Raw genomic sequence first — 55,073 nt, 5'->3', positions numbered from 1 at the left:
GGCCAGTGTCCTCATGGTGCTGGCCTTACTGCTGTCAGGGTTGGCGGAGGGTCTGGGCCTCTCGGCTATGCTGCCAATGCTCAAGATCGCGCTGTCCTCGGGCGAGGCGGCGGCACATGCCGAACCGCCGGGCGAGGTGGAGCAGGTGGTGCTCAACGTTCTGGCATGGCTCGGGGTGCCGGCAACGCTCGGTGCGCTATTATCGCTGATCGTCGCCATGGCCACGATCAAGGCGGTGCTGCTACTCGTGGCGCAACGGCAGGTTGGCTATACGGCGGCGCGGGTGGCGACCGACTTGCGGCTCGAGGTGCTACGCAACATGATGCGCAGCCGTTGGAGCTTTTTCCTGCATCAACCGGCGGGCAGGCTGACCAATGCCCTTGCGACCGAGGCGCAGCGTGCATCAGACGCCTATCTTCACGGGACAACCTCGCTGACCTTCTTTATGCAGGCGGTCGTCTACGGGTCGGTGGCGCTCGCGGTCTCTTGGAAGGTGACCGTGGTCAGTCTCATGGCGGGCGCGACGGTGATCTGGCTGTCACATTTCCTCGTCCGGATGATGCGCAAGGCAGGAATACGGCAGACCGAACTCATGACATCCCTGATGTCCCACCTCACCGACACGCTGCACTCTGTCAAGCCGTTCAAGGCGATGGCGCGCGAAGCCCAGATCGATGAAGTGCTGAGCGGCGAGACCAATCGACTCAACAAGACGCTGCGCAATCAGGTCCTGGCAAGCGCGGCACTCGATTCCGGGCAGGACCTGATGTTCGTGATGCTGATCGCCTTGGGTATCTATCTGGCGATCGGCGTGCTGTCGATGGAGTTCGCCACTGTCCTCATCCTCGCGGTCGCCCTGGGCCGGACCTTTGCCTTTCTTGGGAAGGTGCAGAAGCAATATCAGAAACTGGCTCAGACCGAGAGCGCCTATTGGTCGCTCAAGGACACGAGCGCGCGCGCCGCAGCCGAGCAAGAACATCTGGGCGGTGTTGTCACACCCACTCTGGAACGTGGCATCACGCTCACCGACCTGCGCTTTTCCTATGAGGGGCATTCGGTTCTCTGTGGTGTCGATCTCGAGGTTCCGGCGCATCGGATTACGACGCTCATTGGTCCGTCCGGCTCGGGCAAGACCACGATCATCGACCTCGTGACCGGCCTTCTGCGTCCCGATAGTGGCCGGATAAAGATCGACGGGGTGCCGTTCGAGGCTGTGGACCTGCGCGGGTGGCGGCAGATGGTGGGTTATGTGCCACAGGAAACCGTGCTTCTGCATGACACGGTGCTGCACAATGTTACATTGGGTGATCCTGGCATTTCCGAGGCGCAGGTCATCGCCACGCTGCAAAAGGCCGGGGCCTGGGATTTCGTGCGCAGCCTGCCCGAGGGCTTGGCCACCGTCGTGGGCGAGCGCGGCGGCCGGTTGTCTGGCGGGCAACGGCAGCGGATTGCCATCGCCCGCGCCCTGATCAACGCGCCGCGGCTCCTGATCCTTGACGAGGCGACCAGCGCGCTCGACCCCAAAAGCGAGGCCGAGATCATCGCCACGCTAAAGGCGTTGAGACACGATCTGACGATCCTCGCCATCACCCATAACGACGCGCTCGCAAAGGCTGCCGACTTGGTTCACACGCTCGAGGTGGGCGAGCCGCTCCGGAGGGCGGGATAAGCGCAAGGCGCACTGCGACCAAGCGAGCGGCGCTGTCCTGAGGGTGAGCGTCGCCACACCAGAACCGGAGACCGGCAGGTCCCTTGCCCTGCCACGCCTGTCAATTCCCGCCGTTTGAGGCGGCCTTCGCTTCAATGGCGGACTCCTGCCAAATTCTGCTGGTGCAGAGCCAGTCGCCGGGACGCGCGCGGATCCAGTTTTCGTAGTGTTCGTGGATTTGGCAAGTGAGATCGAGCGCCTGAGCATTCATATCGGCATCCGGATTACGCGGAGTGAGCGGCGCGTGAAAGCGCACGGTAAAGCGCGCACCGGGATGACGCTCGACCTGCACCGGCACGAGCGGCGCACCAAAGCGCAGCGCGAGACCCGCAGGCAGGGTAGAACTGTCCTTGTCCGCTCCGAAGAAGGGGATCGGCTTGCCGCCCTTGATGCGCCGGTCGATGATCATCGCCGTGGCATTACCTCTCTTGAGCGCGTCGAGAAAACCCCGCAGCCCAGCCTCGCGCGAGATCATCTCGCAGCCGAGCCTGGAGCGATGGCGCACCATGATCCTGTCAAGCCACGGATTGGCCAGCGGCGCATAGAGCGCGTGCGAACGGATGCCCAACTGCGTCATCGCGGCGCAGGCCACCTCCCAGTTCGCGAGATGGGCGGCGACGAACACAACCGGCGTGCCGGGGCGGCAATAGGAGGGGTCTGGCTCGACCGTCTCGATGCGCAGAAGGCCGCGCCTGGGGTACGTGAACTTTGCCAGATGCGGGTATTCGGCGAAGACCGCACCGGCATTACCCCAGACCTCTTCGGCCAGCTGCTCGATCTTTTCTGGCGGCGTGCCGGGCAACGCCAGCGTCAGGTTGGCGCAAACGTGGCGGGTCCGGTTCCTGAAGACACGCCCCAGCAAGCGACCGAAACGCCTGCCCGTGGCAGAGGCCCAGGTCAGCGGCAGCGCCCCGAAAAACGCGCTGATCGTTCCGATCAGGGCCAGATCGGCGGACCACAGTATTTTCGCGGCGGCCTGACTGTCGAGCAGCTTGTGATCAAGGCGGCTTCCCAAGATGTATTTCGACAAGACGCACCTTTGAGCGATGAACGATTTTTTGGTTGGTGATCGGGTTTTCCCAACCGGTCTGCAAGCGCTCGCTGGCAAGGACCCGCCGCCCCGGCGCACGGAGATGTAACATTCTTACCGGTCTCACTGGCACCGGCCCCTGGCTGGCCCAGATGTTAGACCTCGGGATGCTTTCGAAACCGGGCAACACAGCACACGAAGTTATCGGACAATCCCACGCTCCCATGGCAAAAGAAGGTCGAAATGTCCTGCAAGCGTCATTGCGGCGGACGCAGGAACCGGATCGGACCTTCGACGCTCACGACAAGTGGGGTCTGGCCGCCGCCTGTCATGAAAAGCTCGCCGTCGAGATTCAATTCGCCGTCAAGGTACATCTCGATACGTTCGGTGCGGAAGCTTTCGTAGCCGTTCCCGGGTGTCGTGTGTCGATTGAGTCGCCCCCGCAGCACCGAAAGGATCGTGCGGCCGAATCTCTCGGCACCACCCCGGATGGCGGTGAGGCCGATGCTCCCGCTCTCCTGCGCCCAAAAAGGGCGCATTCCCAAGAACAGCCGATCAAGCGTGCTCGCCACCAGGATGATCATGGGTGCCTCTGCGCGGCAAACGGGTGGGGTCTCCGGACGGTGCAGTGCAAGGCCGACCGGGGTGGGCTGGTAGAAGCGCCTATCTTGCCGGACAAGCCCCCAGAGCGTGCGGATAAGAGTGAGTCCAAGGCTCCACTCTCCGCGCAGGCCCCGTGAATGAACCTTGTCATGGGCAAATCGCGTGGCCTGCATGATCGCGCCGGTGCCAAGGAACATGCCATACCGCACAGCACCATCGGCCGCTCCTGTCACGCGCATTATATGGCGGCTGCGGATATCCCCACCTTCCAGCGGCGCGCCGGCATCGAGCCAGCGGCACACCCGGTCGAGTGCGCGGGCGGGCGAGGAGGCCAGCCCAATATCGCCTGCCGTCATGTTGGACGTGCCACCGGGTAGCAGCATGACAAGGGGCAACGTCTCGGCGCGCCAATGTTCGAGCATCAGGCCGAGCGTGGCCGAGATTGTCCCGTCGCCACCGTTGATAATCACCACGTCCGGGGCCGCGTCGTACAGCACGGGCATCAGCGCGCGCGCCTCTTCGGGCGAGCGGGTGACATAATGGGTGACTGCACCATAGGCCGAGAGCCGGGCGGCAAGCCGAGCAAGCCCCTTGCGATTGTGGCCGCTCTTCGCGTTGGTCAGGACGCAGATACGGACCATCATCGGCGGCCCATGGGCAAGCGCCGGACGGTAGGTGCAAGGCTGCACGTGGTATCGCAGAGGATCGTATTGTCCGTATCCGCGTATATCGCTGGGTTGTCGACACCGAGGCCTGTGCTCCGGCACAGACGGGCGGGCATGGCCGAGGGTTTGATGAACAGGAAGAGCCGGCGCGCCGTTTCGCGGCCAAGGGTGCACGGCAGAGAGATGTGGTTCACAGTCGATCTCTAAATTGGTATTTACAATGCCTATTTATCCAATGTAGCATGAAACACAAGCTCAAATCCCCGAGGTTCCATGTTATCCGCAGAGTCAGATATCGTGGATGCGAAGTGCCTGTCCTGCTTGCCGGCATGGGCGGCGTTTCCCGCCGGGAACTGGCCGCCGCCGTGGCCAACGCGGGCGGCTACGGCATGTTGGGCATGGTACGCGAGTCTCCGGAACTGATCACCGAGGAAGTTATCACGATGCGGTCCGGATCGGTGAAGAGCATAATGGACGCTACTGGAAAGCTCCAACTGGAAGAGGAATTCATTCCACCCATTCATGGGAATGCGAAGAGCGTTAGGTGGAAATTCTGGAGTTCTTCCTCAACGGTGACACAAGTCAAGCCATTGATCCTGACGTGTTTCCTACTCGGGGCGTTTCCCGTCAATTCAGTCGCGGCATCCGAGGATCTGCTTGTTGCTTCTGCGGGATGCGGCGGTCGCCTTTCGGCTCAAATAGACCATGAACGACTGATAGGATCGGTGAAAATGCGTGAGTCAATCAAAACGCGCTCGGCGTTGTTTGCGCTTATGAAAGCGGTTTCAACAGAGAACACCATAGCAGAAGCTCATGGTATCTGGATTGGTTCGAGACAAGCCCATTCTGCACTGTTGAAACGCGCAGCTTATCCTCGGAATGAAAAAGACGGAGCATTGGCGGCCAAGCGAGCTGCACAACTTGTTGCGCATTGTACCAGACTGGTAAGAGGCTTTCTTGATGACCGAAAGGATAACATTCGCGCAACTGGGACATTGACAGGAGCGATCAATCCGGGCGGGAGTGGTGGCGCAGAAATCAAGAGCTACCGGTTCTTTTCGTCATTTCCCAAATGACCGCTGCTGTCTACGGCAATCGGCAAAATCGCGCGTGTGAATCTGAAATCTCTCAGCCTTCCGAAGGCGCCTCCATCAGATAGCTCTTGATCTCCTCGCTCCCGGTCAGGCCCGGCTGGGTTTCGCCCTGAAGGTCTTCGGGCACCGTCCAGCCCGGCTCGCCCCCGGTCATGTCGGGCAGCTCATGGGCGATGCCCTTGTGGCAGTCGATGCAGGTGCGCTCGTCCGACAGCAAGTACTCGGTATGGATCTCCGCCGCGCGCGGCGACTGGCAACTGAGATCCATGGCCGTTTCCGAATAGCAGTTCCGGCATTCGAGGCTGTCATTGGCCTGCAGCCGCGACCATTGGTCGTCGCCTACGGAACGTCCAAGAAGACCAATGCAAATGTGGGCTACGAGATTTTCGTCAATGACGATCGGGCGGTTTGCGGGTTAACCAAGCCGACGCGCTTCGTTCTGGCGCGCCGGATCCGCGTATCGCGGCACGACGCCCGCTTCGTCACGCAGAAATACAGTCCGATCAGTGGCAGTCTGCCGGTAGCGCTCATGGATCGCCTGCGCCAGTTGCGCGGCAAATTAACGACACTCTACGGCGATGAGGAACTGCGTCACGTGCACGAGTGGATAGGCGCGAACTGCTGCAAAGATCGCGACAGGATCGCTAAGGCGCTCCAAACGCTGCGCAGCCTGCAGTACGCCGCCGCGTGAAATGAAGCCGCAGCAAGGCGCACGATCCCCGATAGGTAAGCGACCTCAAAAGTGGGGGGCGGCCGAACGGCGGCCCCCTCGCCCGGGGTCTATGCCATCCTGCGCGAGCTTTACCCGAACCTCGCGGCGGTGCCGGGCACCGTGAACGCGCAGGGCAGAACTGAACTGATGCGGTGGAGCCCCGTGGAACTCTGGAACCCATCGCGGCCAGTTACCAGAGGGCGCGGCTATCCTTCGCAATGTTGTTCCAGTGATGGTTGATCTGATGATTGATGCACCTTTAGCCGAATGGGGCGTGCCGACCTCTTTTTCGCCGAGCAATTTCCTGACGGCAGCGTCCTCGAGGATGTTCAGCACGTATCGGTCTTCAGTCCAATCAATCGGCCTTGAACCCTCGATCTGATTCATGCCGCATCCTCCGTTCTGATCGCGGGAGGGTCACCGCCGAGGCCGGCGAAAGCCAATTGGCGGCACGAGAAGACGATGATCTGCTGCTACAGCGCCACGCGGTTCCGTACGCGCTCGGGTCTTTGTCACTGAAGCCCAAAATCTCCAGCCTTTTTTTTTCTTCGCCTCAAACCGGCCCGGCCAATCTTCTCTTCTGAGTCGCGGTGAACATTCGCTGCAAAGGCACCGACGCGCACGGGTTGAGGAGACGAAAGCCATGCTTAGGATCCCCGAACTAACTTTTTTGGACCAAATAAAACAATTATATAACAGTATCTTACGCGGGAGATATCGGATATCTGCCACTACTCGAGTTCGGTTCATTTCCGGGGCAATCAGGATGAACCGACTTCCCGAACTCCTAAGATCGGAGCTTCCGGATGTCTCTTCGCGCACAACCCATTGCCGTCAAGGAAAATACGGCTGCTGCCATGCTCGACATGTCACAGGCAGAATTCCGGCGACTGGTGGGGCGCGGCGCCCTGCCGCCGCCGTGTCAGATTGGGGAAGCGGTCCGTTGGCGTGTCGCCGATCTCGAAGCAATCCTCATTGGAACCAAACGAAAGCCAGACGGTGATGACGATTTCGAATAAAAGCAAACCAAAAAAGCCACGGATCCAGCGCGAGCGTTTGAAATGGGTCTGGCCCCGGAACGGGTCTGAATGGGAGCCGTATCACCGGGTCACCTGGACAGATAGTTCCGGCAAGAGAAAAGAACGTAGCATCAAGCTCGATTGGCAGGGTGATCCTCGAAAGCTTGATGATGAATACTGGGCGGCAGAGGCGGGTCGACACCCGGCACAACGGAAACCATCCAAGCACACTTGGGCTGAATGCATCCGCGAGTGGCGTAGTGATGCCCTCATCCAGAAGAAGCTCTCGGCTGGCACCAAGAAGTCGTACAATCGCGAATTCGAAAAGATTCTCGAAAAGAACGCCGACAAGCCGATGTCTTCGACCACCAAGAAAGCCATCCGGAAAAAACACAACGCTATGTCAGCGACGCCGAGGGCAGCCGACTGGATGTTGCAGGCCGTTTCCATTCTTTGGAACCATGCAAAAGACAAGCTGGAGTGGCCGCTTGGAGACAATCCGGCCCATGGTGTCGACAAATACGGCTCGCAGCGAGTGTTTTTGACCTGGCCAGATTGGATGCTCGAGGCGCTCGCCAGCGCGCCCGACGACGTGCGGATCGCAGGGGAATTGATTCGTGGGACCGGACAGAGGCCTGCTGCGTCGATCAAAATGCTCAAAAGCGCATTCAAGGGCGAATGGGTTACCGTCACAGATGAAAAGGGTAATGAGACATTCGACATCTATTGCCCTTGCCGTCTGAGAACGTTGGTCGAGAACCTGGAGAAAGGCCCGAGGCATGTGCTTGCAAAATCGGAGAAAGCGCCGCGTTCCTATGACGTTGTAGAAAAGTCATTTCGAGCGTGGCGCGACACTCTTGCAGAAATCGCCGAAGAACACGACGATGACGCAAAACGCTACAGTCTCCACGGCCTCCGGAAGCGCGCGTGCGTTGAACTTGCCGAAGCCGGTTGCACGGATGCAGAAATCCAGGCCGTGACGGGCCAGAGCCTTGAAACGGTCGCAAAGTACCGAAAAGAGGCGAACCAGAAGGCGATGTCTCGAACAGCGCAGATGCGGCGGTTCAAAGAGTGAAGTGGGAGTCAGCAGTGGGAGTCACGCAAAAACCGGAAAAGCCGCCGATCAACGGATCGGCGGCTTTTTCTTGCAAAGTCATAGACTTGTGATGGTGCCCAAGGCGAGACTCGAACTCGCACGCTGTTGCCAGCGGGGGATTTTGAATCCCCTGCGTCTACCATTCCGCCACTTGGGCACGCCACGCTCTGTAGCGAAGCATGCGCGCCACGTCCAGTGGCCAAACGTGTTTTTTGGCGACAATCTCGCGGGACAAATCCCTGTGCCTTGACCCCGGCGCGCGGGCGTGCTGTCTCTGCCTGAACCAACAAAAAGAGCCTCCGATGATCCGCGCCCTCTACGACTGGACGATCCGAATGGCCGAGCATCGCAATGCGATATGGGCGCTTGCTCTCGTCTCATTCGTCGAAAGCTCGGTTTTCCCGATCCCGCCCGATGTGCTGATGATCCCGATGATCCTCGCCCGGCCCTCACGGGCCTGGCTGATCGCCGGCGTGGCACTCGTCTCGTCGGTGCTGGGCGGGATGCTGGGTTATGCCATCGGGGCCTACGCCTATCAGGAGATAGGCCAGCCCATTCTGGCCGCATTGGGCAAGGGCGACGCGATGGAAGCGTTCAGCACGAGGTTCAACGATTTTGGCTTCTGGGCGGTGCTGACGGCGGGGGTAACGCCGTTCCCCTACAAGGTGATCACCATCATGTCAGGCTGGACGGCGATGCCGCTCGGCACCTTCATCGCCACCTCGATCCTGGCGCGCGGCATCCGCTTCTTTCTGGTGGCCGCCCTCTTGTGGAAATTCGGCACCCCGGTGCGCGACTTCATCGAACGCCGTCTCGGGCTGATGACCATTCTCTTCGTGCTGCTGCTGTTCGGCGGCTTTTATGCGACAAGGTTCCTATGATGCCCCTCAGTCAACGCCAATTGATCCTGATCGCGGCCTCGGGCTCTGCCGCGCTGATGCTGGGCGCGCTCGCCTTTCAGCATATCGGTGGCATGGCCCCGTGCAAGCTGTGCCTGTGGCAACGCTGGCCGCATGTCATCGCGATTGCGCTCGGGGCGGCCGCACTCGTCGCCCTGCCCCGCCTGATGGCATTCGGCGGGTTGCTCGCCGCGCTCGCCACGGCGGCGCTCGGAGGCTATCACACCGGGGTCGAGCGCGGCTGGTGGGAGGGGCCTTCGGAATGCTCTTCGACAGGGGCGGCGGGGCTGAGCACGGATGATCTCTTCAACCAGATCATGGCCGCCCCGCTGGTGCGCTGCGACGAGGTTCCTTGGGAGATGCTTGGCCTGTCGATGGCCAGCTGGAACATGCTGGTATCGCTCGGCCTCGCGGCGCTCTGGCTGATGGCACTGCGCGCGCGCTGACGTATTGAGGGAAGCCGTTTGCTAACGGCTTCCAAAGCGGCTTGCAAGCCGCTTTCCACGCGCCTTGAAAGGCGCGTTCAAGGCCTTTGCAAAGGCCTTGCCCCTACCCCCCCGATTTCCAGGTATTCAGCAGCAGGCTCGTCTCCGAACTCGCGATCCCGTCGAAGCGCCGGATCTGCGCCAGCACCCGGTCAAGCTCTTCCAGCGTCTCGGTGCCGATCTCGACGATCACGTCCCACCGGCCATTGGTCGTATGCGTGGCGCGCACGGCACTCAGCCCGTTGAGCTGACGGATCACCCGTTCGGTGCCGCGCCCCTCGATCCCCAGCATCATCAATCCGCGCACCGGATCGCGCGCCGTATCACCGCGCAGCACCACCGTGAACCCCACGATCTCGCCACTCGTGCGCAGCCGCTCGATCCGCGCCCGCACCGTGGTGCGCGACACCCCCAGCCCAATCGCCAGATCCGACAGCGAGGCCCGCGCATCGTGGCGTAGCATCGAGATAAGCCGCCGGTCGGTATCGTCCATTTTGCAGGTCCTTGATTTCGTTTCGCACAGATATCCCCCGATTAGTGCAAAACAGCCGCTTCAAATCAACCCGTTTCGGCAGCACCCTCACCGCGACACGCACATCACCAGAGGTTTTCATGACACCGCAAGACATCATCCTGATCGGTGCCCCGGTAGATAGCGGCAAGGATCGGCGAGGTTGCCTGATGGGCCCCGACGCCTATCGCACCGCCGGTCTCGCCGAGGCGCTGATGGATCTCGGCCACCGCATCTCGGACACCGGCAACTTGACACCGCAGCCCGCCACCCCGGACCCGGCCCTGCCGCCGCATGTTTACGCGCCCGAGCAGACCGCCGGCTGGACCGCGACCCTTGCCGAGGCCGCAGAACATGCCCTCGACACCGGGTTACCTGTCTTCCTCGGTGGCGATCACAGCCTATCGCTCGGCTCTGTCGCAGGCGCGGCCAATCACGCCGCCAGAGAGAACCGCCCGCAGTTTGTTCTCTGGCTCGACGCGCATAGCGATTTTCACACGCCGCAGACCACCGCCTCGGGCAACCTGCACGGCACACCCTTGGGCTATGTCACCGGGCGCGCGGGCTTTCACGGCTTTCCGCCCGTCGCCCATCCGGTGCCCGAGGAGAACATCTGCATTCTCGGCCTGCGCTCGGTCGATGCCGCCGAGCGCGAGGCGCTGCAAGCCACGCAGATCCGCACTCACGACATGCGGGTGATCGACGAGCAGGGCATCTCACGCCCGCTCGGAGCCTTTCTCGATCGCGTCGCCGCTCAGGGTGGCGCGTTGCATGTCTCGCTCGACGTGGATTTCCTCGATCCCTCCTTCGCCCCCGCTGTCGGCACCACCGTGCCGGGCGGGGCCACCATCCGCGAGGCGCATCTGGTGATGGAAATGATCTGCGACAGTGGCCTCATGACCTCGCTCGACCTCGTGGAATTGAACCCCTTTCTCGATGATCGCGGTCGCACCGCGCAGGTGATGGTCGATCTTGCGGCCTCGGCGCTTGGCCGCCGCGTCTTTGACCGCCCCACATTGGCCTATAGCTGAGGATACGCCCATGACACTCGCCCCCTCCGACAAGGCGCTCGTGCCTTTCGTGTCTGTCGACAACATGATGAAACTGGTCCATCACATCGGGATCGAGCCGATGTTGCGCGGTCTGGCCGACTATATCGAGGCCGATTTCCGCCGCTGGAACCTGTTCGACAAGACCCCCCGCATCGCCTCGCATTCCGACGAGGGCGTGATCGAGCTGATGCCCACCTCCGATGGTGAGGTCTACGGTTTCAAATACGTCAACGGCCACCCCAAGAACACCAAGGCCGGATTGCAGACCGTCACCGCCTTCGGGCTTTTGGCCAATGTCGGCAATGGCTACCCGGTGCTTCTGTCGGAAATGACCGTGCTCACCGCGCTGCGCACGGCGGCCACCTCGGCGATGGTGGCAAAGCATCTGGCACCCAAGGGGGCCGACACCATGGCGATGATCGGCGCGGGCGCGCAGTCAGAATTCCAGAGCCTCGCGATGAAGGCGCTGGTGGGTCTGAAATCCGTGCGCCTCTATGACACCGACCCCGCAGCGACCGCAAAAGCCGCGCGCAACCTCACCGGCATGGGGCTGGAGGTGCTCGCCTGCCGCAGCCCCGAAGCCGCGATGGATGGCGCGCAGATCATCACCACCTGCACCGCCGATAAACAATATGCCACGATCCTGAGCGACAACATGGTCGGCAGCGGCGTGCATATCAACGCCATCGGCGGCGACTGCCCGGGCAAGACGGAACTGGCGGCGGGGGTTCTTAACCGCTCAACCATCTTTGTCGAATATCCCGAGCAGACCCGCATCGAGGGCGAGATCCAGCAGCTTGATGCCGACCACCCGGTGACCGAGATGTGGCAGGTCCTGTCGGGCGAGGCGCCGGGGCGCACCTCGGCCGAACAGATCACGCTCTTCGACAGCGTCGGCTTCGCCATCGAGGATTTCAGCGCCCTGCGTTACATCCGCGACCATATCGGCGGCACCGATTACTACATGGATCTCGACCTTCTGGCTGACCCGGACGATCCGCGCGACCTGTTCGGGATGCTGCAACGCGCCGCGCCCTGAGACGCGTGTCACGAACTTGAACCAGAGACGTGTTTCTGCGATAGCCTCATGCGGTTTCCCCTCAATCGGGCAGCACGACGGTTGCTTGGCCTTATGGCGGGCTTTGCGCAGTAAACGACACGTCGGCCTTTTGGGCCAGTGGACCACGCCGGCACCGCATGGCTGATCGGAATGTGTACCACGCGTTACCCGAGATCGAGGGCACATGGATTTTTGCATCATCATACCGGTCTACAATGCGGGGCCGAAGATCGAGCGCACCATCGCCAGCCTGCTTGCGCAGACCGCGCTGAAGGATGGCACGGCAAGGCTACGTTGTATCGTCATGGATGGAGCCTCCACGGATGACACCGTGGCTCGCGCAGAGGCCATGAAAGATGCGCGCATCGAGGTCTGCTCCGAGCCGGATCGCGGCATGTATGACGCGCTTGCCAAGGGGCTCGGTCTGGTAGATGGCGACGTGACCGGCTATCTGCCCGCGGGCGAATTGCTGGACCCGCATGCCTTTGCCGTGACTGCCGAGGTGCTGAACCGATACTCGCAGATCCGCTGGATCACCGGTCAGGAAGTCACGCGCAACGAAAAAGGGCAGATCGTCAATTGCCGCCTGCCGCATCCATTCCACAGGCAGTTTTTCGACTGCGGGATGTATGGAACACGACTGACCGTGCTTCAGCAGGAAAGTACACTATGGCGCAGCGCGCTCAACGCGCATATCGATCTGAACCAATTGGCGGGTTGCAAACTCGCCGGCGATTTCTTTTTGTGGCACAGTTTCGCGCGGCACGAGCCGCTATACGTCATTGACACGCATATCGGTTCTTTCACCGTGGAACCTGACCAGTTGTCGAAGCAGGTTCCGGGGGGCTATCGCCGCGAACTCCGCGCGTTGCGCCGCCGTCCCGCACTATGGGAAAGGGCCGCCGCCCTGATCTACCGGCAATATGTCAAACGCACCCGACCGGGCAAATCCGCACCGCGCCTCGTGCGCTACGATCATGACGCACAGGAATGGCGGTTGACCGGGGCGTGACCGCGCTTAGCGCCCCTTGAAGAGGCCACCGAGAATACCTCGTACGATTCGTCTGCCCGTAGTCCCCTTGAGTTCCTTGAGAACGACCGAGGCCAGAGCCCCACTCAAACTTTCAGGCTCTGACATCCGGCGCGCCCGGCCAGAGCTGGCCCCGCCGGAATATCGCCGTGCCGCCTTGAATTCGCGCGCGGCCTCTGTTTCGGCCTCTACCGCAGCGGCCTCGGCATCCTCAGCCTCCTTGGCTGCTGCCTCAGCCCGCGCGGCCAGAATTTCATGCGCCGATTCCCGGTCAATCGCCGTCTCGTATTTGCCAGCGACAGGCGATGTCGAGATGATCGCGCGGCGGCTTGCCGCATCGCATGGGCCAAGCTGCGTGGCAGGCGGGCGAATCAGCGTGCGCTCGACCACCCCGGGAACACCCTTGTCCTCGAGCATAGATGTCACGGCCTCGCCCACACCCACATCCCGGATCGCATCCACCGTATCAAAGCGCGGGTTGGGACGGTACGTCTCGGCCGCACGGCTGAGCGCCTTTTGATCGCGTGCGGTGAACGCGCGCAATGCGTGCTGAAACCGGTTGCCAAGCTGGCCGAGAATATCCTCTGGAACATCATCTGGGTTTTGGGTGATGAAATAGACCCCCACGCCTTTGGACCGGATCAGCCGCGCCACCTGCTCGACCTTGTCGACCAATGCCTTTGGCGCGTCATCAAAGAGCAGATGCGCCTCATCGAAGAAAAACACCAACTTCGGCCTTTCGACATCCCCAACCTCGGGTAAGGTCTCAAAGAGTTCGCTCAAGAGCCACAAAAGAAACGTCGCATAGAGGCGGGGCGAGTGGATCAAGCGATCGGCGGCAAGAATATTGACATGGCCACGCCCCTCGGGCGTCACGCGCATCAGGTCCTCGAGCGCCAGGGCCGGCTCGCCAAAGAAATGCGCGCCGCCCTGATTTTCGAGAACCAGCAGCGCACGCTGAATGGCGCCAACCGAAGATGTGCCGACATTGCCATACCGCAATGACAAGTCGGCGGCATTCTGTCCGACCCACGTGAGCAAGGCCTGAAGGTCCTTGAGATCGAGCAGCGGCAATCCCTCTTCATCGGACACCCGAAAGGCGATGTTGAGCACGCCCTCCTGCGCATCCGACAGGCCCATCAGACGCGACAGCAACAGGGGTCCCATTTCGGCCACCGTGGTTCGGATCGGATGCCCCTGCTCTCCGAACAGGTCCCAGAACACCACCGGGAATGCATCGTAGCGGAAGGCGTCAAAGCCGATTTTCGCCGCGCGCTCGCTGAACGGAGCATGCAGTTTGTGCGCGGGGCTGCCCGCAATGGCCATGCCCGACACGTCACCCTTGACGTCAGACAGGATGACGGGCACCCCCGCGTCAGAGAAACCTTCGGCCAGAATTTGCAAAGTCACGGTCTTGCCGGTACCGGTTGCCCCGGCGATCAGACCATGCCGGTTGCCGTATTTCAGCAGCAGATTCTGTTTCTGGGCATAGTCCGACCCGCCTCCCCCTACGAAAATCGAACTCTGCACGCTCACGTCCCCCGGTCAAAAAATGGTCACGGCTCGACCATACTTATTTAACCCTTCCATGCCAGTCTGAATTCATGCCCCTGACCGATGTCCTCTGGTCTTGGGTGACTTCCTCCCTGTCAGACTGGCCGCGCCCACCGGGTGCGGCCTTTTTTGATGGATTTTCCCGTTCCACTGTTGACGGTTGCAAAGTTCTGCCCTAGCGTTCCGGTCAATAACTAAGTCGGCCAGTCCGACGGGGAGAAAACAGAAAGAGGCCGTGAGGCCTCTTTCTTTTTGAGACAATGCGTGCCCTGTGTTGCAGCACCGCAAAAGCGGCGATTTCGGCGGAAACGCACCGCCCAGCCCATCATTCGCACCGATTTGGTCCTGACAGTACAGCCGCGCCATGCTAAATCGCGGGAAACAGCAGAATAGGACATGGGGAAACGATGCCTAAATTTCTTACGAGCTTGTCGATTGCCGCATTTCTAAGCCTTGGCACAGTGCTGAGCGCGCAAGAGGCAGCAGAACCCGCCCCGACACCCGAAGCCGAAGCCGAAGCCGAAGCGGAGAGCAGCGATGGCGCGGCCGGTATCGGCGGGCTGGATACGGGACGCGAAGTCAACGAGGACCCGTCCTATATCAAGGCGACGCATGAGGATTGGCAACTGAAATGCTTTCGGCCAGAAGCCGAGGGTCAGGAAGAGCTGTGCCAGATGTATCAGCTTCTGACTGAAAGCGGTGGAAACCCCGTGGCCGAGTTCAGCATCTACCGGCTGCCGGAGGGATCGCCCGTCGTTGCCGGTGCGACCATCGCCGCACCGCTCGGGACATTGCTGACCGAGGAAATCAAGCTGTCGGTCGATGGCGGCAAAGCGAAGAGCTACGCCTATTCGTTCTGCACGATGGGCGGTTGTTTTGCCCGGATCGGCCTGACCGAAGCGGATATCGACGCGATGAAGCGCGGTGTGAAAGCGACGATAGAGATCGTGCCGGCACAGGCTCCGGATCAAAAAGTGCGCATCGACGCATCGCTCAGCGGCTTTACGGCGGCCTTTGACGAGGCATCCATCCTGCAAAACTGATCGCAGCGAAGCTACGTTGCTCGGCGCCGCCTCTACCCGAGGCGGCGCTTTGCGTTTCCAGCCTCAGCTAAACCGCTTGAGGGCCAGCACCGCATTCAGCCCGCCAAAGGCAAAGGCGTTGCTGAGCGCCACCTCGACAGAGGCTTCGCGCGCGACATTCGGCACCACGTCGAGCGCGCATTCGGGATCTGGCTCTTCATAGCCGATCGTCGGGGCGATGATTCCGTCACGCAGCGCCATGATGCAGGCCAAAAGCTCCACCGCGCCGGTGCCTCCGATCAGGTGGGCATGCATCGACTTGGTCGACGAGATCATCAACGTATCGGCATGATGACCAAACACATCCGCGACTGCCGCGCTCTCGGTCTTGTCATTCGCAGCCGTGCCGGTGCCGTGTGCGTTGATATAGCCAACCTCGTCCGGATTGACGCGGGCATCGTGCAACGCGCCCGTGATCGCGCGGGCCGCGCCCTGCTTGGACGGCATGACGATGTCGGAGGCATCCGACGTCATTGCAAAGCCCACGACCTCTGCCAGTATCTCGGCACCACGCTTGCGCGCGTGCTCGTATTCCTCGAACACGAAGATCGCTGCGCCTTCCCCCTGTACCATCCCATTACGATTGGCGGAAAACGGGCGGCAGGCATCACGCGACATCACGCGCAGCCCCTCCCATGCCTTGACCCCGCCGAAGCAGAGCATCGATTCAGAGCCGCCGGTGATCATCGCGGGTGTGATGCCGCCATGCACCATCTGAAACGCTTGCGCCATGGCATGATTTGACGACGCGCAGGCCGTCGAGACGGTAAAGGTGGGCCCCTTGAGATTGAACTTCATCGACAGGTGCGACGCGGCTGCATTGTTCATCAGCTTGGGGACGACAAAGGGATGAACGCGGTTCTTGCCATCCTCGTAGACCGAGCGATAATTTTCATCCAGCGTGGTCATGCCGCCGCCTGAGTTGCCCAGAATGACACCGGCGCGCGCCGCCAGCTCGCCCGTGAATTCAAGACCTGCCTGCGCGATCGCCTCTCGCGCCGCGATGAGCGTGAATTGGGTGAAGCGGTCATACAGGGCAAGCTGTTGCCGGTTGAACTGCGCCTCGGGGTCGTAATTCTTGACTTGCGCCCCGATCCTGATCGAGAGCCGCTCGACATCCTGAAACTCGAGCTCGGAAATGCCGCAGCGCCCCTCACGCATCGCTTCGAGCGTCGTTGGAACATCGGCACCAAGGGCGTTGATCGTGCCTGCGCCTGTAATGACGACGCGCTTCACGATTGTTCCGCGATCAGCTTTTCAATACCGGCAATGATCGAACGCACCGACGAGATGTCGAAATCGCTTTCCGACGGATCATTGGCGTTGAACGGGACCGAGATATCGAACGCCTCCTCAATCGCGAATATGCTCTCGACGAGACCGAGGCTGTCGATGCCCAGATCCTCTGGCGTGCTGTCGAGGCTCACATCCGAAGGCTCCAGCACGGCCTGTTCTGCGATGATGGCGATGACACGGTCCTGAATGCTGCTCATTGCAAAATCTTTCGTTCTTTCGCTCGGGGACGGGCGGTTGTCAGCTGTTCTGCGTCAGCTTTGTAACGGTTTTTTTAAGATCGGCGACCTCGGCATACAATCTTTTCAGACGGCGAAGGCCCTTGAACACGTCAACTGTGGTTCCCATTTGCATCGCCGGATATCCCAGCATCATCCGACCCGCTGGAATATTTGACAAGACTATGGTGCCGCCGCCGGTGATCACGTTGTCGCCGATAAAGATATTGTCGCTCACGCCTGTCTTGCCGCCGAGCACGACATTGTTGCCGATCCGGGTCGACCCGGCTATCCCCACAAGTCCGCAGAGCAGACAATCACGCCCGATAATGACATTGTGGCCAATCATGACGAGATTGTCGATCTTGGTGCCGTGGCCAATCTGCGTGTCGCGGATCGTGCCTCGGTCGATCGTGCAATTGGCGCCAACCTCGACATCGTCGCCGATGGTGACCGACCCAAGGCTGTGTATACGGGTCCAACTTTGCGCGGCGGCGTCACCGATATTGCCCAATGTGGCCCGGCCCTGCTCAACCGCGGATGTCTCCGGGGTGACAAAAGAAAACCCGTCCCCCCCGATCACCGCACCGGGCTGTGCAATGAAACGCTCGCCAATAGTGACACGTGCCCCAATGCGAACCCCCTCGCGTAACACGGCACCATCGCCGATCCGGGTATCTGTTCCAATGAAACATTGCGGTCCTATGACCGTGCCAGCCCCGATACGGGCGCCTTTGCCGATCACCGCAAGCGGGCCGACGCTCACATCCGGCGCGAGCTGAGCTTCGGCGTGAATGACGGCGGAGGGGTGTCGTCCGGCCTCCCACCCCTGCCCCGGGTCAAGCAGGCGTGTCAGCCCCGGCATCACATAGCGGGGGCGTGGCGCGATTATTGCGGCTTTTAGACCGAGGCCTTGCCAGTCGGCCCCGTCCCAAACCACCGCCGCACGCGCCTTGCCGCGCAGAAGTCCTTCGGCATAGCGGGGTGACATCGCGAGTGCGAGATCGTCGGGGCCGGCATCGGCCGGCTCGGCCACGCCGTCGATCATGATATCCGATGCCCCGAGAGCCTGCGCCCCGAGCGCTGCTGCGACCTGATCTATGCTGTAGGACATGCAACACCCCTTCTACCGAAGCGGTATTTAGCCCTGAACCGCGCCCAACGAAACCCCTGCCTTGTCCAGCGCATCCCATATCCGCGCGTCCCGCCCGTAGACATCGCCACGATACTGCGTGCGTCCCTGCGCCTGCGTGAAGGCCGTCCGGTAGATGATATGGACCGGCACATGCTGTTTCAGTTCCACATAGGTTTCGCGGCGCGTGTCCAGAACCGAGTGGAAGTACCCCTGTGGATTGGTCTCCTGTTTTGCAAGGAGCGCATAGGCGAAATCGAACGGTTGGTGCAAACGGATACACCCATGGCTGAAATCCCGTTTCTCACGGTCGAAGAGTGCCTTTTGCGGCGTGTCATGGAGATAAATGTTGTACTTGTTGGGGAACATGAACTTGACCAGCCCAAGCGCGTTGCGCGGCGAGGGTGGCTGCTTGATCGCGAAGGGAAAGTTCCGCGCATTGTAGGCCGCGAAATTGATCGCACCGCGGCTGACCTCGCGACCATTGCGGTTATAGAGCTTCAGATGCGATGCCGCGTTTCGATTACGCTTCATCTGGGGCAGGTATTCCTTGACGGTGATCGAACGCGGCACATGCCATGTCGGATTGACGACCATGTGCTCCATCTCATCCGAGAATTCGGGGCTGCGACGATCGCCGACATTCTTGCCGATCACGGCGCGAGTCTGAAAGGTCACCTGGTCATTGTCCAGGATACGGGCGCTGAAATCCGTGAGATTGACGAGGATATGCCTTTGACCACGGTCCTCGCTCAGCCAGCGTTCGCGTTCCATCGCGACGATCACGGATTTGAGACGCTCCGCGACGGGGATGTTGAGCGCGGTCATGGTGCTTGCACCGGCCACGCCGTCTGCCTCCAGCCCATGCTCGGCCTGAAAGGTCTGAACGGCCTCTTGCAGGCGTGCATCATAGCTATGCGCAGAACTGCGCGTCATGTAGCCCATGGCGATGAGCCGGTTGCGCAGCGCCACCACGGCTTGCCCGCTATCGCCGGGGCGCAAGGTCTGCGCGGGCACCGCAGGCCCCCAACCTCCTTGTGTCATCAACCGTTCAAGGCGCAGCTTTTCCTTGAGCAGGCGCGCGTATTCGTTGCTCTGGGGCGGCAAGGCACGCATGGCCTTGTGCGGGGCGCGCGTGACAATGTCGTGCATATAGGCCGACACCTCGCGGTCCGTGACCTCGCGTTTGATATCAGTGTCCACACCGGACGGCACAAGTACGCCAGATTGCACATCGCGCGCGTACCGCAAATACGTGCGGCTGAGTTCAACCTCGATCAGCCCGAGATCCCGCATGGAGCGCGCCGCCTCCATGCGCGCCATGAGCCCCGGCAGGTCGTAGCGAACCGCAGGCAGACCGTGCAAATCCGCGCGCGCCAGAGCCTGGACGAGCGCCTGACGCCGCGCGCGGTCCATATCAGCCTCGCCGGTCCAGACCGGCCGGTAATCATTGGACCGGTAGAACGCGGCCAACTCACGGTCGTCGGCCGCCGCCTCGGCGACAGCTTGGCGAAACGCTGTGACCTGAGCCATCGCCGGCGCGGCAACCACGGCGGACATCAGCGCAAGTGATGCGATCATCAGCGTGTGTCTCAGACGCGGGACCCGCAGCAGACTCTTCATCTCAAAACCTCACTTCAAAACCTATCGATTCTCTTGATAGTGCCAATAAAGATCTCCGCCCTCAAATATTTGCTAACGAATCCGTGTCACGTTAGAGAACAACCGCGTGAGTGCGGCGAAAATGCAGCGGGGCGCGCACTTCTAAGTCACAGTGGTGAATTAATGCGCGAGATCCCGCCGAAAACCCTTGATGCTGGCGCGGCATATCAAAAGAGCACTTGGACGTTGATTCTTGTTATGGCATACAAACGGTGCATCTGGGGATGAAATGCAAAAGGTCGCGGGACAGCGGCCACAGGTAGGCGACGGGACAGGCGCTTGAAATGATGACAAAATTCAGCACGACTGGTATCTCACGCCGTGGGGTCCTCCAAATTTTTGCGGCCACCGCGATCTCTGCCGCTCCGACGTTTTCCAACGCTGCGGGGTTCCTGCGCGGAGCAGGTGACATAAGGCGGGTCCGCATGGTGTCCCCGCGCACGGGTGAACGGCTTGATACGATCTACTGGATCGAAGGCGACTACCTCAAGGACGCCGTTCGTGAAATTTCGCTCTTCATGCGGGACTGGCGTACAAATCAGGTGCGTAACATTGATCTGCGCACGATCGACATCATGGCCGCAAGTCATAACTTGCTTGATGCGTCCGAGCCTTACACATTGCTCAGCGGGTATCGCAGCCCGCAGACAAATGCGATGTTGCGCAGCCGGTCGCGTGGCGTGGCCAAGAACTCGCGTCACATGGTCGGTGAAGCGGCGGATCTGCGGCTCGGAAGCCGGTCCGTCAGCCAGATTTACCGCGCCGGGGTCGCTTGCGGTGGCGGCGGAGTTGGACGCTATTCGGGCAGCAACTTTGTTCACATGGATTGTGGACCGGTACGCACCTGGGGGCGCTGAGCGACCACCCTAGCAAAGCTAACCTAGCAAACCGAAAAAGAGCGGGCCGGTCTTACCGGCCCGCTCTTTTTTATATCACTCTGACACTTTCCCGCTCGCAAATGCGAAACTGGCCATCAGGCCAGTTTCGCATCACGCGCGGCCCTAAGCCGCGCAAAATCATCTCCCGCGTGATAGCTTGAACGGGTGAGCGGCGACGCGGAGACCATCAAAAACCCTTTGCCATAGGCGGCGCGTTCATAGGCCGCGAACTCATCGGGATGAACAAACCGGTCCAAGGCGTGATGCTTTGGGGTTGGTTGCAGATATTGCCCAATGGTCAAAAAATCAATATCGGCGGCTCGCATGTCATCCATCACCTGATGCACGGACTGCCGGTCTTCTCCGAGGCCGACCATGATACCGGATTTGGTGAACATGCCGGGGTCCATTTCCTTGACCCGCTGCAACAAGCGCAGCGAATGGAAATAGCGCGCACCCGGCCGCACCGATGGATAAAGCCCCGGCACGGTTTCCAGATTGTGGTTGAAAACGTCCGGCTTGGCCGCGACCACGGTTTCAAGAACGCTCTCGCCGCAATGCAGGAAATCAGGCGTCAGGATCTCGATGGTCGTGCCCGGAGCACGATGACGGATCGCCCGGATCGTCTGCGCGAAATGCTCGGCGCCGCCATCTTCGAGATCATCGCGGTCGACGCTCGTGACAACGACGTGATTCAGACCCAGCTTTGCCACGGCATCCGCCACCCGGCCCGGTTCGAACACGTCAAGCGTTTGCGGCTTGCCTGTGGCAACGTTGCAAAAGGTGCAACCGCGCGTACATATCTCCCCCATGATCATCATGGTCGCGTGGCCCTGGCTCCAACATTCGCCGGCATTGGGGCATCCCGCCTCTTCGCACACTGTCACAAGCTTGTTTTCACGCATGATGCGGTGCGTTTCGAAATACGCCTTGCTCGTTGGCGCCTTGACCCGGATCCAATCGGGCTTGCGCGGTTGGGACGTGGTGGCGCGATGCGCCTTTTCGGGATGACGTTGGTCCGGCAGTTTGAGATCGCGCACGAATTTTTCCCCGCGAATGGTTTGATAACTCTTACCTATTATAAGTCATAGCGATGGAAAGTACCAGTTGCGCAACGCCGCATCCCGGCCAGTGCATAAAGCGTAACGAGTGGCCATCGCATTTAGCGAGTGTCCTTTTGAGTGGTGGCCTGCGCTGTCTGTGGCGCAGGCCGCATCCCTGGCTGCGTGTGGCGCGCCTCGTCGATCATGTCCTGGCCCACCGCTTTCAGAATCTCGGCGAGCTTTTCGAACCACACCTCGTCATGCGTGCTCTTGCGGCGCGCCAGGACAATCTGCCGCGCGGGTTCGGGCGGGGCAAAGCGCCTCAATTTAATACCGGATGCCGCGCGCAACTCGGTCGTCGCCGCAATCTCGGGCATGAGGGTCAGGCCAAAGCCCGCAGCAACCAATCGCGACAAGGTACCAAGCGAAGATGCGCCCATGTCAATCTGCGCATGTCCGCGCCCGCGCCCGCAAACCTCAAGCGCTTGCTCTGTCAGGCAATGCCCGTCTTCCAGCAATAGCAGCGGCGTCTGTGCCAGACTGGTCGGTCGCAGCGCCTCTGCCCCCTGCCCGAGGGCCGCGAGGCGGGCGACCGTACCCGCGAGCAAGAACCGGTCCTCGAACAGCAACCGCTCACTGAGCCCCTCCGCCGCCACGGGGTGCGCCATGATCGCCGCGTCCAACTGACCGTTCTGGATATCTGCAATGAGCTGATCGGTCTTTGCCTCACGCACTTGCACATCAAGCGAAATGTCGCGACTGCGCAACGCTTCCAGAACTCCCGGAAGGATATAGGGCGCAATGGTTGGAATGATCCCGAGCGAGAGCCGCCCGGCCAGCCCGCCCTGCCATCGCGCGGCCTCGGTCAGGGCCTGCACGTCCTGTAGCACACGCGTCGCGTGCTCAAGTATCAGCCGCCCGAACGGGGTGAGCACCACATCCCGCGCCCGTCGCTCGACCAACTTGTCGCCCAAAAGCGTTTCAAGCTCCTTGATCTGCACCGAAAGGGCGGGTTGCGAAATGTTGACCATCTCTGCCGCACGCCCGAAATTGCGCTGTTCCGCGAGCGCCTTGAAATAGTGAAGCTGCCTGAAGGTAACGCTCATACCCTAAAGTTATCCCGTTCGCCAAAAGTCGCAAGATAGAATTATAGAAAGCCGCTTTGCAGCGTGCGATATGCCGCCTTATGCTCCGCTGGATACATAAGACGGGAACCGGAATACGCAAATGGACAGGCAGGCCCAAGGGCTCACCCAAAGCAGGCTGGGTCACAAACAGGAGTTTCTCAAGCAAATCGTCTTTGGTGGCACGGACGGGATCGTAACAACCTTCGCCATCGTTGCGGGCTTTGCCGGTGCGCAGGCCGAGGGCGTAGCACAGGTGGGCGGCCTGGCGGTGCTGCTCTTTGGGCTGGCGAATTTGCTGGCGGATGCGGTCAGCATGGGCCTCGGAGAATTCCTGTCACTGCGTGCGCAGCACGATCTTTACAGGGCCAGAAAAGCCCACGAACTGCGCGCCATTCACGAAACTCCCGACATACAGGCCACCCATCTGGCGAACCTGTTGCAGGCGCGCGGCCTCGGCGCCAAAGAGGCAAGGACCACCGCCACCACGTTTCTGCGCCATCCTGATTTGATGAGCGAGACGATCCTGAGCCACGCGACCGGCCTCACAGCGCCCGAAACCGAGAGCCCGTTGCGCAATGGCCTGTTCACCTTTGGCGCCTTCGTATGCTTCGGTGTGGTGCCGCTGATCCCCTACATGCTGTTCGATGCGACAGAGGAGACGACACGCATGTCCATCGTCGCCACCCTTTTGGCGCTGATCCTGCTGGGGCTCTTGCGGTGGAGTGCGACCGGTCATCAACTCTGGCGCAGTCTGGGCGAAACCGTGCTTGTCGGCACGGTTTGCGCCGTTGTCGCATTCACGGTGGGCGTGGTTGTTGGGGCCTAACCCATCATTCCGCCCGCGTCACCAAGGCCTTCGTAGTGGCGCTTGAGCCGCTGCAAGGCGATGCGCAACACGATTTTGCCAGACCGCGCGGACCAGCCCATTTTCTTTTCCGCCCGCTCCAGCCCCTCAAGATAACAGCAGCACCGCAGCACGACATCGCCAAGCCCCGGTCCGAGATCACGCAGCGCACCGGTGACGCGCGCGCGCGCCGCTTCGGCCCCAAAGCCCGTAGCACGGCCCGCGCCGCCCGGTTGGTCGACATGCGTCAGGAAATGATCCCAGTTCTGAGTGACACGCGGTGCCATGTGAGCGAGTTCGAAATCTTCGCGAAGCCGCTCTCCCGCACGCACCAGATCAGACGAGAGAAAGCGGCTTCCATCCTTGTCGCGACGCCGGGCCAAGGCGATCAAAGGTGACTCTGCCAACCCGTAGCGCACGCGGCTCACGCCATGCTCACGCGGGTCGTCACGTCCGGACATCACGATTTGTGCATCGCCGAGACCGCTGGCATTATTTTCCGCCTCGGCCAGCATGAGCCCCAAGGCGTTACGCCCGGCGCCCGTGATGTGATAGCGCGAAATCCGCCCAGGGTGATCGCAGGCGATCCACCCCTTGAGCGCCAGGGCCTCTGCCACTTCGCGCTCGACAACGGCGGTGCGCGACGGTTGGTCGGACGTCGTACCCCGCACGACGATCGCTTTGTCCATCGCGGCGGAAACGGCCAAGACCGAACCGGTCTCGCACAACCGGCGCAAGACCCGCCGTGCCTCGGATTTGAGACGGTTTTCGGTAAGGGTTCCATCCTGTGGGTCTGAAAGGTTTGTCTGGGACGTCATCGGGGGCTCCTTGGCAGGAGAACCGGGTGCCGTGTCATGGATAACGCGCTGACCGAGACGCCGAAGCGCCTCGTCAACCAAAAGGTCATCGCGCCGGGTCTCGAAGGCGCGAATCTGACGCATCACAGTGGAGGCATGCCGCCCTGCCCGCCTCGCAAGTGCCCGAATGGGCGTGCCTGTCTCGGTATGGGCAAGATAATGCAGGGCCGCCTCAGGCACCCAAGATGGGACCTCTTGCCAATCGGATTTGATCGCATACCCCTCGCGCATCGTCAGTCCCCCAAGTTACGAACATACAGTACCGGATTGCGATACGGCACCTTATCCACAGAGTTATCCACAACTTAAACGTGCAAATATTACCGGTTCGTTAATTGTTTCCAGTAAAGCAACCTTTGTTGACAAGTAGTAAACAAACTCAAAGCACTGCGCGCGCCCTTTGCGACAACCACGCAACAGGCCCCGAAACCGTGCGACCAAGATCCGCACAAACACGGGAGCCCATAATGCATGATATCCTTGGCACACTCAGAGCGCTGCACCGCCCGCCGCTCTTGATCCGCGCGGCACGCATCGGACTCGATGACTATCGACGCGACATACATCTGCGCCGCCATATCGGCGACGGCACCCTGCCCCGCAGCGCGGTGGCACTGATGAGCCTGATCGAGACGGAGGCGATGCTCGAACGTGATCGGCTTGAGCAGGCAAGCACCTACTCTCCGGCCCAGCACGTGGACGTATTGATTGTCATGATGGGAGAGGCCCGGCAGCTCACTATCGCTCCGGCCCTTTCGAGAGACTGAAAAAGCCAACGCGCGCCGCGAACGTATCCCGGCGCGCGTCTGGTTTCGACAATGGCTTAGCTGAACGCGTCCGGCATCTCTGCCTTGCGCTTGGCGACATAGGCCTCGAGAGCCTCGGCAATACCGGGATCAAGTGCAGGCTGCTGGTAGTCACCCAGCAGTTTCTTGACCCGTGCATTGGCCAGCATCATGGTGTCGCGTTCACCTTCTTCAGACCATGTCTCGAACGGCTTGTAGTCAAACAGGTTCGAACGCCAGAACGCGTTCTTGAAATTCGCCTGGGTATGCGCACAGCCCAGATAATGGCCGCCCGGACCCACCTCGCGGATGGCGTCCATCGCCTGCGCCTCCTCGTCGACCTGAACACCCCGGGCAAGGTGATGCAATGTGCCCAACTGATCGGCGTCCATCACGAATTTCTCGAAGGACGACACGAGGCCACCTTCGAGCCAGCCGCAGGAATGCAGCATGAAGTTGACCCCGGCGAGCAGCCCGACATTGAGGCTGTTGGCGGTCTCGTATCCGGCTTGGGCATCGGGCAGCTTGGAGCCGTTGAACGAGCCGGACGACCGAAATGGCAGCCCCAGACGACGTGCCAATTGCCCCGCACCATAAGTGATATGCGCGGCCTCTGGTGTGCCGAAGGTGGGCGCGCCCGAGTTCATGTCGATCGACGTGACGAAGGTGCCGAAAATGACCGGGGCGCCGGGGCGCACCAACTGGCTGTAAGCGATGCCAGCGAGCACTTCGGCAAGCACCTGCGTGAGTGTGCCCGCGACCGAGACGGGTGCCATCGCACCGCCCACGATGAACGGTGAGATAATGCAGGCCTGATTGTTGGCGGCATAAACCTCAAGCGCACCCATCATGACATCATCAAAAGTCATCGGCGAGTTGACGTTGATCAACGAGGTCATCACCGTGTTGTCCTGCACGAACTCCGACCCGAAGAGGATGTTGCACATCTCCACGCTGTCCTGCGCGCGGCTGGGCTCTGTCACCGAGCCCATGAACGGCTTGTCCGACAGTGTCATGTGCGCAAGCAGCATATCGAGGTGGCGCTTGTTGACCGGGATATCCGTTGGCTCGCAGACGGTTCCCCCGGAATGATGCAGCCATTTGGACATATAGCCCAGCTTCACGAACTTGCGGAAGTCGTCCATCGTCGCGTAACGGCGGCCACCCTCGATATCGCGCACGAAGGGCGGGCCATAGACCGGGGCGCAGACCAGCGTGTTGCCGCCGATCTCTACCGTGCGCTCGGGGTTGCGGGCGTGCTGCGTGATGCGCGATGGCGCGGTCGAACACAGCTGCCGTGCAAGGCCGCGCGGAATGCGCACCCGCTCTCCGGTAACATCCGCACCCGCATCGCGCCAACGCTGCAACGCCGCCGGATTCTGTACGAAATTCACGCCAACCTCTTCGAGGATCGTCTCGGCATTCGCCTCGATGATATCAAGTGCCTCTTCGCTCAGAACCTCGAAATTGGGAATGTTGCGTTCGATATAGCGCGCGGTCTCGACGCTGACGGCAGTGCGCTCGGCACGTCGCGCGGCCCCGCCGCCGCCCCGGGTTCGTCTGCTGCGCGCTGCTGCTTCTGACATGGTTGCACCCTTTTATGTGGTCAATTGCGATAGCCCTTGCTCCCGCCAAATGGCAGGTATTTTCACGTCATACCTGTTTGACTGAGCTTGACAGGCAAGGATTCCGGCGATTGCGGGGGAAAAGCGACACGAATGGCCAGTCGATGCGACGCAGAGGCCCTGACCGGCCGAACACGAAAAAGTGTACGGCAAATCACATTCCCGGAATGCAATATGACTCTCGCGATGTTCGGTTTTCCCGGTTGATCCATGTGGTTCTGGCAAAGCCCGATAAAACTTGAAAGACGCGGCGAACGCCGCACGGTGCGATGAAGGGACAACATGATGAGATCGACAAGCAAATTGCGTTGGTTGGCCAGCGTTCTGGTCGGCGGGGCTTTGCTCGCCGCACCGGCACAGGCCACCAACGGCTATTTCGCCAACGGCTATGGCGGCAAGTCCAAGGGCATGGCGGGCGCGGGCGTCGCGGTGCCGACCGGCGTTCTGGGCATGGCGCAGAACCCCGCCACCGGCGTCAAGGTCGGCAACAGCGCCGGGTTCTGCCTGACCACCTTCGCGCCCAATCGCGACGTGCGCATTCAACCCGGCGGCCCCCTGACCCCCGGCACCCATTCCAGCGAAAACGACGTCTTCTTCATCCCCTGCGGCGGCGCCAACTGGGCGCTGGATGACCGCTCGTCGCTCGGAGTGTTCGTCTTCGCCAATGGCGGCATGAACACCGAGTTCAACACCAATTTCTTTGCCGGTCTCGGGGCCGGTTCGTCGCCCGTGGGCGTCAACCTCGAACAGGCCTTCATCACCGTCAACTACGCACGGCAGGTCAGCGACCGGCTCACGTTCGGGATCTCGCCCATCCTCGCCGTGCAACGCTTCAAGGCACAAGGTTTGCAGGCCTTTTCCGGCCTCTCGGTCGCCCCCGGCGATGTCACCAATCGCGGCCATGACTGGTCGACCGGCCTCGGCCTCAACCTCGGCCTGCTCTTTGAGGCCAGCGACGAATGGACGCTCGGCGCGGCCTATCGCAACAAGATCCAGATGTCCGAATTCAGCCGCTACAAGGGCCTCTTCGCCGATGGCGGCGAATTCGACATTCCCGCGATGCTCACCCTCGGCGCGGCCTACACCCCCCGCGCAGCCCCCGACTGGACCATCACCGCCGAATACCAGCGCATCTTTTACGGCGGGGTCGATGCCATCGCCAATTCCAGCGCCCCTCCGGGCGGCCCTCTGGGTGGCGCGAACGGCGTCGGCTTCGGCTGGCAGGATGTCGATGTCTGGCGGCTCGCCGCGATCTGGCGCACCTCCGACCAACTGACCCTGCGCAGCGGCGTCAGCTACTCGACCGAGTTCATCGGCAATTCCGGCGACGTGGTGATCAACACCATCGCCCCCGCAACCCCGCAATGGCACCTCTCGGCGGGCGGCACCTACCGGATCAATGACCGCTGGGCCTTTACCTTTTCCTACACGCATGCCTTCTCCAACAGCGTCTCGGGCAACAACCCGGCGCTGACCGGGGCCCCGCAAGATGTGCGCATCCGCATGAAGCAGCACGAGATCGCGACCGGGCTCAGCTATCGCTGGTGACACCGCCCGCGCGCCGCTTTCTCTTGCGCAGATGCGGCGCGCGTTCTACTAGGCAGCGCATGAGCCAGATATCCCATGACCGCCTCCTGATCATCGACTTCGGCAGCCAGGTAACGCAGCTGATCGCGCGCCGCCTGCGCGAGTTGAACGTCTATTGCGAAATCCACCCCTATCAGAACGTGACCGACGCGCTCTTGCAAGAGATCGCGCCCCGCGCGATCATCTTCTCGGGTGGTCCAGACAGCGTGACCCGCGACGGCAGCCCGCGCCCGCCGCAGGCCGCCTATGACCTCGGCGTGCCGATCTTGGGCATCTGCTATGGCCAGCAGGTCATGATGCAGGATCTGGGCGGCAAGGTCGAGGCAGGCGAACACGCCACCGCCGAATTCGGCCGCGCCTATGTGGCACCCACCGGGCTCGAAAGCGAATTGATCGAAGGCTGGTTCGCGGATGACGCGGGCCGCGCGCAGGTCTGGATGAGCCACGGCGACCATGTCTCTGAAATCGCACCGGGATTCGAGGTTCTGGGCACCTCGCCGGGCGCGCCTTTCGCGATGACCGCCGACCGCGCGCGGCGCTACTACGCGGTGCAGTTCCACCCCGAGGTCCACCACACCCCCGACGGCAAACGGCTCTACGAGAATTTCGTGAAACTCGCGGGGTTCAAGGGCGACTGGACCATGGGCGCCTATCGCGAAGAGGCGATTGCCAAGATCCGCGCGCAGGTCGGCGACAGCCCGGTCATTTGCGGCCTCTCCGGTGGCGTCGATTCCTCGGTCGCGGCGGTCCTGCTGCACGAGGCGATCGGCGATCAGCTCACCTGCGTGTTCGTCGATCACGGCCTGCTGCGCCAGAACGAGGCGGTCGAAGTGGTCTCGATGTTCCGCGACCACTACAATATCCCGTTGATCCATGCAGATGAATCAGAGCTGTTTTTGGGTGAGCTTGACGGCGTAAGTGACCCGGAAACCAAGAGAAAGATCATCGGACGTCTGTTCATCGACGTGTTCCAGAAACACGCCAACGAGATCGAGGGCGCGGAATTCCTCGCGCAGGGCACGCTCTACCCCGACGTGATCGAAAGCGTCAGCTTCTCGGGCGGTCCCTCGGTCACGATCAAGTCGCATCACAATGTCGGCGGCCTGCCCGAGAAGATGGGCCTGAAACTCGTCGAACCATTGCGCGAACTCTTCAAGGACGAGGTCCGCGCCCTGGGCCGCGAGTTGGGCCTGCCCGACAGCTTCATCGGACGTCACCCCTTCCCCGGCCCCGGCCTCGCCATCCGCTGCCCCGGCGAGATCACCCGCGAGAAACTCGACATCCTGCGCAAGGCCGACGCGGTCTATATCGACCAGATTCGCAAGCACGGCCTCTATGACGAGATCTGGCAGGCCTTCGTCGCCATCCTGCCGGTGCGCACCGTCGGCGTGATGGGCGACGGGCGCACCTATGATTTCGCCTGCGCCCTGCGCGCAGTGACGAGCGTCGACGGCATGACGGCGGATTACTACCCGTTCAACCACGATTTCCTCGGAGAGACTGCGACCCGCATCATCAACGAGGTCAAGGGCATCAACCGCGTGACCTACGACATCACCTCGAAGCCACCCGGCACCATCGAATGGGAGTGATCGAGAGCATGAGGGGCCGTTGATGGGCCTGCGAGACGGCCTCAAATACCTCGAACGCGGGGCCAAGTCCGCGCACCTCGCGCGCGCAAGACTGATGCGCGGCGCGGCCTCGCGCGACGCAGTTCACGCTTTTGCAGCCGAGATGCGGAACAGTATCGCCCACGTGCCCCTGATCCGTATCGGGGGCAAGGGGGATGGTGGGTACCTGCTGCCTGACGACCTGTCGGGTATCCGACATTGTTTTTCGCCGGGCGTGTCCACGACTGCCGATTTCGAGGATCAGATCGCGCGCGATTACGGCATCCGATCTTATCTGGCCGATGCCAGCGTCGAAACAGCCCCTCTGCAAAATCCGATGTTCGAATTTGATCGCAAGTTTCTTGGTACCCATTGTGACGCCACATTTACGACGCTCTCTGCATGGGTTTTGGACAAGCTTGAAGAGACGCGCGACGACGATCTGCTCTTGCAGATGGATATCGAGGGCGCGGAATTCGATGTGCTGATCGAGAGTGACTCGGCGCTGTTGCGGCGATTTCGGATCATGGTGATCGAGTTCCATGGCATGGAACGTGTTTTTGAGCGTTACAGCCTGCCCCTGATCCGTGCCATGTTCGCCAAATTGCATCGAGACTTCGCGCTGGTGCACCTGCATCCCAACAATTGTTGCGGCATCGCGCAGTACCGTGATGCGGCCATTCCAAGAGTTTTTGAAGCCACGTATCTGCGCCGAGACCGCTTGGCCGCTATGGTGGCCAGCGGACCCATCACCCTGCCCCACCCGGATGATCACAGGAACGTGCCCGCCAACCCCGAGCTCATCATGCCAGAGATGTGGTGGCGCACATGATCCGGCTCACCGGCACCATGCGCTGCGCACCGGACGAGGCCGAGGCGGTGCGCAGCGCCCTGCCAGAGCACATCCGCCTGACGCGGGCAGAACCTGGCTGTATCGCCTTTGAGATATCCGAGACCGCGCCGGGCGTCTTCACTGTCCGCGAACTTTTTGCCGATGCCAGCGCCTTCGAGATCCATCAAGACCGTACCCCTTCCTCTGACTGGTGGAAAATCACCGGACACATGACTCGCGACTTCAGGCGGTCCACGGAATGACCCTCGCGCCGGCCCCACCAAGCACCGATCCACGCAGTGTACTGCGCGCGGGCCTCTGGATGCTGGGCGCTGTGGTGTCCTTTTCCTCGATGGCGGTGGCGGGCCGCGCCGTCAGCTTCGAGCTCGATACATTCGAGATCATGATGTATCGCAGCATCGTCGGCTTTGTCCTCGTGCTGACCGTGGCTCGTCTCACCGGCCATTCGCGCAGTATCACCACCCGCTCGCCGGGTCTGCATCTCATCCGCAATATCAGCCATTTCACCGGCCAGAACCTGTGGTTCTACGCCATCACAATGATCCCGCTGGCACAGGTCTTCGCACTCGAATTTACCTCGCCGCTCTGGGTGCTGGTGCTGTCACCACTCATCTTGGGCGAACGGATGACAAAGGTGCGCGCGCTGGCCGCTATCATAGGCTTTACCGGCATCCTGATCGTCGCCCGCCCCAGCCCGGACACGATCAACGCAGGCACACTCGCCGCCGCCGCCGCCGCCATCGGCTTTGCAGGCTCCATTCTCGCGACCAAACGGTTGACCCGCACCGAGACGCTGACCTGCATCCTCTTCTGGATGACCGGCACACAAATCGTATTCGGCTTGGTGTGCGCCGGAATTGACGGCGATATCGCCCTGCCCTCGCCCGCCTCGGCCCCGTGGCTGATCGTGATCGGCTGCGCCGGGCTGATGGCGCATGTGTGCCTGACCACCGCGCTCTCCATCGCGCCCGCCACCGTGATAACACCCGTCGATTTCCTGCGCCTGCCGCTGATCGCGGTGATCGGCCTCATGGTCTATGGCGAGGCGATAGATGCCCTCACCCTGATCGGCGCAGCCGTGATTTTCGGGGCCAATTACCTCAATCTCTGGTTCGAGACACGGAAACGTTACTGATTTTGCAGGGTTTCCCTTAAAAAGTGTGTCCGCCGCGCCACCCCCCCCAGGCCGTATCCTTGTGACGCGGCGTCGCCAATTGACCGGCCTGCACGTAACAGTAATGTGGCGTGCATTACTCTGGAGGAGAGGGACATCATGAAAAGACTCGCACTGGCCGCAACGGCGTTCGCCGTAACGGCAGGCACGGCTCACGCAGGCGGCCTTGATCGCAGCGGCACGCCAATCGACATCATTTTCGAGCAGGGGAACTATGCGGAGCTGTCTCTTGGCTTTGTGACGCCAGACCTCACAGGTAGCGATCTTCTCGGGAATTCCATCAGCAACGTGGGCGGTGACTTTACTGTTTTTGGTGGCGCCCTGAAGTTGGATTTCGGCGAGCGTCTGTCGTTTGCCCTGATCGCGGATGAACCCTATGGTTCGGACGTCGAATACGGTGGCAACCCCGCGACAACCCTGCTCGGCACCACTAGTGCGGATGCAGAGAGTTTCGGCATCACCGCCTTGTTGAAGTATCGTCCCACGGATCGGATTTCGGTTTACGGTGGTCCCCGCGTGGCCAGTGCCAAAGGTGAGATCACTCTCGGCGGCCTCGCCTATGGCCCGCTCAGCGGCTACAATGTCAAGTTCCGCTCCGACAATGGTGTGGGTGCTGTGCTCGGCGCCGCATACGAGATCCCCGAAATCGCCTTCCGGGCCTCGCTGACATGGCATTCGTCGATTGATCTGAGCATGTCCAGTTTCGAGAATATCCCGGTCGCCGCAGGTGGGCCCGGCTTTCCGGTCGTTACAGGCGACACGCAGGTTGAATTGCCGCAATCGGTCAAGCTCGCGGTGCAATCCGGTGTGGCGAAGGACACGCTTGTGTTTGGCTCGGTCCGCTGGTCGGAATGGGAAGCGTTCAGCCTCGACCCGCCAAGCGCCGTTCCGAATCTCGCACAGCTTGACGACTCGATCACCTATCAAATCGGTGTCGGTCGCCGCTTTACCGAAAAGCTTTCCGCCAGCCTGAGCTACACGCACGAGACCGGCGGCAGCGACAACATCGTATCGCCCCTCGCTCCCACTGATGGCAGCCAGGCGATTTCTCTTGGTGCCAAGTACAAGGTAAGCGATGCGATCGATATCTCGGCAGGTATTCGCTACACGGTGCTTGGCGATGCACGCCCCGAGACTGGTACGCCCGACACGGTGCGTGGCAATTTTAAGAACAACGACGCAATCAGCGTCGGACTCAAGCTTGGCGTCCATTTCTGAAACCCTGGATCAGTCAGATATGAACCCGTCCCCAGACCCGGGGGCGGGCTTTTTCATGGGTAAACATGTTTTGCCATTTGACGCCCCCGCGCGCTCTTTGTAGCACCATGACCAAAGGGGACAGGCGATGATCTATCAGACCGCGCAGGACTGGCGTGAGGCGACGCATAAACGGGTGCTGTTCTACGGCATGTCGGGCCTGGGCAAGACCCATGTCTCCAACCTGCTGCGCGATCAGGGCGGATGGTTTCACTACTCCATCGACTATCGCATCGGCACCCGCTACATGGGCGAACTCATTGTCGACAACGCCAAGGCGCATGCCATGCAGGTGCCGTTCCTGCGCGACCTGCTCTTGTCGGACTCGATCTATATCGGCTCCAACATCACTTTTGACAATCTCGCCCCGGTCTCGACCTACCTCGGCAAGCCGGGCGACCCCGAGAAGGGCGGCATGCCGATTGAGGACTACCGCCGTCGGCAGGAACAGTTTCGTCAGGCCGAGATCAACGCGCTGATGGATACCGGCCATTTCATCGAGCGCGCCGAGCGGCTCTACGGCTATCCGAATTTCATCTGCGATACCGGCGGGTCGATCTGCGAATGGGTGGATGGCGACGATCCGAACGATCCGCTGCTTTCGGAGCTCGCCCGCCACTGCCTGCTGATCTATATCGAAGGGTCCGAGGCGCATACCGCCGAGCTTATCCGCCGCTTTGACCGCGCGCCCAAACCGATGGCCTACCAGCCCGAGTTCCTCGATGCCGCATGGGACGAATATCTTAAAGAAAACAGGTGCCAGGCAGGTGACGTTGATCCCGACAGCTTCATCCGCTGGACCTTTGCCCGCGCCCTCGCACACCGACAGCCGCGCTACGAGGCGATGGCGAAATGGGGTATTACGCTTAGCGCTCAAGAGGTGGCAGATGTCTGCGATCAGGAAAGCTTTGAAACGTTGATTGCCGAGTCATTACCGTCAGAGTAAAGTAACTATTCTTGCGGCAATGCTGAACATCTGGGCTGTTGCGTTCACGATGTCGGTCAATGTTCTAACCCGATCCGCGAAGCTCCGAACATCTTTGGCTGCATCGGTCAAAGCCTTTTCAGCTTGGCTTTCGCCCAAGTTGGACATTTCGAACTTGACCCGCGCTTCAAACACCTTTTCTCGCAGGGACCAAAGGTCTTGATAATTTTTTGTGAGTTCCCTTTCAGAAGCGGCGTCTCCATTTTCAACCGCTTTTCGCCAAAGGACCCTATTTTTCAACATCAACTTCTCGATGTCGTTGTCAATCCTGCGCACAGCGCCGCGTGATTTCGGCGTAATGTTTGTCATGGCTCAACCCTCCACGGCTTCTTTTAGTTCTACAAGATCACCCAAGAACGAGTTCACTTCATCTGCGGTTGCGTTGGCCTGAAGCGCTTTGGCCAAACTGTTATGCGTGATAGCAATCCGACGCAGCTTACCCAGGATCGACTTCCTTTCATACGACACGAATTTCGAATGCGCGTTCTCTAGTTGTTCAAGCGCTCGTTCATACTGCGTATCGCTGCCGTCGAGCTTGGCGTCTCCCGCTGCTTTCCCTGCTGCTGCCAAATCATCGGAGAGCTTTACAAATTGGGGATCGAGGTTCATCCCAATCACCAACAGCATGATTTCTTCGATCAGGTCTTCAACATTCTGCTGCGATCCAGTAACAGTCTGCCTAAGTTTTCGATGCCGCGCGTTTCTGACCAAAAAGCTTGCTGCAGGTTGAATCTTAGCAATCCCATCAGGAACCTTGGCTACCGGAGATTGAATGTTATTTTCATCAAGTGCTTTGTCGAGATCTTTGCTGGCGTCTGACGCAGCCTTGAACGCTGCCGACAGCTCATCTTCAAGTGTCGATCCTACAATCAGCTGCAAAGACGAGATGTAGTTATCAAGCGCGCGCATTTTCCGCTGAACCGCCTCGGCGGGATGTATCGGAAGCTTCGGGGCTGTCTTTGGGACGACACGATCAATCTTGCAATCTGCATCCTTCCCAAGATTGGCAAATGCCGATGCGTTTCCACATCCAACGCTCAGTGCCCATGCGTGCCGGTGTTTCGCGGCATGTTTCTGGTCTTGTTGCCGTGCAAGCGCCAATTGTGGCTTGATCTTCTTCTCCATGCCGGATTGGACGGCGTTATAACTGTCTGCAAACACCTTCATTTCCGGTTGAACATCTCTTGCACCGCATGCCGCCAACGCAAGAAATGCCAAGCCAAGGTAATTCCCTATCTGTTTCAATTCATTTCTCCCATATTTTCTTCAAAATACACTCTTTTGGTGTAATCCCGAAGAAAAATCTCCGATGGGAGGATCTGCGAACACTTCCGAAGCCGCGCACTGGAACTTTGCGCAAAATCCCCCTATCTCTCCCGAACGCTGGAAATTCAGGACTGTACCCCATGCCCATCAAGATGCCCGCCGATCTGCCTGCCTATGCCGTGCTCACGCGCGAGGGGGTGATGGTGATGGACCCGGATCAGGCGTCGCGGCAGGATATCCGCCCCCTGCGCATCGGTCTCTTGAACCTTATGCCCAAGAAGATTCAGACCGAGAACCAGTTCGCTCGCCTGATCGGGGCGACGCCTTTGCAGATCGAGCTTGATCTCATCCGGATGAGCGAGCACCAGACCAGGAACACCGCCGCCGAGCATATGGAAAGCTTTTATCGCCCCTTCGAGGAGGTGGCGGCATCGGGCGACAAATATGACGGGCTGATCATCACCGGCGCGCCGATCGAACATCTGGAATTCGATGCCGTCACCTATTGGGACGAGTTGGCGCGCGTTTTTGAGTGGACCCAGACCCATGTGCATTCCACCTTCGGCGTCTGCTGGGGCGGGATGGCGATGATCAACCATTTCCACGGCGTCAAAAAGCATATGCTGGGCCACAAGGCCTTCGGCTGCTTCCGGCATCGCAACATGGACCGGGCCTCGCCCTATCTGCGCGGGTTTTCGGATGATTGCGTCATTCCCGTCAGCCGCTGGACCGAGATGAAGCGCGCCGAGATCGAGGCGGTGCCGGGCCTGTCGATCCTTCTCGACAGTGACGAGGTCGGCCCTTGTCTGGTCGAGGATACCGGGCACCGCGCGCTCTATATCTTCAACCATTTCGAATATGACAGCGACACGCTGAAACAGGAATATGACCGCGACGTCGCGAGCAGCACCCCGATCAACGTGCCGTGCAACTACTATCCCGGCGACGATCCCGCCTGCCCGCCCTCGAATCGCTGGCGCAGTCACGCGCATCTGCTCTATGGCAACTGGATCAACCAGATCTACCAGACCACCCCGTTCGAGCAAATGAACATTGGCCGTTAAGTCCCTGATAGTCTTCGCGGTTGTCATGGCCGCCCTTTGGGGCTGGACGCAACATCGTGCGCGCCTCCACGAGGCGAGGGCCGAGACCGCCTTCCCGCCCGAGGGCCAGATCATCGAGGTGGATGGCACCCGCGTGCACGGCGTGGTGATGGGCCCCGATGACGGCTCGGTGCCGGATCTGGTGCTCATTCACGGGGCCTCCGGCAATACCCGCGACATGACCTTTGATCTGGCCCCGCGCCTTGCGGCTGACTACCGTGTCATCGTGCTCGACCGTCCGGGCCTCGGCTATACCGAGCGGATCAACCGGACCGGGGCCACGATCGCCCAACAGGCCGCGCTGCTGCACAAGGCCGCCGCGCAGTTAGGGGCAGAGCGGCCCATCGTGCTGGGCCACAGCTACGGCGGCGCGGTGGCGCTGGCCTGGGCGGTCACGCAGCCCGACCATATCGCCGCCCTCGTCGATCTGGCAGGTGCGGCCAAGCCGTGGGAGAGCGGCCTCTCGACCTATTACCGCGTGCTGTCGCATCCCGTCCTCGGGCCTCTCGTGATCCCGTTCATCACCGCATATGTCGATGATAACCGCGTCGAACAGGCCGTGTCAGAGATTTTCACCCCGCAAGCGCCCCCCGAGGGCTATCTTGATCATATCGGCGCGGGGCTGACCCTGCGGCGGCACAGCTTGCGCGCCAACGCCCTGCAACGCGCCAACCTGCTCTCGGAGATTGAGGCGCTGCACACCCGCTACGACGAACTCGCACTCCCGGTGGAAATCGTCCATGGTACCGCCGACACCACGGTCGGCCTTTCGATCCATTCTCAGCCCCTCGCCGAGCAGGTCGACGGTGCCAGCCTCACCGCTCTCGACGGCATCGGCCACATGCCCCACCATGCCGCTACCGATGCGGTCATCGCCGCGATCCATCGCGCCGCGACCCGCGCCGGATTGCGCCCGCCGGAGTGAGCCGCCATACTGGGGCACCACAATAAAGAGGCCCGGCATGGAGCTCCCCTTTGACGGCGCGATCAGCGCCTTTTTCGAGAACGACGCCCCCCGCGAGGTGCGCGACGCCATCCGTCGCGCCGACAAGGACGATGTACTTGATCCCGGCTTTCCCTATTCCGAGCGCATGGCCAAGAAGACCTATGAGAAAGAGCTTGAGCACCTCCAGATCGAACTCGTGAAGTTGCAGCACTGGGCGCGCGAGACCGGCGCGCGCGTGGCCATCGTCTTCGAGGGGCGCGACGCCGCCGGCAAGGGCGGCACCATCAAGCGGTTCCGCGAAAACCTGAACCCGCGCGGCGCGCGGGTTGTGGCGCTGCCCAAACCCTCCGATACCGAGGCCACGCAATGGTATTTCCAGCGCTATATCGACCATCTGCCCGCAGGCGGCCAGATCGTGTTCTATGACCGCAGTTGGTACAATCGCGGCGTGATCGAACATGTCTTCGGCTTCTGCACCCAGGCCGAGCGCGAGTCGTTCTTCGGCCAGGTGCCCGATTTCGAGCGCATGCTGGTCGATGAGGGCATACACCTGTTCAAGTTCTGGCTCAACGTCGGCCGCGCCGAACAGCTACGCCGCTTCCTCAAGCGCGAGCAAAGCCCGCTCAAGCAATGGAAACTCAGCCGGATCGACGTCGACGGTCTGCACAAATGGGACGCCTACAGCGCCGCCATCGAGGAAACGCTGGCCCGCAGCCACAGCCCCCGCACCCCCTGGACCGTGATCCGCAGCGATGACAAGCGCCGCGCCCGCCTCGCCGCCATCCGTCATGTGCTCAGCCACCTCGATTATAGCCGCAAGCAGCCCCGCGCCGTCGGCACCTGCGACACCACCATTGCGGGCGGGCCCGACATCTGGAATGGCTAAACAGGGGTATCACCATGGCAACCTGCGGCAGGCACTGGTCGAGGCGACGCTTGATCTGATTGCCGAGCGCGGGCCGCAAGGCTTTACCATGGCCGAGGCCGCCAAGCTGGCCGGCGTCTCGCCCGCCGCCCCCTATCGCCATTTCTCGGGGCGCGAGGCGCTGATCGCCGAGGCCGCGCGCCAGGGCTACGAGATCTTTGTCACCCGCATGGAGGCGGCCTTTGACGAGGGCCAACCCAATCCGCTGGCGGCCTTCATGGCGACGGGCCGCGCCTATCTGGAGTTTGCCCGCAGCAATGCCGGGCATTACGTGGCGATGTTCGAATCCGGCCTCTCGGTCAATTGCAGCCCGGAACTCGCCAATGCCGCTGGGCGCGCGCAGGCCATTCTCATCCGCGCTGCCGAGGCGCTCTCGGCCCACCTGCCACCCGACCGCCGCCCGCCTGCGGCGATGTTCGCGGCCCATGTCTGGGCGATGAGCCACGGCGTGGTCGAGCTTTTCGCGCGCGGGAATCCCGGCGCGCGCGCGCCCTTCCCGCCCGAGGACCTGCTGGAATCCGGCATCGCGGTCTACCTGCGCGGCCTCGGCCTCATCCCGCCCGACAGCTGAAAATTTCCGCGTGCCCCTCTTGCACGACGACCTGCCATCCCCATCTATGTAAATGTAAGCAACATTCACACCGCAAGAGGAGTACCCATGTCCACCATCGCCGCATGGCCCGCACGGGCCGAAACCTGGCTCGACCGGCAGGGCAAACCCGCCTGGATCATCGCCATGGTTCTGGGCTTCATCGTCTTCTGGCCCATCGGCCTCGCCCTCCTGGGCTACATGATCTGGAGTAATCGCATGTCCTGCAGCCGCACATCCGCCCGCCTCACCCGCCACAGCCCCTCGGGCAACAGCGCCTTTGACGCCTACAAGGCCGACACGCTGCGCCGTCTGGAGGAAGAACAGGAACAGTTCGACACCTTCCTGCAACGCCTGCGTGACGCCCGCGACAAGGCGGAATTCGATCAGTTCATGCAGGAGCGGCGCACGCCCGCGACGGATCAGACCACAGGATAAGACTTGGCCGAACGCAAAAGGGCCGCCCCAACGGGCGGCCCCTCGCAGTACTGGCGCAAACCGAATCAGCGCTTGGAGAACTGGAAGCTCCGGCGCGCCTTGCGCTTGCCGTACTTCTTGCGTTCCACCACGCGGCTGTCACGGGTCAGGAAGCCCGCCGCCTTGAGCGCGCCGCGCAGGGACGGATCATAAAGCTGGAGCGCCTTCGAGATACCGTGCTTGACCGCACCGGCCTGGCCCGAAAGACCACCGCCCTTGACCGTCGCCATGACGTCAAATTGCTCGGTGACACCAGCCACCTCGAACGGCTGGCGCAGGATCATCTGCAACACGGGCCGCGCGAAATACTTGGTGTAGTCGATATAGTTGCCCTTGGCATCGCGCACCAGCATCTTTCCCGAACCGGGTTTGATCCAGACACGGGCGACCGCGTCCTTACGCTTGCCGGTGGCATAAGAGCGGCCAAGCGAGTCACGGACTGGCTCGCGCGGGTCTTCCATCGCTTCGGGGGTGACGCTAACGTCACCTGCGACGGCTTCCAGACCTTCGAGGGATTTGATTTCTTCAGCCATCAGTAAGCCACCCGCGTATTCTTGGAGTTCATGGATTTGACGTCCAGCACCTCGGGGCTCTGGGCCTCGTGGGGATGTTCGCCGCCGGCATAGACGCGCAGGTTGGTCATCAACGTGCGGCTCAGGCGGTTGCCCGGCAGCATGCGCTTGACGGCTTGCATCACGACGCGCTCGGGGTACTTGCCCTCGAGGATCTCGCCGGTGGTGCGGCTCTTGATGCCGCCCGGATGGCCGGTGTGCCAGTAGTTCGGCTTGTTGCGTTTGTTGCCGGTGAGCTGCACCTTGTCGGCATTGATGACGATCACGTTGTCACCAGTGTCCATATGGGGCGTAAAGCTCGCCTTGTGCTTGCCGCGCAGGCGCATTGCGATGATCGAGGCAAGACGGCCCAGAACAACGCCCTCGGCGTCGATCAGGATCCATTTCTTGTCGATATCTGCAGGCGTTGCAGAGAATGTTTTCATTGCAGGGAAACCCTATCATTTGACTGTTTTGGAACGACACATGCGCCGCCCCAGCTTCGATGCAGGGGTTATAAAGCCTTTTCAAAACAGGTCAACAGATATTGATGCAATTTAAATGTTTGAATTCAATACGTTATACTTACGGTATCATATTACCCCACATTCAGACCGTCAGTTCCTCCTGCGGATTGTCCAGCAGATTGCGCACCTTGTCGACCGCGCGCTCGAAACAGCCCTCGGCGATCCGCCCGTCCACCGCAAGGCGCACACAATGCGGTGCGCGCGCCTCTCGGGCCACGAACTCCTCGGAGGACTTCAACAGCACGCCCTGCGCCTGTGCCGCCCGCACGAACCGGCTGGCCCGCCAGCCAAGGGGCAGTGAAATCCAAAGGAGCGGGATATCCTCGTGCCAGGTGACATCATGGCCGCCCAGGTGGTTCACCGCCTGCCGCACACGTTGCCCCATGGTTCGACGCGCGGCGGCCAGAACGGCCCCGTATCGGCTGTCTGTCAGCACATGATACGCCAGTTCTGTCAGCGGCCGCGCCACGCCGAAACACCCATAGGCAACCGACCGCACCAGATCCGGCGCGCGGCCCTCGGGGCCGATCGCCCAGCCGACCCGCAGGCCCGGCCCGAAAGATTTCGACATGGACGACACGTACCAGCCCAAATCGGGCAGCAGCGCACGATAGCTTTCGGCACCGGGCCTGTTCAACCGGTAGCAATCGTCGTCCAGCACATGCAGTCCATACCGTCGCGCCACTGCGGCGATCTCGCGTCGGCGTTCCCCGCTCGTACAGCGGAGCGTCGGGTTGTTTACCTCTGCCGATGTCAAGAATATCTGCGCGCCCTCGTCTCGCGCCGCCGCCTCGATCTCGCTCACCAGCGGCCCTTCCCCGTCGCAGGCGATGCTGATCACCCGCGCCCGGCACAGGCTGGCAGCCCGGCGAAATCCCGGATAGGCCTCCGCCTCGATCAGAACCACCGGGTCGGAGCCCTTCAACACGGTCTGCAACACCGCGAGCATCGCGCTCTGCCCGCCATGCGCCAGCACGATATCCCCGGCATCGAAATTCCCGATCGGGAGGCCTGCCATCGCCGCGTGCAGCGCCTTGCGCAGCGCCCCGTCATTGTCGCGCCCGGGATAATCCAGCAAGGCGTCCATATCGCCGCCTTCGGCGATCCGGCGCAACGCATCGCGCAGCAACGCACCCTGGCCACCATCGGGCAGCACCGGTGTGCGCAACGACACGGCTTCAGGCCATCGTGGCGGTCTGGACGCCGATACAGCCCCGGCAACGAAGGTTCCGCGCCCGACGCCCGCCTCCAACAACCCCTCGTCGATCAAAAGCGAATAGGCCCGCGCGACCGTGCCGGGGGTCACACCGCAACGATAGGCCAGCTCGCGCACCGGCGGCAGCCTGTCCCCTTCCGTCAGGGCGCCATCCGCGACTGCCTTGCGCAGCGCGTCGGCCAGGGCCTTGTACTTCGATCGCCCGGCATTCGCCAAGTTGGGAGAGAATATTGTATCCATTACAATCTTTCTGTGGACGGCTCAAACTTCTATTTGTATCAATATTCCTATCAATATTTACTATTGTGTCAATACAATATGAGGTTCCAATGACACACTCACAGCAAGAAATGGCCCCAAATCCGCTCTTCGCCGCAGCGTATCCGACCCCCCTCGTCGCACGCCTGGCCATTGCCTTTGCCGTGCTCGTCATCAAATGGGACATGAACCGCCGAACTCGCAGACAGCTCGCCAGGCTTGACGCGCATCTTCTGCGTGACATCGGCGTCGACCGTCATGCGGCGCACGCAGAGGCCGCCCGCCTGTTCTGGCGCTGAACCCGGCGGAGCGGGCCGGGGCATCCCCGCCCTGGCCTGGCTCAACCGCGCCACGACCGCGATGACGGAATTCTTGCCCTTACGTCATTAAACCCCTTGCGCGACTCAGGCCCTGCCCCTATGTGCCCCTCACTTGATCGGAACCGATCCCAACTTCGGATATCTTTCTGGAGGGGCGCTAAGGGACCGACTGGATTCAATCTGCTGGAACGAAGGGGAGCGCCATGAAAGACGCCAACCTCTTCCAACTGGGGATCGGTCTGGAGACAGGCGCCCAAGAGGAAGATAAGAACCGCGGCTTTACCGCCGCGAATACCGATACTATTTTGCCCTGTGACATGCTGGCCAGAGACGTTCTGGATGAAGATCGCGACGATCACTTCATCCGGCGCGATGGGGCTGTGTTTGCAGGTACGCATCTGATCATCGAGGTGGTCAACGGCCACGGACTTGATGACGAGGCCCGCATCCAACAGGCGTTTCGCGACTGCGTCGACACCTGTGGCGCGACGCTGCTGCACATCCACACCCACAAATTCTCGCCGCAGGGCGTGTCGGGCGTGGCCGTGCTGGCCGAAAGCCACATCTCGGTCCACACGTGGCCCGAGATCGGCTACGGCGCGTTCGATGTGTTCATGTGCGGCGAGGCCCGCCCATGGCTGGCCGTCGATGTGCTCAAATCCGCGTTCGGCACCGCCGATGTCCGCGTCAAGGAGCTGTTGCGCGGCGAGGATGTCGTGACCGAGGCCGGGATCGCGGCATGACCGACTGGATCCGCGAGAACCTGCATCCCGACTACGCGCAAGCCCTGCGCGTGGACGAGATGCTCTATGACAGCAAGACCGATCATCAGCGGCTGAAGGTGTTCCAGAACGGCACCTTCGGTCGGGTGCTGACGCTCGACGACGTGGTGCAGACCACCGAGGGCGACAATTTCATCTATCACGAGATGCTCACTCATGTGCCGATCCTGGCGCACGGTGCGGCCAAGCGCGTGCTGATCATCGGCGGCGGAGATGGCGGCATGGCCCGCGAGGTGCTGCGCCACAACACGGTCGAGCATGTCACCATGGTCGAGATCGACGCCGGCGTGGTGGAGTTCTCGAAAGACTACCTGCCGATGCTGAGCGCCGGCGCCTTCGATGACCCGCGCCTCGATCTCGTGATCGCCGACGGGGCCGAGTTCATCCGGCAAACCACGGGCGGCTATGACGTCATCATCGTCGATTCGACCGACCCCATCGGCCCGGGCGAGGTGCTCTTTTCCGACACGTTCTACGGCCATGCCAAGCGGGCCCTGGCCGAAGACGGCATTCTGGTCACGCAAAACGGCGTGCCCTTCCTGCAAGGCCAGGAGCTGCACAACACCATGCGCGCCTTCCGTGCCCTTTTCGTTGATGCCACCTGCTATCTGGCCACCATCCCCACCTATGCGGGCGGGCCGATGGCCTTTGGCTGGGGCACCGACGGCCCGGCGCGCAGCACGCCTCTGGATGTGCTGCAAGGCCGGTTCGACGCCGCCGGTATCACGCCGGGGTATTACACCCCGCAGGTCCATCAGGCGGCCTTCGCCCTGCCCGGCTACGTCGCCAAACTCCTGCCCTGAACTTCATCGTTCGACAAATACTCTCGGGGGGTCCGGGGGGCAGACAGCCCCCCGTGTCTCACGCTGGCGGGATCGAATAGGTCAGGCTCGCCCGCGCCACCGGCTGCGTCATGCCGTCGGAAAACACCAGAACTTCGCCCACGGCCAGCACCCGCCCCAGCTTCAACAACCGGCACTCCGCGATCAGATCGGTCCGCGCCGCCGGTTTGCGCATGAAATCGATGCTGCAATTGGTGGTCACCGCCAGCCCCTGCGGCCCGATCATCGCCAGCACGGCGAGATAGACCGAAACGTCCGCCAGCGCAAAGATCGACGGGCCCGACACGGTGCCACCGGGCCGCAAATGCCGCTCGCCGACCAAGAGCCGCGTGCGGATGCGCATCTCGCCCACCTCCTCGATAGCAAACTCGCCCATGACCTGCGGAAATTCCCGTTCGAGAAACTCCATCAATTCATCGGCACTCATCTTCAGGCTCATGCTTCCCTCCCTGCCCTCTTCCGTGCCAGAATGGCCATAACGCAAAAGGGGTTACAAGATGGCAATTCTCGACCGCACAGATGATGGCGCGATCGCGCGCCTGACGCTCAATTCGCCAGGCAATCTCAACGCGCTGTCGGATGCGATGCTGGCCACCCTCAAATCCGAATTCGCGCGACTCAGCGACGACCGCCGCATTCGCGTGGTCACGCTGGCAGGGACAGGCAAGGCATTCTGCGCAGGCCACGATCTCAAGGAAATGCAGGCCGCCCGCCAATCGCCCGACAATGGCCGCGCCTATTTCGCCGATCTCTTTTCGCGCTGCACAGAAGTGATGACCTCAATCCGCGATCTGCCCCAACCGGTGATCGCCGCGCCGCATGGCATCGCCACCGCTGCGGGCTGCCAGCTTGTGGCCAGTTGCGACATGGCCGTCGCCGCCCATGGCACCCGCTTTGGCGTCAACGGCGTCAATATCGGGCTCTTCTGCTCCACCCCCATGGTGGCACTCAGCCGCAACATCCCGCGCAAACAGGCCTTCGAAATGCTGACCACCGGGCAATTCATCGAGACCGACCGCGCGCAGGAGCTGGGCCTGATCAACCGCGCCGTGCCGATGGAGGATCTGGAGGCCGAGACCATGGCTCTCGCCGAAACCGTGGCGGCGAAGCTCGGATCGGCGGTGCGCATCGGCAAGCGCGCCTTCTACGAGCAACTCGAACTGGGCATTGACGCGGCTTACGCCCATACCGGCGCGGTGATGGTCGAGAACATGCTCGACCGCGACACCGACGAGGGCATCAACGCCTTTCTCGCCAAGCGCCCGCCGGACTGGCAACAGTGACACCCCTTTCCAAACCCCGCGCAATCCCCTAGATCGCAGCCCATGACACAGCAGACATTACATATCATCGGCGGCGGCATGGCCGGGTCCGAGGCCGCGTGGCAGGCCGCCAATCTCGGGATTGACGTGGTCATCCACGAAATGCGCCCCAAGGTGAAAACATTTGCGCATCGCACCGGCGATCTCGGCGAAATGGTCTGTTCCAACTCTTTCCGTTCGGATGACGACGAACAAAACGCCGTGGGCCTGCTGCATTGGGAAATGCGCGCAGCAAACGGCCTGATCATGGCGATGGCCGACCGTCACCGCCTGCCCGCCGGCGGCGCGCTTGCCGTGGACCGTGACCCGTTCGCGCAATCGGTCACGCAGCACCTCATGGATCACCCGAAGATCACCGTGCAACATGATGAAATCAAAGAGCTTCCCGTGGATGGCCACTGGATCGTCGCGACCGGGCCGCTGACCTCCGAGGGGCTGGGCCAGACCATCGCGCAGGAAACCGGCCGCGACGCGCTTGCCTTTTTCGACGCCATCGCCCCCATCGTCTATTACGACAGCATCGACATGTCCAAGGCCTGGATGCAATCGCGCTACGACAAGGGCGAGACCGAGGCAGAACGCACCGCCTATCTCAATTGCCCGATGGATCGCGACCAATACGAGGCCTTCATCGACGCGCTGCTTGCCGCTGACAAGACCGAGTTCCACGAGGGCGAAACCGCCAATTATTTCGACGGCTGCCTGCCCATCGAAGTGATGGCCGAACGCGGCCGCGAGACCCTGCGCCACGGCCCGATGAAGCCGGTCGGCCTCACCAACCCGCATCAGCCCGACGTCAAGGCGCATGCGGTCGTTCAACTGCGCCGTGACAACGCGCTTGGCACCCTCTACAATATGGTCGGCTTTCAGACCAAGATGAAATACGGCGCGCAAGCTGCTGTTTTTCGGACGATTCCCGGATTGGAGAACGCACAGTTCGCGCGCCTCGGCGGCATCCACCGCAACACGTTCCTCAACTCGCCCACATTGCTCGACGATCAGATGCGCCTGCGCTCGCGCCCGCATATCCGCTTCGCCGGGCAGATTACGGGTGTCGAAGGCTATGTCGAATCGGCGGCCATGGGTCTGCTCGCAGGCCGTCTCGCCGCCGCCGAAATCATGGGAGACACCCTGCCACCTGTTCCCCAAGACAGCGCCATGGGCGCGCTCATCCATCACATCACCGGTGGGGCCGAGGCGAAGACCTTTCAGCCGATGAACGTCAATTTCGGCCTCTTTCGCCCGGTCGAGGGGCTCAAGGGCGGACGGCGCGGGCGCGTGCATCGTTACAAGGCCTATACCGACCGCGCCAAGGCGGCATGGTCCGGCTGGCTTGCCACTCAAGACATGAGCTGCGCCTCGTAACTCATCGTATCCATGTTTATAACGCGCTTTGCCCCTTCGCCGACCGGCCCGCTGCATCTGGGGCATGCCTTCTCGGCGATGCTGGCGCATGACATGGCGCGGGCCGCGAACGGCACGTTCCTTCTGCGCATCGACGATCTTGACCAGAGCCGCAGCCGAACCGAATGGGAGACACAGATTTATGACGATCTGACTTGGCTCGGTCTGTCCTGGCCTGTGCCTGTCCTGCATCAATCCACCCGCCTGCCTCGGTACCAAGCCGCCCTGAAATTCCTTTGGGATCAGGGCCTTCTCTACCCATGTTCATGCAGCCGCAGCGATATTCGCGCCGCCGCCTCCGCCCCGCAGGAGGGCGCGCCACTGCATGGTCCCGACGGGGTGATCTACCCCGGCACTTGCCGCCCCGCGACGCTGCCCAAGGGCCCGATGCCCCAGGACACCGCCCTGCGCCTCGACATGGCGCGCGCTTGCAAAATGCTCGACAAGCCTCTGGAATACCAGGAAAAGGGAGAATCCGTCAGGCCACAACACCTGCCTGCCACGGTCGGCGATGTGGTTCTTGCCCGCCGCGACATGGGAGCCTCCTATCATCTGTCGGTGGTGCTCGACGACGCCGATCAGGGCATCACCCATGTGATCCGGGGGCAGGATCTAGAGGATGCCACGCAGATCCACGTCCTGCTGCAACGCCTTCTAGGCCTGCCGACGCCGGAATATCACCATCACCGCCTGATCCGTGACGGCCACGGCAAGCGCCTCGCCAAACGTGACGACGCCCGCGCCATCGCCACCTACCGCGCCGACGGGGTCAGCCCGCGAGACATCCGCAAGCTGATCGGGCTATAGCCGTTTCATCGTTCCAGAAATACTCAATCCGACGCCGCCATCGGCGCCATGATCTCGATCTCTTCTCCCCCGCGCAACGCCGTGTAGAAACACGAGCGCCGGTTGGTGTGACAGGCCGGCCCGGTCTGGCGTATCAGAAGCAGCAGGCAATCGCTGTCGCAATCGATGCGCATCTCGACCAGGTCCTGCACATGGCCCGAGGTTTCGCCCTTGACCCAGAACGCCTTCCGCGAACGGCTCCAATAGGTCACGCGACAGGTCTCAAGCGTGCGCGCAACGGCCTCGGCGTTCATCCAGGCCATCATCAGCACCTCGCCACTCTCCGCCTCCTGCGCGATCGCCGGGATCAACCCGTTGGCATCATACTTTAGTCGGTTCGGATCGAATTCCATGACGGATTTCCTTTTGCATCTGGCGCATGCGGGCCTATTTAGGGGGAACGACACGAAAGGGAAAGCCATGTCCGGCGAGACCGACCTGATCAAGCTCTATTCTGCGCGCATCCTCGAACTCGCCGCCGACATTCCGCATCATGGGCGGCTCGACGCGCCTCAGGCCAGCGTCAAGCGCCGCGCGCCGCTCTGCGGCTCGACCGTGAACGTCGATATCACCTGCGACGGGGGCCGGATTTCCGACTATGCCGCCGAGGTCAAAGCCTGCGCGCTCGGTCAGGCAGCGGCCAGCGTGGTGGGCGCCAATATCATCGGCTGCGATCTGGCAGAGGTCCGCACGGCGCGCGACGCGCTCAAGGACATGCTCAAATCCGACGGCCCGACGCCGCCCGCGCCCTTCGACGGGCTCGAGGTGCTGCGCCCGGCGCGCGACTACAAGAACCGTCACGCCTCGATCCTGCTGACGCTCGAGGCGTTGGTCGAGGCGCTTGAAGAGGTGCAGGCACAGACCTCCTGCGCCTGACAGTGACAGCCCCGTCGCGGCAACGCGACGCATCGTGAGACCCCGCCCCCTATCCATCGCGACAGAACGCCCTACCTTTCGTGCATGAACCGCAGGGACAGCGCTCGTGGCACGCAAGAAACTCGACCAGAATAGCCCCCTGATCGGACGCTTCGATCAGTCCTTTCTCATCCACATGATCCGCGATTTCTTCGTGATCCTGATCGCGGTCACGGTGTTGGAATTCACCCTCAAGGCCGGGTTGGTCTATTACAGTTTCCGCGTCTCCGGTCCCGAACGCACGCAGCAGGTCGCCGAGGATATCGCCGATAATGTCCGGTCGATCATGCGCAACGAGGGCGGGCCGGTGGCCGCACGTACAGTCTATCCGATCCTCAAGCGAAATTGGTCCGATCTGGGCTATCGCATCGCCATTACCCCCACCCCCGTCACCATCCGATCCATCGACGCGGGATTCGGCTTCGCACCCGAGGGCATCCCGCAGGGCGACTGGCCCGACGCCACCCACAATCTCGGTCATGTGCCCATCACCGCAGAGCCGTTTTGCCTTGCCTGTCATACTGCAGCCGATGTCGGCGACGTGCTGGGCGAGGTCATAGTGCGCCGCGACCTCGCCACCGATTTCACCCAATGGGCCGAGGACATGCGCCTGACCGGCCTGCTCTCGCTCGGCAAGATCGTGCTGCATTCCTTTCTGCTGTTCCTCATCCTGCGCGCCCGGCTGGAGCCGCTTCTGGGCCTGCGCGCCGTGGTCAGCAACCTCGCCCGCGCCTATGGCGGGCTCACCCACCGGGCCGAGATCCGCACCGCGGATGAATTCGGCGTGCTGGCGCGCGATCTCAACCTGTTTCTCGATCGGGTCTGCCGGTTGATGGAGGAGCTTGACGAGGTGCTGGCGCGCGTCGTTTCGGTCAATGCCGATATCGTCAAGATTCAGAGCGACCTGCGCGACCGGATCGACAGCCTGACCGGGCGCATAAGGCGTCTGGAACGCTCTGCCATGCTCAGCGCCAAGGCCGAGCCGCGCCTGTCGCAGGCCTGGTTCGATGCGGCCCGCCGCGCGGTGGCCGACCTTGAAACCCGCCGCGCCGACCCGCGCGAAGAGGATATCGGCAGCATCGTCGAGGACCTGCGCGCCGTGGTCACCAATGCCGAGGCGCAGATCGAAACCAGCGAGCGCGTGTTTGCCGATCTCGGAGAGTTGGGCGACGAAAGCGAAAAGCTCAAGCGCGCCATGGCCGAGATGATCCGGCTGGAGGAACGCATGGAAGGCATCGTCGAGACCGGCAGCATGCTGGTGCAGCGCATTCGCCCGGCGGACAGCCCAGAGTAACACGCGCCTTGCGCCTTGAAACACGCCCAGAGACCGCAGAAGCGACGATGTCACGCACTCCGGCAACAGGCCATGCCACACTCGTCGCTCTCAGATAAAAAAATCGCCGCTCACCCGGTAGGGGTGGCGGCGACAAGGTGTGGCGGGTCCTCATCCTCTGGCGACATTCGGGGGAAATGAGGCAAACCCCGAAAACCGGTTGGGACAGGCAATGCGTGACGCTTCCCCGATTTGGGACAGTGGGGCGGCGCACGAAGGCCAGAGGGCGGACCCGCCAGGCAGAAACCTGGTAAAACTCCGTCAGAACATCCCGGGCAGGTAGAGCGCAGCGATGAGCGCCACCATCAGTGCGGCGGCCCCGATGGCATCGCCGACAATCGTATCCTGCGCGCGAACCGCGGCGGTCTTGATCTGGTGCAACATGGGTGGTTCCTCCTGAACTCCGTTCTGTTGCTCTTTTGTTCTCATTTTTTCGGCGTGCTGTAAAGAACTTTATAAGAACATTTGTGAACTATCTGGAACATTCCGCCTAACCGACTGAAATCAAACGGATCGCCTGATCCTGCTCCATCAGCCACAAGAGAACACGCGCCGCCTGCCCGCGCGCGCCCTCCAGGTCCGGATCGTCATGCAACAGCTTGCGCGCATCCGATTGGGCCACCGCCATCAGCGCCGCCTGCGCCTCAAGGTCCGCCACACGAAACTTTGGCAGCCCCGATTGCGCCGTGCCGATCAGATCGCCCGCGCCGCGCATCTCCAGATCGACCTCGGCAATGCGAAACCCGTCCTCGGTGTCGCGCATCGTCTCCAACCGCCGCGCACCGCCCTCACTCAGCGGGGCCTGATACATCAACAGACAGGTCGAGGCCGCCTCGCCCCGCCCGACGCGACCCCGCAACTGGTGCAGCTGCGCAAGGCCAAAACTCTCGGCCCGCTCGATCACCATGATCGAGGCATTCGGCACATCCACCCCGACCTCGATCACCGTGGTCGAGACCAGCACACTGGTCTCGCCGCGCTGAAAGGCAGCCATGGCGGCGTCCTTGTCCTCGGGCGGCATCTGGCCATGTACCAGCCCGACCACCCCTTCGCCAAACCCCGCGCGCAAGCGGCGAAACCGCTCCTCGGCGCTGCTGAGATCCACCACCTCGCTCTCGTCGACCAACGGGCAGACCCAATAAGCTTGCCGCCCCTCGGCAATGGCGTGGCGCAGGTGATCGACCACCTCGTCGATGCGCCCCATATTGACCAGCGCGGTCTTGATCGGCTTGCGCCCGGGCGGCTTTTCATCGAGCACGCTTACATCCATGTCGCCATATTGCGCCAGAGCGAGGCTGCGCGGGATCGGCGTCGCCGTCATCACCAGCACATCCGCCTGCGCGCCCTTCTTGCCCAGTTCCAGTCGCTGCCGCACGCCGAAGCGGTGCTGCTCATCGACGATGGCCAGCCGCAGGTCGGCAAACTCCACGTCCTTTTGAAAGACCGCATGGGTGCCGACCAGAATCTGGATATCGCCCCGCTCCAGCGCCGCCAGCTTGGCGCGCCGCTCTGCCCCCTTGTCGCGGCCTGTCAGGATCTCAAGCACCACGCCCGCGCTCTCGGCCAAGGGCCGCAAACCCTGCAAATGCTGCCGCGCGAGGATCTCGGTGGGGGCCATCATCACCCCCTGCCCGCCCGCCTCGACCGCGATCAGCAGCGCCTTGAACGCCACCAGCGTCTTGCCCGCGCCGACATCGCCCTGAAGCAATCGGTTCATCCGCATCTCCGAAGCCATATCGCCCGCGATTTCGGCAATTGCGCGGGTCTGTGCGCCGGTGAGGGTATAGGGCAACGCGTCGAGCACGCGCGCCTGCAACGCGCCCGTGCCCACCGTCGCGCGCCCCTTGGCCCGGCGCAGCTTGGCCCGCGCCAGCGCCAATGTGAGCTGATGCGCCATCAACTCGTCATAGGCCAACCGCTCACGCGCCGGGTGCGATGGCGACAGATCCTGCACCCGCTCCGGCGCATGCGCGGCGCGCACCGCCGCCGCCCAATCGGGCCAGCCCGCCTGTGCCTTCTGCACCGGGTCGATCCATTCCTTGAGGTCCGGCACCCGGGTCAGCGCCGCCTGCGCCGCCTTGGCCATCATCCGCTGCGTGACACCGGCAGTCAGCGGATAGACCGGCTCAAACGCCGGGATCTCACCGGCCTCGTCCACTGCCAGCACATGGTCGGGATGCACCATCTGCGCGACCCCGTCGAACAGCTCCACCTTGCCCGAGACCACGCGCCGCGCGCCGGTGGGCAACAGCCGTTGCAGGTAATCGCCGCGCGCGTGGAAGAACACCAGTTGAAAGCTGGTGGCGGCATCCTCGACCACGACACGATAGGGACCACCCTTGCGCGTGTTGGCCCGGTGCTGGCCCACCGTCACCTCGACCGTCACGACGCCCGGTATCTCGGCGCCCTGCACGGTCGCGCGGCGCGACCGGTCGACGCCAGAATGTGGCAGGGTAAAGATCAGGTCGCGCGGGCGGGTGATCTCCAGCGCGGCCAGATTCTGCGCCGTCTTCGGCCCTACCCCCTCCAACGTGTCGAGCCCTGCGAAGAGCGGAAACAGAATCTCGGGCCGCCCGCTCATACGTCCCCGATGAGGGCGAGCCACTCGTCCTCGTCCATCGTCTCGATGCCCAGATCCGCGGCCTTCTTGGCCTTCGATCCGGCGCCCGGCCCCGCGACCAGCAGATCGGTGCGCGCGCTGACGCTGCCCGAGACCTTCGCGCCCAATGCCTCGGCCCGCGCCTTGGCCTCGGCGCGGGTCATCTTCTCGAGGCTGCCGGTAAAGACCACCGTCTTGCCCGCCACCGGGCTGCCCGAGGAGTCGGGGCGGGCAGCCTCCTCGACCTCGAGATGCTTGACCAGCCGGTCGATGCTCGCGCGCTCGTTGTCTTCGGCAAAGGCCCCGACAAGGCTGCGCGCCAGCACCTCACCCACGCCGTCGATGCCCAGCAGGCGCTCCCACTCGGGCCCGTCAAAACCCGCTGCGCCATCCATCGCTGCCGTGAACTCTTCCCACCGGCCATAATTGCGCGCGATGAGGTTGCTGGCCTGTTCGCCCACATGCCGGATACCGAGCGCGAACAAGAGCCGCCCGAAAGGAATTTTCCTTTTCTCTTCAATGGCCTCAAAGAGGTTGGTCGCACTCTTCTCGCCCCAGCCCTCGCGGTTCTTCAACTGCTGCAGGCCACGGCCATAGCGCTCTTGCAGGGTGAAGATATCGGCGGGTTCCGCGATCCAGCCATCGCGGTAGAACTGCTCGACCTGTTTCGCTCCCAGACCCTCGATGTCAAAGGCCGCGCGGGAAACGAAATGCTTGAGCTTTTCCACCGCCTGCGCGGGGCAGACCAGCCCGCCCATGCAGCGGCGCACGGCGTCGCCTTCTTCTCGCACCGCGTCGCTTCCGCAGTCCGGGCAGGAGGTCGGAAAGACATAAGGCTCCGCCCCCTCGGGCCGTTTCGACAGGTCCACATCGGCGACTTTCGGGATCACGTCACCCGCGCGGTAGACCTGCACCCAGTCGCCCACGCGGATATCCTTGCCGCCCCGGATCACCTCGCCCGTGGCCGAGCGCCCGGCGATGTAATCCTCATTGTGCAGCGTCGCGTTGCTGACCACCACGCCGCCCACCGTCACCGGCGTGAGGCGCGCCACGGGCGACAGCGCGCCGGTGCGCCCGACCTGAATGTCGATTGCCTCCAGCCGTGTCCAGGCCAGTTCGGCGGGGAATTTATGCGCAATCGCCCAACGCGGCGTGGTCGAGCGGAAGCCGAGCCGCGCCTGCAGCGCCAGATCGTCGACCTTGTAGACCACCCCGTCGATGTCATAGCCCAGCGTGGCGCGCGCCTGCTCGATCTCGGCATAATGGGCGAGCAGCGCGGCGGGGCCGTCGCAGAGCGTGGTCAGCGGATTGGTGGAAAACCCCAGACCTGCCAGCCGCTCGATCGCGCCCAACTGCGTGTCGGAGAGCGGTGCCGACACCTCTCCCCAGCCATAGGCGAAAAACCGCAGCGGGCGCGCGGCGGTGATGCTGGAATCCAGCTGCCGCAGCGACCCGGCGGCGGCATTGCGTGGATTGGCAAAGGTCTTGGCCCCGCGCTCGGCCTGCCGCGTGTTCAGCGATTCAAAGTCTGCGTGGCTCATATAGACCTCGCCGCGCACCTCAAGCACCTCGGGCGCACCCTCCAGCCGCTCAGGAATGTCCGCGATGGTGCGGGCATTGGCGGTCACGTTCTCGCCCACCTCACCATCGCCGCGCGTCGCGGCCTGTACCAGTTGGCCGCCCTCATAGCGCAGGCTCAGGCTCAGCCCGTCGATCTTGGGCTCGGAGGTGTAGGCAAGAGCCGCCTCCTCAGCCAACCCCAGATAGCGCCGGATGCGCGCATCGAATTCGGTGATGTCCGCGTCCTCGAACGCATTGCCGAGGCTGAGCATGCGGATGCTGTGCCGGACCTTGGCAAAGCCCTCTGCCGGGGCCGCGCCCACCTGATCCGACGGGCTGTCGGCGCGCTTGAGCGCCGGAAACCGCGCCTCTATATCGGCATTGCGCGCCTTGAGCGCGTCATAGTCGGCATCGCTGATCTCGGGCGAGTCATGGGTGTGATAGGCGGTGTTGGCCTCGCGCAGAACCCGCGCCAGCCGCGCCAGTTCGGCGCGCGCCTGCGCCTCGGTCAGATCCTTGATCTCAAGATCATCGACCCAAGTCTTGTCGCTCATCGGCCCCTCATCGTCCTGACCGTCCGGGTGCCGCACATCTTGCGCGCCCTGACCTTGCTCAGAGTGATAGGGCTACCGGGATCAGAGGTCCAGAGATCACCTACGCCGAGGCCGTCATCGGTTCAGGCGCCGATGGCCAAGGGTGCACCATCCATCATGCCCGTCTCGGGATCGCGCAGCACATAGCCCCGCCCCCAAACCGTCTCGA

59 protein-coding genes and 1 tRNA gene (2 of these 60 only partly in view) are annotated in these 55,073 nt (G+C 62.0%); 34 read left to right on the top strand and 26 right to left on the bottom strand.

What is annotated here, in order from left to right; all coding sequences use genetic code 11:
• Positions 1–1,669 carry the 3' portion of an ABC transporter ATP-binding protein gene (locus Q0X85_RS09750; protein WP_297771688.1) on the top strand. It extends 38 nt beyond the left edge of the window, so only the last 1,669 of its 1,707 coding nucleotides appear in the window; its start codon lies off the left edge, out of view; it ends in the stop codon at positions 1,667–1,669.
• 100 nt (positions 1,670–1,769) lie between these two features.
• On the opposite strand, the gene Q0X85_RS09745 is transcribed toward Q0X85_RS09750, so the two are convergent.
• Both Q0X85_RS09745 and Q0X85_RS09740 read right to left on the bottom strand, forming a co-directional pair.
• Positions 1,770–2,738 (bottom strand): lysophospholipid acyltransferase family protein, encoded by a 969-nt coding sequence (locus tag Q0X85_RS09745; protein ID WP_297771687.1) that lies wholly within the window; start codon positions 2,736–2,738, stop codon positions 1,770–1,772.
• 257 nt (positions 2,739–2,995) lie between these two features.
• Positions 2,996–3,985: a diacylglycerol kinase family protein gene (locus Q0X85_RS09740; protein WP_297771686.1), complete on the bottom strand. Its 990-nt coding sequence runs from the start codon at positions 3,983–3,985 to the stop codon at positions 2,996–2,998.
• 263 nt (positions 3,986–4,248) lie between these two features.
• On the opposite strand from Q0X85_RS09740, the gene Q0X85_RS09735 reads away from it, so the two are divergent.
• Positions 4,249–5,082: a hypothetical protein gene (locus Q0X85_RS09735; RefSeq protein WP_297771685.1), complete on the top strand. Its 834-nt coding sequence runs from the start codon at positions 4,249–4,251 to the stop codon at positions 5,080–5,082.
• A 52-nt stretch (positions 5,083–5,134) separates the two neighbouring features.
• Here Q0X85_RS09735 and Q0X85_RS09730 read toward each other — a convergent pair whose 3' ends face one another.
• Positions 5,135–5,464: a NapC/NirT family cytochrome c gene (locus Q0X85_RS09730; RefSeq protein ID WP_297771794.1), complete on the bottom strand. Its 330-nt coding sequence runs from the start codon at positions 5,462–5,464 to the stop codon at positions 5,135–5,137.
• A gap of 6 nt (positions 5,465–5,470) precedes the next feature.
• On the opposite strand from Q0X85_RS09730, the gene Q0X85_RS09725 reads away from it, so the two are divergent.
• Complete coding sequence (locus Q0X85_RS09725) at positions 5,471–5,791, top strand: hypothetical protein (protein ID WP_297771684.1); 321 nt, start codon at positions 5,471–5,473, stop codon at positions 5,789–5,791.
• Positions 5,792–5,836: 45 nt separating this feature from the next.
• On the opposite strand, the gene Q0X85_RS09720 is transcribed toward Q0X85_RS09725, so the two are convergent.
• Entirely contained in the window at positions 5,837–6,199 is a 363-nt protein-coding gene (locus Q0X85_RS09720; RefSeq protein ID WP_297771683.1) for a hypothetical protein, read from the bottom strand.
• A gap of 419 nt (positions 6,200–6,618) precedes the next feature.
• On the opposite strand from Q0X85_RS09720, the gene Q0X85_RS09715 reads away from it, so the two are divergent.
• On the top strand, positions 6,619–6,831 hold the full coding sequence (locus Q0X85_RS09715; protein WP_080456871.1) for a helix-turn-helix domain-containing protein: 213 nt from the start codon (positions 6,619–6,621) through the stop codon (positions 6,829–6,831).
• Complete coding sequence (locus tag Q0X85_RS09710) at positions 6,815–7,906, top strand: hypothetical protein (RefSeq protein ID WP_297771682.1); 1,092 nt, start codon at positions 6,815–6,817, stop codon at positions 7,904–7,906. Before Q0X85_RS09715 ends, Q0X85_RS09710 begins: the two co-directional genes overlap by 17 nt.
• Positions 7,907–7,998: 92 nt before the next feature.
• On the opposite strand, the gene Q0X85_RS09705 is transcribed toward Q0X85_RS09710, so the two are convergent.
• A tRNA-Leu gene (locus tag Q0X85_RS09705) sits at positions 7,999–8,084 on the bottom strand.
• A gap of 145 nt (positions 8,085–8,229) precedes the next feature.
• Between Q0X85_RS09705 and Q0X85_RS09700 the strand changes: the two genes are divergently transcribed.
• Entirely contained in the window at positions 8,230–8,808 is a 579-nt protein-coding gene (locus Q0X85_RS09700; protein ID WP_297771681.1) for a YqaA family protein, read from the top strand.
• On the top strand, positions 8,808–9,272 hold the full coding sequence (locus Q0X85_RS09695; RefSeq protein ID WP_297771680.1) for a disulfide bond formation protein B: 465 nt from the start codon (positions 8,808–8,810) through the stop codon (positions 9,270–9,272). The genes Q0X85_RS09700 and Q0X85_RS09695 overlap by 1 nt, the downstream gene beginning before the upstream one ends.
• A 103-nt stretch (positions 9,273–9,375) precedes the next feature.
• Here Q0X85_RS09695 and Q0X85_RS09690 read toward each other — a convergent pair whose 3' ends face one another.
• On the bottom strand, positions 9,376–9,804 hold the full coding sequence (locus Q0X85_RS09690; protein WP_074788290.1) for an Lrp/AsnC family transcriptional regulator: 429 nt from the start codon (positions 9,802–9,804) through the stop codon (positions 9,376–9,378).
• 119 nt (positions 9,805–9,923) lie between these two features.
• On the opposite strand from Q0X85_RS09690, the gene rocF reads away from it, so the two are divergent.
• The 3 genes from rocF (at position 9,924) to Q0X85_RS09675 (ending at position 12,946) form a co-directional block, all read left to right on the top strand.
• Positions 9,924–10,853 carry an arginase gene (gene rocF / locus Q0X85_RS09685; protein ID WP_297771679.1) on the top strand — a complete coding sequence of 310 codons (930 nt, stop codon included), beginning with the start codon at positions 9,924–9,926 and terminating at the stop codon, positions 10,851–10,853.
• Positions 10,854–10,863: 10 nt separating this feature from the next.
• Positions 10,864–11,913: an ornithine cyclodeaminase gene (locus tag Q0X85_RS09680; protein WP_297771677.1), complete on the top strand. Its 1,050-nt coding sequence runs from the start codon at positions 10,864–10,866 to the stop codon at positions 11,911–11,913.
• A 205-nt stretch (positions 11,914–12,118) separates the two neighbouring features.
• A complete protein-coding gene (locus Q0X85_RS09675) occupies positions 12,119–12,946 on the top strand; it encodes a glycosyltransferase (RefSeq protein WP_297771676.1) in 828 nt (275 codons plus the stop codon).
• Between the two features lie 6 nt (positions 12,947–12,952).
• Here the strand turns inward: Q0X85_RS09675 and Q0X85_RS09670 are convergent, their stop codons facing one another.
• Positions 12,953–14,494: a helicase HerA-like domain-containing protein gene (locus tag Q0X85_RS09670; protein WP_297771675.1), complete on the bottom strand. Its 1,542-nt coding sequence runs from the start codon at positions 14,492–14,494 to the stop codon at positions 12,953–12,955.
• Between the two features lie 431 nt (positions 14,495–14,925).
• Between Q0X85_RS09670 and Q0X85_RS09665 the strand changes: the two genes are divergently transcribed.
• Positions 14,926–15,561, top strand: a complete 636-nt coding sequence (locus Q0X85_RS09665; RefSeq protein ID WP_297771674.1) for an invasion associated locus B family protein — start codon at positions 14,926–14,928, stop codon at positions 15,559–15,561.
• Positions 15,562–15,624: 63 nt separating this feature from the next.
• Here the strand turns inward: Q0X85_RS09665 and Q0X85_RS09660 are convergent, their stop codons facing one another.
• From Q0X85_RS09660 to Q0X85_RS09645, 4 genes are read right to left on the bottom strand one after another with little or no spacing between them, the layout of a single operon-like run.
• Positions 15,625–16,836: a beta-ketoacyl-[acyl-carrier-protein] synthase family protein gene (locus tag Q0X85_RS09660; protein WP_297771673.1), complete on the bottom strand. Its 1,212-nt coding sequence runs from the start codon at positions 16,834–16,836 to the stop codon at positions 15,625–15,627.
• Positions 16,833–17,093 (bottom strand): phosphopantetheine-binding protein, encoded by a 261-nt coding sequence (locus Q0X85_RS09655; RefSeq protein ID WP_297771672.1) that lies wholly within the window; start codon positions 17,091–17,093, stop codon positions 16,833–16,835. The genes Q0X85_RS09660 and Q0X85_RS09655 overlap by 4 nt, the downstream gene beginning before the upstream one ends.
• Positions 17,094–17,133: 40 nt before the next feature.
• The gene (gene lpxD / locus Q0X85_RS09650; RefSeq protein WP_297771671.1) at positions 17,134–18,225 is read right to left on the bottom strand and encodes a UDP-3-O-(3-hydroxymyristoyl)glucosamine N-acyltransferase; all 1,092 of its coding nucleotides are present in this window, start codon (positions 18,223–18,225) and stop codon (positions 17,134–17,136) included.
• A gap of 27 nt (positions 18,226–18,252) precedes the next feature.
• Positions 18,253–19,824, bottom strand: coding sequence for a L,D-transpeptidase family protein (locus tag Q0X85_RS09645; protein WP_297771793.1), 1,572 nt, complete (start codon positions 19,822–19,824; stop codon positions 18,253–18,255).
• A 368-nt stretch (positions 19,825–20,192) separates the two neighbouring features.
• Here Q0X85_RS09645 and Q0X85_RS09640 point away from each other — a divergent pair, with 368 nt between their 5' ends.
• On the top strand, positions 20,193–20,762 hold the full coding sequence (locus Q0X85_RS09640; protein ID WP_297771670.1) for a DUF882 domain-containing protein: 570 nt from the start codon (positions 20,193–20,195) through the stop codon (positions 20,760–20,762).
• 116 nt (positions 20,763–20,878) lie between these two features.
• On the opposite strand, the gene lipA is transcribed toward Q0X85_RS09640, so the two are convergent.
• A complete protein-coding gene (lipA, locus tag Q0X85_RS09635) occupies positions 20,879–21,823 on the bottom strand; it encodes a lipoyl synthase (protein WP_297771669.1) in 945 nt (314 codons plus the stop codon).
• Positions 21,824–21,945: 122 nt separating this feature from the next.
• Positions 21,946–22,932: a hydrogen peroxide-inducible genes activator gene (locus Q0X85_RS09630; protein WP_297771668.1), complete on the bottom strand. Its 987-nt coding sequence runs from the start codon at positions 22,930–22,932 to the stop codon at positions 21,946–21,948.
• 121 nt (positions 22,933–23,053) lie between these two features.
• Here Q0X85_RS09630 and Q0X85_RS09625 point away from each other — a divergent pair, with 121 nt between their 5' ends.
• Positions 23,054–23,779, top strand: coding sequence for a VIT1/CCC1 transporter family protein (locus tag Q0X85_RS09625; protein WP_297771667.1), 726 nt, complete (start codon positions 23,054–23,056; stop codon positions 23,777–23,779).
• Here Q0X85_RS09625 and Q0X85_RS09620 read toward each other — a convergent pair.
• The gene (locus tag Q0X85_RS09620; protein ID WP_366129718.1) at positions 23,776–24,738 is read right to left on the bottom strand and encodes a DUF6456 domain-containing protein; all 963 of its coding nucleotides are present in this window, start codon (positions 24,736–24,738) and stop codon (positions 23,776–23,778) included. The genes Q0X85_RS09625 and Q0X85_RS09620 overlap by 4 nt on opposite strands.
• Positions 24,739–25,121: 383 nt before the next feature.
• Here Q0X85_RS09620 and Q0X85_RS09615 point away from each other — a divergent pair, with 383 nt between their 5' ends.
• On the top strand, positions 25,122–25,421 hold the full coding sequence (locus tag Q0X85_RS09615; RefSeq protein ID WP_297771663.1) for a DUF6477 family protein: 300 nt from the start codon (positions 25,122–25,124) through the stop codon (positions 25,419–25,421).
• A gap of 56 nt (positions 25,422–25,477) precedes the next feature.
• On the opposite strand, the gene Q0X85_RS09610 is transcribed toward Q0X85_RS09615, so the two are convergent.
• A complete protein-coding gene (locus Q0X85_RS09610) occupies positions 25,478–27,025 on the bottom strand; it encodes a trimethylamine methyltransferase family protein (protein ID WP_297771661.1) in 1,548 nt (515 codons plus the stop codon).
• Positions 27,026–27,349: 324 nt separating this feature from the next.
• Between Q0X85_RS09610 and Q0X85_RS09605 the strand changes: the two genes are divergently transcribed.
• The 7 genes from Q0X85_RS09605 to Q0X85_RS09575 all read left to right on the top strand — a co-directional run bounded on the left by Q0X85_RS09605 (position 27,350) and on the right by Q0X85_RS09575 (position 34,491).
• Complete coding sequence (locus Q0X85_RS09605; protein WP_297771659.1) at positions 27,350–28,612, top strand: outer membrane protein transport protein; 1,263 nt, start codon at positions 27,350–27,352, stop codon at positions 28,610–28,612.
• A 59-nt stretch (positions 28,613–28,671) separates the two neighbouring features.
• A complete protein-coding gene (gene guaA, locus Q0X85_RS09600) occupies positions 28,672–30,243 on the top strand; it encodes a glutamine-hydrolyzing GMP synthase (protein WP_297771657.1) in 1,572 nt (523 codons plus the stop codon).
• Positions 30,244–30,265: 22 nt separating this feature from the next.
• Complete coding sequence (locus Q0X85_RS09595; protein ID WP_297771655.1) at positions 30,266–31,093, top strand: FkbM family methyltransferase; 828 nt, start codon at positions 30,266–30,268, stop codon at positions 31,091–31,093.
• The gene (locus tag Q0X85_RS09590) at positions 31,090–31,356 is read left to right on the top strand and encodes an antibiotic biosynthesis monooxygenase (protein ID WP_297771653.1); all 267 of its coding nucleotides are present in this window, start codon (positions 31,090–31,092) and stop codon (positions 31,354–31,356) included. The genes Q0X85_RS09595 and Q0X85_RS09590 overlap by 4 nt, the downstream gene beginning before the upstream one ends.
• A complete protein-coding gene (locus Q0X85_RS09585) occupies positions 31,353–32,249 on the top strand; it encodes a DMT family transporter (RefSeq protein WP_297771652.1) in 897 nt (298 codons plus the stop codon). Before Q0X85_RS09590 ends, Q0X85_RS09585 begins: the two co-directional genes overlap by 4 nt.
• Positions 32,250–32,387: 138 nt before the next feature.
• Positions 32,388–33,506, top strand: a complete 1,119-nt coding sequence (locus Q0X85_RS09580) for an outer membrane beta-barrel protein (RefSeq protein WP_297771651.1) — start codon at positions 32,388–32,390, stop codon at positions 33,504–33,506.
• Positions 33,507–33,633: 127 nt separating this feature from the next.
• Positions 33,634–34,491: an ATPase gene (locus Q0X85_RS09575; protein WP_297771650.1), complete on the top strand. Its 858-nt coding sequence runs from the start codon at positions 33,634–33,636 to the stop codon at positions 34,489–34,491.
• On the opposite strand, the gene Q0X85_RS09570 is transcribed toward Q0X85_RS09575, so the two are convergent.
• Both Q0X85_RS09570 and Q0X85_RS09565 read right to left on the bottom strand, forming a co-directional pair.
• A complete protein-coding gene (locus Q0X85_RS09570) occupies positions 34,483–34,839 on the bottom strand; it encodes a hypothetical protein (RefSeq protein ID WP_297771649.1) in 357 nt (118 codons plus the stop codon). The two genes, Q0X85_RS09575 and Q0X85_RS09570, sit on opposite strands and share 9 nt — an antisense overlap.
• Positions 34,840–34,842: 3 nt before the next feature.
• On the bottom strand, positions 34,843–35,775 hold the full coding sequence (locus Q0X85_RS09565; protein WP_297771647.1) for a hypothetical protein: 933 nt from the start codon (positions 35,773–35,775) through the stop codon (positions 34,843–34,845).
• A 161-nt stretch (positions 35,776–35,936) separates the two neighbouring features.
• Here Q0X85_RS09565 and metA point away from each other — a divergent pair, with 161 nt between their 5' ends.
• The 5 genes from metA to Q0X85_RS09540 all read left to right on the top strand — a co-directional run bounded on the left by metA (position 35,937) and on the right by Q0X85_RS09540 (position 39,797).
• Positions 35,937–36,860 carry a homoserine O-succinyltransferase gene (gene metA, locus Q0X85_RS09560; RefSeq protein ID WP_297771645.1) on the top strand — a complete coding sequence of 308 codons (924 nt, stop codon included), beginning with the start codon at positions 35,937–35,939 and terminating at the stop codon, positions 36,858–36,860.
• Positions 36,861–36,885: 25 nt separating this feature from the next.
• Positions 36,886–37,824 carry an alpha/beta hydrolase gene (locus Q0X85_RS09555; RefSeq protein WP_297771644.1) on the top strand — a complete coding sequence of 313 codons (939 nt, stop codon included), beginning with the start codon at positions 36,886–36,888 and terminating at the stop codon, positions 37,822–37,824.
• Between the two features lie 37 nt (positions 37,825–37,861).
• Positions 37,862–38,731, top strand: coding sequence for a polyphosphate kinase 2 (gene ppk2 / locus Q0X85_RS09550; protein ID WP_297771642.1), 870 nt, complete (start codon positions 37,862–37,864; stop codon positions 38,729–38,731).
• Positions 38,724–39,341: a TetR/AcrR family transcriptional regulator gene (locus Q0X85_RS09545; protein WP_297771640.1), complete on the top strand. Its 618-nt coding sequence runs from the start codon at positions 38,724–38,726 to the stop codon at positions 39,339–39,341. The genes ppk2 and Q0X85_RS09545 overlap by 8 nt, the downstream gene beginning before the upstream one ends.
• Before the next feature lie 87 nt (positions 39,342–39,428).
• A complete protein-coding gene (locus Q0X85_RS09540) occupies positions 39,429–39,797 on the top strand; it encodes a DUF2852 domain-containing protein (protein ID WP_297771639.1) in 369 nt (122 codons plus the stop codon).
• 65 nt (positions 39,798–39,862) lie between these two features.
• Here Q0X85_RS09540 and rpsI read toward each other — a convergent pair whose 3' ends face one another.
• From rpsI to Q0X85_RS09525, 3 genes are all read right to left on the bottom strand, one after another.
• Positions 39,863–40,369 carry a 30S ribosomal protein S9 gene (gene rpsI / locus Q0X85_RS09535; protein ID WP_297771637.1) on the bottom strand — a complete coding sequence of 169 codons (507 nt, stop codon included), beginning with the start codon at positions 40,367–40,369 and terminating at the stop codon, positions 39,863–39,865.
• On the bottom strand, positions 40,369–40,833 hold the full coding sequence (gene rplM, locus Q0X85_RS09530; RefSeq protein ID WP_050661799.1) for a 50S ribosomal protein L13: 465 nt from the start codon (positions 40,831–40,833) through the stop codon (positions 40,369–40,371). Before rplM ends, rpsI begins: the two co-directional genes overlap by 1 nt.
• Positions 40,834–40,996: 163 nt before the next feature.
• Complete coding sequence (locus tag Q0X85_RS09525; RefSeq protein WP_297771636.1) at positions 40,997–42,370, bottom strand: PLP-dependent aminotransferase family protein; 1,374 nt, start codon at positions 42,368–42,370, stop codon at positions 40,997–40,999.
• 89 nt (positions 42,371–42,459) lie between these two features.
• Here Q0X85_RS09525 and Q0X85_RS09520 point away from each other — a divergent pair, with 89 nt between their 5' ends.
• The 3 genes from Q0X85_RS09520 to speE all read left to right on the top strand — a co-directional run bounded on the left by Q0X85_RS09520 (position 42,460) and on the right by speE (position 44,293).
• Complete coding sequence (locus tag Q0X85_RS09520; protein ID WP_297771635.1) at positions 42,460–42,687, top strand: DUF1127 domain-containing protein; 228 nt, start codon at positions 42,460–42,462, stop codon at positions 42,685–42,687.
• A gap of 224 nt (positions 42,688–42,911) precedes the next feature.
• Positions 42,912–43,451, top strand: a complete 540-nt coding sequence (speD, locus tag Q0X85_RS09515; protein WP_297771634.1) for an adenosylmethionine decarboxylase — start codon at positions 42,912–42,914, stop codon at positions 43,449–43,451.
• Positions 43,448–44,293, top strand: coding sequence for a polyamine aminopropyltransferase (gene speE, locus Q0X85_RS09510; RefSeq protein WP_297771633.1), 846 nt, complete (start codon positions 43,448–43,450; stop codon positions 44,291–44,293). The genes speD and speE overlap by 4 nt, the downstream gene beginning before the upstream one ends.
• A 58-nt stretch (positions 44,294–44,351) precedes the next feature.
• On the opposite strand, the gene Q0X85_RS09505 is transcribed toward speE, so the two are convergent.
• Positions 44,352–44,771 carry a PaaI family thioesterase gene (locus Q0X85_RS09505; RefSeq protein ID WP_297771632.1) on the bottom strand — a complete coding sequence of 140 codons (420 nt, stop codon included), beginning with the start codon at positions 44,769–44,771 and terminating at the stop codon, positions 44,352–44,354.
• Between the two features lie 58 nt (positions 44,772–44,829).
• Here Q0X85_RS09505 and Q0X85_RS09500 point away from each other — a divergent pair, with 58 nt between their 5' ends.
• From Q0X85_RS09500 to gluQRS, 3 genes are read left to right on the top strand one after another with little or no spacing between them, the layout of a single operon-like run.
• Positions 44,830–45,615: an enoyl-CoA hydratase gene (locus Q0X85_RS09500; protein WP_297771631.1), complete on the top strand. Its 786-nt coding sequence runs from the start codon at positions 44,830–44,832 to the stop codon at positions 45,613–45,615.
• A gap of 42 nt (positions 45,616–45,657) precedes the next feature.
• Positions 45,658–47,019 carry a methylenetetrahydrofolate--tRNA-(uracil(54)-C(5))-methyltransferase (FADH(2)-oxidizing) TrmFO gene (trmFO, locus tag Q0X85_RS09495; RefSeq protein ID WP_297771630.1) on the top strand — a complete coding sequence of 454 codons (1,362 nt, stop codon included), beginning with the start codon at positions 45,658–45,660 and terminating at the stop codon, positions 47,017–47,019.
• A 12-nt stretch (positions 47,020–47,031) separates the two neighbouring features.
• Entirely contained in the window at positions 47,032–47,865 is an 834-nt protein-coding gene (gluQRS, locus tag Q0X85_RS09490) for a tRNA glutamyl-Q(34) synthetase GluQRS (RefSeq protein ID WP_297771628.1), read from the top strand.
• Between the two features lie 23 nt (positions 47,866–47,888).
• On the opposite strand, the gene hisI is transcribed toward gluQRS, so the two are convergent.
• Positions 47,889–48,257 (bottom strand): phosphoribosyl-AMP cyclohydrolase, encoded by a 369-nt coding sequence (hisI, locus tag Q0X85_RS09485; RefSeq protein WP_297771627.1) that lies wholly within the window; start codon positions 48,255–48,257, stop codon positions 47,889–47,891.
• Positions 48,258–48,324: 67 nt separating this feature from the next.
• Here hisI and Q0X85_RS09480 point away from each other — a divergent pair, with 67 nt between their 5' ends.
• Together Q0X85_RS09480 and Q0X85_RS09475 are read left to right on the top strand one after the other, a co-directional pair.
• Positions 48,325–48,780 carry an iron-sulfur cluster assembly scaffold protein gene (locus tag Q0X85_RS09480; RefSeq protein ID WP_297771626.1) on the top strand — a complete coding sequence of 152 codons (456 nt, stop codon included), beginning with the start codon at positions 48,325–48,327 and terminating at the stop codon, positions 48,778–48,780.
• Positions 48,781–48,886: 106 nt separating this feature from the next.
• Positions 48,887–50,113, top strand: a complete 1,227-nt coding sequence (locus Q0X85_RS09475; protein ID WP_297771625.1) for a methyl-accepting chemotaxis protein — start codon at positions 48,887–48,889, stop codon at positions 50,111–50,113.
• Positions 50,114–50,413: 300 nt separating this feature from the next.
• Here the strand turns inward: Q0X85_RS09475 and Q0X85_RS09470 are convergent, their stop codons facing one another.
• The 4 genes from Q0X85_RS09470 to ctrA form a co-directional block, all read right to left on the bottom strand.
• Positions 50,414–50,536, bottom strand: a complete 123-nt coding sequence (locus Q0X85_RS09470) for a hypothetical protein (protein ID WP_297771624.1) — start codon at positions 50,534–50,536, stop codon at positions 50,414–50,416.
• Positions 50,537–50,642: 106 nt separating this feature from the next.
• Entirely contained in the window at positions 50,643–52,733 is a 2,091-nt protein-coding gene (gene recG, locus Q0X85_RS09465) for an ATP-dependent DNA helicase RecG (protein ID WP_297771623.1), read from the bottom strand.
• Positions 52,730–54,865 carry an NAD-dependent DNA ligase LigA gene (gene ligA, locus Q0X85_RS09460; RefSeq protein WP_297771622.1) on the bottom strand — a complete coding sequence of 712 codons (2,136 nt, stop codon included), beginning with the start codon at positions 54,863–54,865 and terminating at the stop codon, positions 52,730–52,732. Before ligA ends, recG begins: the two co-directional genes overlap by 4 nt.
• Before the next feature lie 122 nt (positions 54,866–54,987).
• Positions 54,988–55,073: the end of a response regulator transcription factor CtrA gene (gene ctrA, locus Q0X85_RS09455; protein ID WP_297771621.1), read on the bottom strand. The gene runs 631 nt beyond the window's last position; only the last 86 of its 717 coding nucleotides appear in the window; its start codon lies off the right edge, out of view — the gene reads right to left on this strand; it ends in the stop codon at positions 54,988–54,990.

The sequence above is a fragment of the uncultured Roseovarius sp. genome, from assembly GCF_947259555.1.
Taxonomy (GTDB): Bacteria; Pseudomonadota; Alphaproteobacteria; order Rhodobacterales; family Rhodobacteraceae; genus Roseovarius.
The sequence above is the reverse complement of the archived record's forward strand: the minus strand, read 5'-3'. Positions and strand labels throughout refer to the sequence as shown.

Excerpts from the sequence above, each read along its gene's own strand:
- Q0X85_RS09595 (WP_297771655.1), top strand. The coding sequence starts at position 30,266 with ATGGGCCTGCGAGACGGCCTCAAATACCTCGAACGCGGGGCCAAGTCC.
- Q0X85_RS09675 (WP_297771676.1), top strand. The coding sequence starts at position 12,119 with ATGGATTTTTGCATCATCATACCGGTCTACAATGCGGGGCCGAAGATC.
- Q0X85_RS09545 (WP_297771640.1), top strand. The coding sequence starts at position 38,724 with ATGGCTAAACAGGGGTATCACCATGGCAACCTGCGGCAGGCACTGGTC.
- Q0X85_RS09540 (WP_297771639.1), top strand. The coding sequence starts at position 39,429 with ATGTCCACCATCGCCGCATGGCCCGCACGGGCCGAAACCTGGCTCGAC.
- Q0X85_RS09655 (WP_297771672.1), bottom strand. The coding sequence starts at position 17,093 with ATGAGCAGCATTCAGGACCGTGTCATCGCCATCATCGCAGAACAGGCC.
- Q0X85_RS09570 (WP_297771649.1), bottom strand. The coding sequence starts at position 34,839 with ATGACAAACATTACGCCGAAATCACGCGGCGCTGTGCGCAGGATTGAC.
- Q0X85_RS09580 (WP_297771651.1), top strand. The coding sequence starts at position 32,388 with ATGAAAAGACTCGCACTGGCCGCAACGGCGTTCGCCGTAACGGCAGGC.
- hisI (WP_297771627.1), bottom strand. The coding sequence starts at position 48,257 with ATGGAATTCGATCCGAACCGACTAAAGTATGATGCCAACGGGTTGATC.
- Q0X85_RS09520 (WP_297771635.1), top strand. The coding sequence starts at position 42,460 with ATGACACACTCACAGCAAGAAATGGCCCCAAATCCGCTCTTCGCCGCA.
- trmFO (WP_297771630.1), top strand. The coding sequence starts at position 45,658 with ATGACACAGCAGACATTACATATCATCGGCGGCGGCATGGCCGGGTCC.
- Q0X85_RS09525 (WP_297771636.1), bottom strand. The coding sequence starts at position 42,370 with ATGGATACAATATTCTCTCCCAACTTGGCGAATGCCGGGCGATCGAAG.
- Q0X85_RS09590 (WP_297771653.1), top strand. The coding sequence starts at position 31,090 with ATGATCCGGCTCACCGGCACCATGCGCTGCGCACCGGACGAGGCCGAG.
- Q0X85_RS09695 (WP_297771680.1), top strand. The coding sequence starts at position 8,808 with ATGCCCCTCAGTCAACGCCAATTGATCCTGATCGCGGCCTCGGGCTCT.
- Q0X85_RS09715 (WP_080456871.1), top strand. The coding sequence starts at position 6,619 with ATGTCTCTTCGCGCACAACCCATTGCCGTCAAGGAAAATACGGCTGCT.
- Q0X85_RS09615 (WP_297771663.1), top strand. The coding sequence starts at position 25,122 with ATGCATGATATCCTTGGCACACTCAGAGCGCTGCACCGCCCGCCGCTC.
- Q0X85_RS09610 (WP_297771661.1), bottom strand. The coding sequence starts at position 27,025 with ATGTCAGAAGCAGCAGCGCGCAGCAGACGAACCCGGGGCGGCGGCGGG.
- Q0X85_RS09500 (WP_297771631.1), top strand. The coding sequence starts at position 44,830 with ATGGCAATTCTCGACCGCACAGATGATGGCGCGATCGCGCGCCTGACG.
- recG (WP_297771623.1), bottom strand. The coding sequence starts at position 52,733 with ATGAGCGGGCGGCCCGAGATTCTGTTTCCGCTCTTCGCAGGGCTCGAC.
- speD (WP_297771634.1), top strand. The coding sequence starts at position 42,912 with ATGAAAGACGCCAACCTCTTCCAACTGGGGATCGGTCTGGAGACAGGC.
- Q0X85_RS09480 (WP_297771626.1), top strand. The coding sequence starts at position 48,325 with ATGTCCGGCGAGACCGACCTGATCAAGCTCTATTCTGCGCGCATCCTC.
- Q0X85_RS09630 (WP_297771668.1), bottom strand. The coding sequence starts at position 22,932 with ATGAGCGTTACCTTCAGGCAGCTTCACTATTTCAAGGCGCTCGCGGAA.
- Q0X85_RS09720 (WP_297771683.1), bottom strand. The coding sequence starts at position 6,199 with ATGAATCAGATCGAGGGTTCAAGGCCGATTGATTGGACTGAAGACCGA.
- Q0X85_RS09470 (WP_297771624.1), bottom strand. The coding sequence starts at position 50,536 with ATGTTGCACCAGATCAAGACCGCCGCGGTTCGCGCGCAGGATACGATT.
- Q0X85_RS09640 (WP_297771670.1), top strand. The coding sequence starts at position 20,193 with ATGACAAAATTCAGCACGACTGGTATCTCACGCCGTGGGGTCCTCCAA.
- Q0X85_RS09645 (WP_297771793.1), bottom strand. The coding sequence starts at position 19,824 with ATGATCGCATCACTTGCGCTGATGTCCGCCGTGGTTGCCGCGCCGGCG.
- rplM (WP_050661799.1), bottom strand. The coding sequence starts at position 40,833 with ATGAAAACATTCTCTGCAACGCCTGCAGATATCGACAAGAAATGGATC.
- Q0X85_RS09710 (WP_297771682.1), top strand. The coding sequence starts at position 6,815 with ATGACGATTTCGAATAAAAGCAAACCAAAAAAGCCACGGATCCAGCGC.
- speE (WP_297771633.1), top strand. The coding sequence starts at position 43,448 with ATGACCGACTGGATCCGCGAGAACCTGCATCCCGACTACGCGCAAGCC.
- Q0X85_RS09680 (WP_297771677.1), top strand. The coding sequence starts at position 10,864 with ATGACACTCGCCCCCTCCGACAAGGCGCTCGTGCCTTTCGTGTCTGTC.
- Q0X85_RS09665 (WP_297771674.1), top strand. The coding sequence starts at position 14,926 with ATGCCTAAATTTCTTACGAGCTTGTCGATTGCCGCATTTCTAAGCCTT.
- Q0X85_RS09690 (WP_074788290.1), bottom strand. The coding sequence starts at position 9,804 with ATGGACGATACCGACCGGCGGCTTATCTCGATGCTACGCCACGATGCG.
- rocF (WP_297771679.1), top strand. The coding sequence starts at position 9,924 with ATGACACCGCAAGACATCATCCTGATCGGTGCCCCGGTAGATAGCGGC.
- gluQRS (WP_297771628.1), top strand. The coding sequence starts at position 47,032 with ATGTTTATAACGCGCTTTGCCCCTTCGCCGACCGGCCCGCTGCATCTG.
- Q0X85_RS09555 (WP_297771644.1), top strand. The coding sequence starts at position 36,886 with ATGGCCGCCCTTTGGGGCTGGACGCAACATCGTGCGCGCCTCCACGAG.
- metA (WP_297771645.1), top strand. The coding sequence starts at position 35,937 with ATGCCCATCAAGATGCCCGCCGATCTGCCTGCCTATGCCGTGCTCACG.
- Q0X85_RS09740 (WP_297771686.1), bottom strand. The coding sequence starts at position 3,985 with ATGATGGTCCGTATCTGCGTCCTGACCAACGCGAAGAGCGGCCACAAT.
- rpsI (WP_297771637.1), bottom strand. The coding sequence starts at position 40,369 with ATGGCTGAAGAAATCAAATCCCTCGAAGGTCTGGAAGCCGTCGCAGGT.
- Q0X85_RS09620 (WP_366129718.1), bottom strand. The coding sequence starts at position 24,738 with ATGCGTCAGATTCGCGCCTTCGAGACCCGGCGCGATGACCTTTTGGTT.
- Q0X85_RS09585 (WP_297771652.1), top strand. The coding sequence starts at position 31,353 with ATGACCCTCGCGCCGGCCCCACCAAGCACCGATCCACGCAGTGTACTG.
- Q0X85_RS09575 (WP_297771650.1), top strand. The coding sequence starts at position 33,634 with ATGATCTATCAGACCGCGCAGGACTGGCGTGAGGCGACGCATAAACGG.
- lpxD (WP_297771671.1), bottom strand. The coding sequence starts at position 18,225 with ATGTCCTACAGCATAGATCAGGTCGCAGCAGCGCTCGGGGCGCAGGCT.
- Q0X85_RS09735 (WP_297771685.1), top strand. The coding sequence starts at position 4,249 with ATGAAACACAAGCTCAAATCCCCGAGGTTCCATGTTATCCGCAGAGTC.
- ppk2 (WP_297771642.1), top strand. The coding sequence starts at position 37,862 with ATGGAGCTCCCCTTTGACGGCGCGATCAGCGCCTTTTTCGAGAACGAC.
- Q0X85_RS09505 (WP_297771632.1), bottom strand. The coding sequence starts at position 44,771 with ATGAGCCTGAAGATGAGTGCCGATGAATTGATGGAGTTTCTCGAACGG.
- Q0X85_RS09625 (WP_297771667.1), top strand. The coding sequence starts at position 23,054 with ATGGACAGGCAGGCCCAAGGGCTCACCCAAAGCAGGCTGGGTCACAAA.
- Q0X85_RS09700 (WP_297771681.1), top strand. The coding sequence starts at position 8,230 with ATGATCCGCGCCCTCTACGACTGGACGATCCGAATGGCCGAGCATCGC.
- Q0X85_RS09605 (WP_297771659.1), top strand. The coding sequence starts at position 27,350 with ATGAGATCGACAAGCAAATTGCGTTGGTTGGCCAGCGTTCTGGTCGGC.
- guaA (WP_297771657.1), top strand. The coding sequence starts at position 28,672 with ATGAGCCAGATATCCCATGACCGCCTCCTGATCATCGACTTCGGCAGC.
- ligA (WP_297771622.1), bottom strand. The coding sequence starts at position 54,865 with ATGAGCGACAAGACTTGGGTCGATGATCTTGAGATCAAGGATCTGACC.